Genomic DNA, 57,671 nt, shown 5'->3' with positions numbered 1-57,671 from the left:
TTAATTTTTTTTTATATTGTTTAGATTCAATTTCTAAGGTAACAGTTAATTCTGAGGTTTTTTTATCTTCAGTAATATTCATTTTTTCTCCTTGTTATTAGTTCTTATAAATACAATTATTCTCATATTTATATTTTAATAATTATTATATATGTAAAAATAAATAAATAAATATAATTAAATTATGGAAAATAAAAAAATCATAAATAAACCAAAAATTGTTTTTATCGATTTAGATGGAACGGCCTTAGATATTAAATTAAAAAATCATAAATCATGAATAAGTCAAGAAAATATTGATGCTATTAAAAAGTTGCAGAAAAACAACATTAATGTTGTTGTTTCATCGGGACGTGGAGCTTATTCAAATACTTGAAAATTAATGAAAGATATGAATATTACTGATGGTATTTTATGAAATGGAACCAAAATTGTTCATAATGGAAAAGAAATTTTTTCTCAAGCTATTGATAGTTCTATAACCCAAGAACTTTTCGATGATATGTCTAAATTGAAATTAAATCTTTTATATAACTCAAATGTAAATGGAGATGCATATTCAGACAATTTTTTATTTAGATGAGTTGTTAAAGCGGCGCGTAAAAAATGTCAGAAATATAGAGATTATAAAAATGATTTTGATCAATTTAAGATCATTTTATGGCATCCATTTAAAAGACATTTATACAAAGCAATGAATATTTTGCAAGAAAAGTATAAAGACAAAATATTAATTACTATTTCAGGTGAAAAAGATGAATTATTAGAAGTAACTGCTGCTAATTGTTCAAAAGGTGATGCTGATTTATTTTATGCTAACTATATGCAAATTGATCCTAAAGAATGTGTTCATATAGGTGATGGTTTAAATGATGCCTGAGCTTCTAATAAAGTTGGTTATTTAGTTGCTATGGGAAATTCATCTATGGAACTAAAAAAAGCGGCAGATATTGTTAGCCCTTTTGGACATAAAAAAGCGGGTTTAGCAAAAACTTTTGTTTTTTTATTTAAAGAATTTTTAGTAAATGAATAAAAATCAAGAAGGGAGTGATAAATGCTTTCTTATTTTCATATGCAATTAAGAATACATTTTAGACAATTATCTTCTTATATATTCCCTCTAATTATGGGGGTATTTTATATTATTATTGTAATTACAACCAAAATGACTGTTAAAGATGAAGATAATGTCATTGGAATTTTAACTTCAACAGTATTTCATACTGGAATGATAAATTTATCTATATTTATTTCATTTATGATATCTACATTTGTTGCTCAAACAATTTATTATAAATATAGAGTTGAAGGGGTTGAACCACTTTTATATTCAAAACCTTTATCAAGAACAAATGTTTATATAGCAAATATATTAGCAGCAATTATTTGTATTTTATTTTCAATTTTAATTATTACCGCTGGTTTCTTTTTTTCTTTATTGTTTTATCCTAAAGCTGCTATTAATTTTGAATTAATAGCAAAAAGAACAGGTTCATTTTTATTAGCAATGTTTTTTTCAACTATTTTGATTTTAGCAATCGGTTCAGTAATTCAATCATTTGTAGAAATGAAAGTTTATTTAGTAATTGCTGGGGTTATTCCTTTTATTATCGTTTTAGTTTTAAGTTTTATAAAATCTCCTGGGCAAGTAGACAATGTAAGCACAATAAATTCAGCTTATAAAAAAATGTCATTATTAATATCTTCTAAGGAAGATCCTACTAATAAAGAAATTAATCGAATTAAAAAGACTGTTGAAGAAGGAAATGATTTAGTCGTATACAATAAAAATGACAAAGAAGTTTTTAATTTTCTTGAACCTAATGTTGACGATAAACAAAGAAAAAAAAGATTAGATTTTATCCAAACTGCTGAAAAAGCAGAAGGCAGTTTATACAAGAAAATCTTTTGAATGAACATTGAAGAATACTTTTTACCTCTTTTTTCTTCATATAATTTGAATCTTATTAAAAGTTCAAACTTTGTAAAGCACACAAGAATTAATATTATCGAAAGACCAAAAGGTATTGAAAATCCTAATTATGATTACAAATTATCTTTACCTGGGAAGGATAAAAGTCAAGATATTAATAATTTAGGTTTAGATTCAAAATTCTTATTCAAAATAGAAGAAGAAGTAGATGGACAAAAAATTTTAAATTATTATGCATTAAGTTATGATCAAAATACCATTAATGAATATTTTAGAAGTAAAAAAGGAATAGATATTGAAGAAATTCAAAGTTTAGTTTTAAGTGGTGCTTCATCTTTAAACATTAGTAAATTGTTTTCTTCTTTTAAAATTTTTAATAATTTATATATTGATGAATTAATTAAATACCGTAATTCAGATGAATATGTTTTAAAAGAATATTTTAAAGATCCAAAAAATAAATTTAAAAATTATGAATTTAATTTTCAAAAATTACAAGAAATTGCTTTAGCTTTATCAAATGATAAAAAAATAGCGGAAATTACACAAAATGTTATTGATGCAATTTTACCTCCCTTAAGTGCTAATGCTTCTAATTATGAAAGAATAACTTACAATACTAAAAAAGAAGAAATTAAACAAGGTTTAATTAAAGCATCTATGTTTATGCTTATAGCAAAAGAAATTAGTGATCAAGGTGTAATTTATAAAAGAAGTCAAATTGAAAACTTTTTAAAGCAAGACAATAACTTTGATTTAATTAAAAAATATAATATGAGTTTTCTAAAACTAACTCCTATAACTTATTACAATAAAAAAACTAAACAAGTTGAATCTAATTTTGTTAAATTCAATAGATATACTCCTATTACTCCTTTATTCTCAGTTATTTTTCATACAGTTATTTCCTTAACTCTTTTTGCTATAGGATTAGAAATTGTAAAAAGAAAGAACTATAAATAATTATGAAACACAAGAATAAATTTTTTAAAGCATTTTATAAAAAACTTATAGCCGAAGGTTATTTAAAAAAATGTACAAGAATTTTAAAAGTATTTTGAAATTTTGCTGATAACATTAAGAATTCTAATTTTATGCATAAAGACATAGAAGCTAGAAAAAGAGTAGCAAAAAATAATAATCATAAACCAAATGATGATATAGCAATTTCTATTCAAAATTTAAGTATGATTTTTAAAAATGCTTTAGGGCAATATAAAACTGCTATTGACAATATATCTTTTGAAGTTAAAAAGGGACAATTTCATGGTTTTATAGGAGATAATGGTGCAGGTAAAACTACTACAATTCGTTCTATTCTAGGATTTTATCCAAACCATATAGGTAATATATATTTAAATGGTTTTCATGCCGATAGTAAAGATGCTAAAAATTCTATTGGTTATATTCCTGAAATAGGAATTTTCCCTAGAAAATTAACAGTAAGAGAATATTTACTTCATTTTGCTAGAATGTCAAAAATGAAAAGTAGAGAAGCAACAAAAAGAGTTAATGAGTTATTAAAACATTATCATTTCGATTCAAAAGAGATGAATAAATCAGCCGCTTATATGTCTTCAGGGCAAAAAAAAACGGTTTTATTAATGCAAGCTTTATTAAATAATCCTGATATTTTAATTATGGATGAGCCAGCAGCAAATTTAGATCCTTCTGCTAGATTAAAATTTTTTGAATTTATTAAAGAATTAAATGAACAAGGAAAAACTATTTTTATTTCTTCTCATATTCTTTTAGAATTAGAAAAATACATTGATAGTTATACAGTTTTACAATCAGGAAAAATGATTGATACAGGACTCTTAAAAGAAAAAATTAAAATCAATAAATATAACTATTTAGTAAATACTTCTAATAATGAAAAAACAAAAAATATTTTAGATAATTATCATATTAAATATCAAGATAAAAAAGATTATTTATTATGTATGTTAAATGAAGAGGAACAAAAAATCATTTTTGACGAAACTTTAAAACAAAAAATTAAGTTAATTTTATTTAAAGAAAATAGAATGAGTTTAAATGAAATGTATTTTCAAACAGATAAAAATTTATAGAAAAAATTAAGCAATTTTGCTTGATTTTTTTATTTTAAAAATGGGTTAAAAATCAAAATAAAAAATTTCTTTTTTATTCTATAAAATAGTTAAAAAAGTAAAAAAATATAAATGCAAAATTTTTTATTTTTTATTTAGTAAATGGTTATAAAAAATGCTTAATGTAATATAATTAAGACATTATGAATAAAATAGAAATTAAGAAAAAAATAGTAACAATTTTAAAGAAAATAGCAAAAACTTTAAAACTTTCAAAAGAACCTTTTTTAATTGAACCTAAAACACATGCAGATTTTTCTACTAATTTTGCAATTATTAATAAAAGTGAAACAAAACCTTCAATGGAATTAGCAAAAGAAATTGTTGAATTATTATTAAAAGAAAAAGATAAATTATTTATTGAAAATATTGAAATTGCTCAACCTGGTTTTATTAACATTTTTTTAAATAAAAAATATTTTGTTGATGCTGTAAATTACATCTTAAAACAAAAAGACAATTATGGTAAAGGAAACAAAGGTGGAGAATTAAATGTTGAATGAGTTTCTGCTAACCCAACTGGTTATTTACATGTAGGACATGCTAGAAATGCTGCTATTGGTTCAGTAGTTTCTAATATTTGTGAATTCGCTGGTGTTCATGTTACTCGTGAATACTACATCAATGATGCTGGTAATCAAATCAATATGTTAGCAGAAAGTATTTTTGCTAGATATCAACAAATTTTTGATAAAAAATATCCAATGCCAGAAGAAGCTTACAAAGGTTCAGATATTTCTTGGGCAGCGGAAGAATTTAATAAAAGATATGGTGATAAATATAAAGGTGTTAAATTAGAAGGTGAAGTTTTAGATTTCTTTAAAGTGGAAGGAACAAATTTATTTTTAGGTGAAATTAAAAAGGACTTAGAAAAATTTGGAATGAAATTTGATATTTGATTTAGTGAAAAATCTTTATATGCAAATAATCGTGAAGCTATTAATAAAACTATTGCTAAATTAAAAAACACTTATGAAAAAGATGGGGCAACTTGATTAAAAACTACAATTCATGGTGATGATAAAGATCGTGTTTTAATTAAAAGCGATGGGGATTTAACTTACTTTACTCCTGATATTGCTTATCATAATATTAAATTTAGTAGAACTAAAGAAATTCCTGTAGTAATAAATGTTTGGGGTGCTGATCACTCAGGTTACATTAAAAGAATGAAATGTGCTATGGAAGATTTAGGTTGAGATCCTAATAGATTAATTGTTTTATGTATGCAATTAGTTCGTTTAGTAAAAAATGGTGAAGAATATAAAATGTCTAAAAGAAAAGGAACAAGTTTTTATTTAAGAGAATTTGTTGATCTTGTAGGTGTAGATAATGCTCGTTTCATTTTATTAGATAGAACATATAATTCTAGATTAGATTTTGACATAGACATTGCTACTAAAAAAACCAATGATAATCCTGTTGTTTTAATTCAATATGCAAATGCTAGAGCTCATGCTTTATTAAATAAAGTTCAACTTAAGAAGAATTCTTCATTTAAAGCACTTAAATTCGAAAATGAAAATGACTATAAATTAATTTCTGTTTTAATGGAATTTCCTGAAATTATTGAAAGATCTGCTGATTTATATTTAACTAATTTATTAACTCAATATATGATTAAATTAGCTAAAGAATTTAATTCATGATATTCAAACACTCCAAAAACTATTGGAAGTGAAAACGAAACAAGTTTATTAGCCTTAGTTAAAGCAACTACAATTACTTTAGAAATTGGTATGAAATTATTAGGTATTTCAATAGCTGAAAAAATGTAATCAAAAATATCAAGTTGAACACTTGATATTTTTATATTGAATTTTTATCTAATAAAAAATTTTGAATACTCATTGTTATAATTCCATATTCATCTATTTTTGTTTTTATGTTATTTCTTACAATGATGATTTTTTTGAAATAGTCATTAGTTTTAAGTAAAGGTCTTATTTCTTGTTGAATTTTTTCATTAGTTGGTAATTGATAACAAGATTGAATATATATTTTTTTATTTCCTAAATTAGCAATAAAATCTATTTCAATTTGTTTTTTTGAATATGTTTTTGAATTATTTAATTCATTTATTTCTATTGTTCCTATATCTACTAAATACCCTCTTGATATTAACTCATTAAATATTATGTTTTCCATAATATGGTTTTCTTCTATTTGTCTAAAATTCAAACGGGCATTTCTTAAACCTACATCAGTAAAATAATATTTATATGGAGTATTAATATATTTTTTTCTTTAATATCATATCTAATGGCCTTAGTTATCAAGAAAGAATCTTCTAATATATTTAAGTAAGAATTAATAGTATTTTTAGATATATTAATTTTTTTAATTGAATTAAAGGTGTTAATTAATTTATTTGGGTTTGTTAATGAACCAATATTAGAAGCTAAAAAATTTAAAAGTTCATTTAATTCTTCATCATTTTTAATTTTGTATCTTTCTTTAATATCTTTTAAATAAATTTCATTATATAAATTTATTAAATATTTAGTTTTTTCTTCATCAGTCTTTTGATTTATTAAAAAAGCATCCCTCCAAAAGTTAAATATTCATTAAAAGCAGCATCAAAATCTAAATTAATGGAATTAAAATATTCATAAAATAAAATAGGATAGATGTGAATTTGATCACCTCTTCCTCTAAATTCAGTTAATATATCAGAAGATAAAAATTTAGAATTAGAGCCGGTTACATATAAATCAATATTTGAAGTTTTTATTAAACTATTTATAGTACATATATAAAATCTTTTACTTCTTGTATTTCATCTATTATTACATAATACATATTATTATCAATAATTTTTGATTTAATAAATTCATATAATTTGTTGGCGTCTAAAAGTCAACAATTTTGTATTTCATCCAATGAAATAATAATAATGTTTTCTTTATTTATTCCTTTTTCTATTAAATACCTATAGAAAATGTTATTTAAAAAATATGATTTTCCACAACGTCTAATTCCAGTGATTACTTTAATTTGTTTATTATGCATTTTATTTATTAATTCATTTAAATATTTGTCACGTTTAATTTCCATTATTACTCCATTGACTATTTTTGCTATTTGGACTAAATAGTCAATGGAAACAATTTGATTTTATTTAATTTTATATTTATAATAGTAGTATGTTTAAAAAGTCATTTAAAGATTCTTGAAAAGTTGTTAAAAGAGGAAATATGCTAATGTTAGCTATTGGTTTATTATTAGGAGCTTCTTTTAATTCTGTTGTTTCATCATTAGCAAATGATGTAATAATGCAAGCGATAGCAAAAATTTGGAATGTAAAATCTGTTGAAAATATTTCAATTAATGGAATATTGATTGGTAAATTTTTAGGAGCGTTAATTTCATTTTTATTGGTTTCATTAGTTATTTTTCTAAGTTTATTTGTTTTTTTTATCTTTAAAAATGTAGTTATTAAGTATCAAATGAAAAAATATCCAGAAAGATTTATTGAAAAACCAAAAGAACCATCTATTGAAGAAAAAATTTTAGAGGAATTAAAAAATATAAATAGTGTATTATCACAAAACCAAAATCAAGAGCAAGAAATTAAAAATAGTGAAGAATAAAAACTTCACTATTTTTAAAATTTATTAAACTTCTAAAGGATCTCTTTCATCTTTTCTAGAAAAAACATAACGCCCTTGTTTTACTACTAAAACATCATCTTCTATTCTAGCGCCACCAAGTCCTTCAATATAAATTCCTGGTTCAACTGTAATAACCATACCAGGTTCTAAAATATAATCACTAGTAGATCTTACATATGGCAATTCATGCACATCAATCCCTAATCCATGACCAGTCCCATGTAAAAAGAATTTTTCATAACCGGCTTTAGAAATATAATCTCTACAAATTTTATCAATTTCACTTGCTTTAATACCAGGTTTTACAGCATCTCTACCAGCTTTAGCTGCTGCTTTAACAATATTTAAAATTTTTAAAGCTTCAGGGTTATTTACTTTATCTTCACCTCCAAAAATACAAGTTCTAGTGATATCTGCAGTAAATCCTAAATATTGAGCACCATAGTCAATTTTTAGTAATTCACCTTTTTGAACTTTTTTATTTTCAACAGGATGATGATGTGGTTCAGCAGAGGAAGAACCAGCAGCAACTATTTCATCAAAACCTTCTTTTTCTGCACCCTTTTGTTTCATAATGTAATTTAATAATGAAGCAACTTCTTTTTCATTTTGACCTTCTTTAATTTTAGTCATTAATTCTTCATAAGCACTTAATGAGATATCTATTGCTTTTTGTAATTTTGCAACTTCATCTAAACTTTTGTAAATTCTTAGTTCTTGCCCATTAATTCATTGAATGTTTTTTTCTTCTAATTTAAGCATGTTTTTAATACTTAAGTAATCTTCATAAATTAAATAATCTTTTTCAAGAGCCACATTTTTATATTTTTTTTCATTTAAAAAAGATTGTAAGGTACCTTTTGCTAATAAATGAATTTCTACATTTTTAGCATTATTTTGACAATATTCTATATATCTACCATCAACAAAAAGATAAGCTTTATTTGGTTCAATAATAATATATCCATCCGTTGTTTGAATTTCAGAATATCATAATCTAGTTTGAGGTGCTTGAGATATGATAGCATCCATTTTTAATTCTTTAAATTTTTTATTTAACACATTTTTATTCATATTTTCTCCTTATAAAAGTGATTGTATTTTAGCGTTATAAAATGTGGGTAATGTTTCTATGAAAGCTCTTCCTATAATTTTACCCTCTTTATCTTTTATAATAGCAAATTGATATCTATTTGAAAGAACTTGAGAAATAGATTCAAGATAGTATTCTTCACTTTCATTAATTACTATTTTTCATTTTAAAGCATAATTATTTTTTTGATAAACAAAAAAATCTAAAGGATATACAACTGAATTAATTTCTTTATGTTCTTGATTTTCTTTTAAAATTTCAATAGTTTTATTAATTAAATTAGTATATTGTGTAATAAGAAATTGTTTATCTTCTAAAATAAGATTAATTTTTTGGTAATGGTTAATAATTTTAGTTTCACTAAATTGACCAAACCCTTTTTGATAAAAACTTAAACCATTAATTTTAAAATCATATCCTTTGATTCTTAATACACCAGATGTTTTTAAGAAACTAGAATTAGCAAAAAGGTTTTTGCATTCTATATTTTTTTTAGTATTTGTAATTAAACTAAAATAATTTTCATTAAATAATCAAAAAATATCTTTGTAGTATAAATCTATATCAAAACTAAATTCTTCGTTTTTAAAATCAATATTAAAATGATCTGGGAATTTCAAAATTTTCATTTCTTTTCCGAATTTTAAATTTCCATCATCACTATAAATAGTTTTATTACTAAAAGAATAATTGTTAAAAACGAAGTTTGTTCCTGTATTTAAATTAACTAAATTAAGTATCATTTTATAAACGGGAATATTAAAAAAAGTTAAATTTTTAATAATACTGATTTGATATGCTACAGTTTGTTCGCTTTCAAGTTCTAACCATCCATAGAAAGAAAAATCATCATTTAATTTTGGGTGAATATTTCATCCAAAATTATCATCTCTTTCTAAGAATATTTCTTTTTTCATAGTTGCTCCTTATTCTATGTAAAATTATATAGTTATAAAAATATTATTAATATATAATATAAAAAGTTTATATGCTTTATGAAAAGGAGAAATGTTATGGCAAGAGAAGGTTTTACTTTGGTTTGTGCTGATTGCAAAATGGAAAATTACATTAGCAAAAAAAACAAGAAAAAACACCCTGAAAAAGTTGAAATTAGCAAATACTGTGCTAAATGTAACAAACACACTACTCATAAAGAAAAGAAATAATATTCTTCCAAATGATAAGACAACCAATAGGTTGTTTTTTTATTTATAGATATAAAAATATATAATTATAAATAAATAATTAATGTTAATGTTAGGAGCAAAATGAATAAAAATGAAATGATATTATTTGGGATGCCAAATGCAATAAATTTAGCTAATAAAATTTCAAAAAGATTAAAAGTTGAATTAACTCCAATCATAAAAACAGTTTTTGCTGATGGTGAAATGATGCTTGTTAGCGAAGAAACTGTAAGAAATAAAGATTGTTATATTATCGGTAGTACTTCAACCCCTGTTAATGATAATATTATGCAATTATTATTATTTATTGATTCATTAAAAAGAGCAAGTGCTAAATCTATTACTATTTTACTTTCATATTATGGATATGCTAGACAAGATAGAAAAGCAGCAGCAAGACAACCTATTGGTGCTAAATTGGTAGCAGAATTATTACAAACTGCTGGTGCAACTAAAATTGTAACAGTTGATTTACATAATCCGGCTATTCAAGGTTTCTTTGATATTCCAATTGATGACATAAGAGGTCAATATACTTTAGCAAAAGCAATTAAAAAATATGCTGATAATTATACTGTGGTATCACCAGATCATGGTGGAACAGTTAGGGCTAGAAAATTGGCTGAACTTATTTCTGATGATTTAAAAATTTGTATTGTTGATAAAAGAAGAATTGGTACTAATCAAACAGAAGTTATGGGACTTATTGGAGACATTGAAGGTCAAAATGCTGTTATTATTGATGATATCATTGATACAGGTGGAACTATTTTAAAAGCAGCTGATACTTTAAAAAAACATGGGGCAAAAAAAATTATTATTGCTGCTACTCATGGTATTTTTACCAAAGGGTTTGAAGCTTTTGAAAATAATCCTGTAATTGATAAAGTTTTTATAACAGATTCAATAGACAATTCTTCTTGAACTTCGAAATATAAAAAAATTGAAATTGTTAGTTTAGATGAAACCTTATCTAAAGTAATTGAATATTCTACTAAAAGTGAATCTATTTCTCAACTTTATGTTAATTTAAGAGATGAAATTATCAAAACAAAAAATTAAAGATTATTGTTTATCTAAAAATTATGATTTTTCAATTTTAGAAAAATATGTTGAGATTTTATTAGAAAAAAATAAATTTATTAATTTAATTGGTTTTGATGAAGAAACATTATGAACAGAAGGTATTTATTCTTCTATTTTATGTATGGAAGAAATAGATAAGCAACATAATTTTGTTAAAAAAGAATTAACTTTTTTAGATATAGGTGCAGGTTCAGGATTGCCTTCTATTCCTTTTATGCTTTTACATACAAATATGAAATTAGTTATTTTGGAGCCATTAAAAAAACGATTTGATTTTTTAATGGAATTAAAAACTATTTTTAACTTAACAAATTTAGAAATTAAATGTGATAGAGTTGAAAATGTTTTTAATACTAATTACCAATTTGATTTAATTACAGCTAGAGCGGTTTCTGAATTAAAAAATTTAATTATGGCATCATTTCATTTGTTGAAAAAAAATGGTTGATTTGTTTTTCTTAAGGGTAAAAATTTTCAAAACGAAATAGATATAGTTGATAAAAAAATACCTTTTTTAAAAAATAAATTAATTGTTAATGAAATAGAAAATCCATTAAATGAAATAGAAATTCATAAAAATTACCTTGTATCTTTAAAAAAAGAACAAGAAACTCCTAATAATTGACCTTTACTATGAACAAAAATAATTAAATTTTAAATATTTATTTCTATTCTCTATTAGACATACTATATATTTTATATATATAGTATTTTTAATATAATTAAAATTATGAAAAATGAAGATGTAAAGGAATTTAAAAGAATTGTTTTTAGTGATGTGGATGGAACAATATACCCTTTTCCTAATAAAAATTTACACCCTAAAACAAAAGAATATTTGGAAACATTAAGAGAAAAATTTGATACTGAATTTATTATCAATACTGGTAATCCCCCTTTTGAAAAAATAAAAAGATTAGCAAGAACATTAAATTGTAGATATTTAGTTACTTGTGGTGGATCAACTACATATGATATTTTAGAAAATAAATATTTAAATGTTATTTATATGGACAAAGAAGAAGCACAAAAAGTTTTGGATATTGCTAAAAAAATGAATGCTAAAATGTATTGATTTGGAGTAGATAATTTTTATACTTTTAACGCAGATGAAAAAATGAAAAAATTTCTAGTTTCTTTTTTTGAATATGATAATTGAATAGAAACCAATAAAATTCCAAACGATTTAAATAAAATGGAATTTTATGGTGATGCAAATGAAATAAAAAACATTTATGAAGTTTTATCTAAAGAAAATATTAAATTAAAAATAATTAATTTAAATTCTCATATTGAAATAACTCCTTTTAATATTGATAAAAGTTCAGGTATTAAATGATATTGTGATAATTATTTTAATGCTGATATTAATAGAGTTATGGCTATAGGTGATAGTCAAAATGATATAGCAATGTTAAAAGCCGTTGGTCATTCATATGCTATGGCAAATTCAGATTTGGAAACAATGTCTTATGCAAAACATTACACTTCATCAGTAGAACAATTAGGTTTAATTGAAGCAATCAATGATTATATTTATAGAACTAAATTTGATTATGAGTTATTTGAAAAAACTAAAAAATTAAATAGGAAAGGAAAATAATTTATGCTTTTTAATAAAAATTTTACAAAAGCGAAAAATTTGGATGATTTTTGAAAATATGAAAAATCTCATTTTAGACCATTTTTTATTGCTTTTATGTCTATTTTAGCAATTTTATCTTTATTTTTATTAGCACAAATTTTATGATTTGCTTTAGATAAAAATTTATTAGAACTGATTGCTAATAGAATAAAACTTGCTAATGCAAAAACTTCTATCTCTGAAAGTGAAGTTAAAACTCAAGCTATTATTTTAAGAAAAGGTTATTTTGTTATTTTGTCAATTTTCTTTTTCTTAAATAATTTTTTTGCTGTTATTTTTGGAATTAGTTTGAAAAAGAGTTATAAAGCAAAAAGTTTGTTAAATTTAAATAAGACACCATTAATTTTTACTAATGTAGTTTCAATTTTGGCGACTATTATTTTTATCTATTACATAGTTTCATTAAGTAAAGGTAATGCTTTTTCAGAGTGGAAAATTTCTTTATTACCTTTAATGTATTTTATCTTTATGTTTATTTTTGATGTTTTGGTTGTTAGAGAAATAAAAATTTTTATTATGGTAAATGAACAAATTTCAAGAATTCAAATATTAAAAGAAAATTCAAAATTATTTGAAGAATTAACCAATACAAATGGTCAATTAAATTTTTCCGAATTTATTAAAAAAATAACTGAAGAAGAAAACCAAAAAAATGAATCTAATTCTAACAAAGGAGAAGAAAATTTTCAAGAAAATAAAGATAAGAATTTAAATGAAGAATTTAAAAATTCTTCTGAACAGGAAGAAAATGCTGAAATTATTGAATCTAACAATTTAGAAGAAGAAAAAAACAAAGTAGATAAATTAGCTACTAAAAGAATGCAAAATTATGAAAAATTAGTGAAATTACCTAATGAAAAACTTTATTTATTAGCTAAAAAAATGAATATTTTTGGAGCAGAAGAAATGGATAAAGAAGAACTAATAACTCTTATTTTGGGTATTATAGAAAAGGAAAATAAATAATGAAAACTTTATTTAAACTTCAAAGTAAGATTTATATAAAAACAAAGGCATCTTATATAATATATGGTGTTTTTGCTTTTGTTATTCTAGTAATGGGAATAATTTTTAATTATACCGTTACAAAACTAGATACAACAAAGAACTACAATATTTGAATTAGATCTTCATTAGAAGTATTTGTTACTTTATCTAAAAACTTTTTTTATATTTTACCAATTGTGACAGTATCGCATATATCTTCAATAGTGCATTATAAATATCGCAATGAAGGTGTGGGAATAATTTTGCTTTCCAAACCTATTAAAAGAAAAACAATATATTTTACTAATTTTTTGGTTACATTAAGTTGATCAGCAGGTTTTTTAGCTTCATTATGATTATTACACTTATTGACTTTTATTCCAGCATTTATAAAATTAAGAGGAATAGAATTTTCTTATTCTTATTCAATAATGACTACATTAGTGGCTAGTTTAATGATGATTTTATTATTTAGTTCATTATCTTCATTACTTTCATTGTTTATGGAAGATAAAACTTTTAATTTCTTTTTATTAGGTATTCCTTTTTTAGTAATGGTTCCATTTAATGTCATGAGTAGATTCCATTCAGCATATGTAGAATCAACAGCAAAATATTCAGATAAATTTTTAATGAATAAAGATAATAATAAAAATTTAATTCGCGTAAATAAACCAAGTAAATATTCTGCAACTTATTTAACTCCAAATGTAAAAACTGAAGATTTAAATTCTAAATATCAAAAAGATAAAGAAGGAAATTTAAAAATAAAAAAAGATTTTGTTTCTAGATATAAATATTTACAAGATATAACTTCTGATCGCTTTGGAAGAGCATACAAATATCTTTACTTTTTCAATTTAATGGAATATTTTGATACTATTGCTAATGCAATTGATTTAGATATAAATAATTTAAAAAGTTATTCTAATGTAACTGTTGATTTTAAAAAAATAGATTCTTCACAATTGAAATTAGAAGATTACATTACATATAAATTTAAAAATGATAAATATGAATTGAAATTTGCTATGAATTTTAATAAAGAAATATTACAAAATTTAGTGCGTAGTATTAAATTTATGGGTGAAGATTTTCAAACATTTGAAAATTATGAACAAAGCAAAAAGAACATTACTTCTTATTTTAACTTAATAGAAGAGTTAGAAAAGTTATTAAAGAATCCAGATTTTATTAATGAAGTTAATTTAAACAAATCAACTCTTAATGTAGAAAATCCATGAGATTTTATAAATAATATTTCTAAAAATTCGAAATTTCAAAAATTGTTTTCAAGTTTTTTAATAAAAAATAAAATTATTGAATTTGATGATGAACTTATTAAAAAATATCCAAAATTAACTAATTTATCTTTAGCAGAAAATGATTTTAATGAATTTATTAAACAATTTAATGAAGAATATGCTGAAATTGTAAAAACATTGCCTAAAAATCCTTATTTAATGGGAAGAGTAGCACAAATTAAATATAAAATTGCTTCTCTTTTACAATCAATTTCTTTTTATACATATTTTAAATATGTAAATGATAATTTATCATTAAAAAATAAATCTTTAGATTTTTCAAAAATATCAAATCCTGTTATTAAGGAATTATGATCATTAGGCAATCATTTTAATGAACAATTAGATATTTTTGAAAATACATCTGAAACTTTAATTCAAAATATATATTCATTTGATGAAATAGGAAAAGATATTAAAAATGAAGACTCACATTTTAAAACAAAAATTAGTGTAACTATTCCGTGATATTTATCAATTATTACTTTAACTAGTATTTCAGGACTTTTATTATATTTAGGTTATAAAAAACACAATAAAAAATCATTTAATTTATAAGAAGGTAATATGCAAATAGAAAATGCCATTGAAATTAAAAATTTAACAAAAACTTTTAATTCAGGTTCTAAATTAAAAAAAGCTCTTGATAACATATCTTTTAATGTAGAAAAAGGTTCTTTCCATGGATTTATAGGAAATAATGGTTCAGGAAAAACAACTACTTTTAGAACATTATTAGGTTTTTATCCTGATGCCAAAGGTGAAGTTTTAATTAATGGAATTTCATATAAAGATGAAAAATCAAGAAAGGTTATTGGATATGTCCCTGAAGTTGCTATTTTTCCTAAAAATTTAACTATTCGTGAATATGTTTATTATTTTGCTGAATTATCAGGATTAAATAAAGTACAAGCAAATGAAAAAACTGATGAATTACTTAAAAAATTTGGTTTTGATTCAAAAGAATTTAATAAATCAGCTACAAAATTATCTTCAGGACAAAAGAAAAAAATTTTATTAATGCAAGCTTTAGTTAATGATCCAGAAATTTTAGTTTTAGATGAACCAGCTGCTAACTTAGATCCTTCTGCTAGAATTGAACTTTATAAAGAATTAAAGGAATTATCTAAAGAAGGAAAAACTATTTTTATTTCTTCGCATATTCTTTTAGAATTGGAAAAATATATTGATTCTTTTACTATTTTATCTAATGGAAAAGTCACTGATTCTGGAACAATTAAAGAAAAGCTATTAAACAATAAATATAATAAAAAAATTATTTTTTCTGAATTGAATGATTTAGAAAAAATAGAAAATATAGTTAAAAAATATATATCTTCTTATCAATTTCAAGATAATCAATTATTTATTTTTATAGAAAATCAAGAAATATTAAATGAATTTATTTTAGAATTGACAAAAGAAAAAATTTATTTTGATCAAATCATTAATAATAAAATGACTTTGAATGAAATGTATTTTTCTTCAAAAGATTCAGAATAAAATTGTATTTATAACATTTTGAATATTAAAATGCATTTTAGTATCAAACACTTTTTTGTTTTGCTTAAATAAAATATATAGTAATAAAAAATAAATTAAATCTCTCCAAGGCCTTAATAATTTAAATCAAAAGAACATTAATAACAAATTCTTAATAACTAATGATTTGATAGATTTTTCTAATTCAACAATTAAATATATACAATTAGAAGATTTTTAATTTTAGAAGAAATATAGCTTAAAACAATGATATTTATAATAAATTACCTACAGTCTATTGTTTTTATAATATTTATTCTTAAATGTATATAATTGAGTAATGAAAATTGCAATAGTTATAGATTCGGCTGCTGGTCTTTCTAAAGAACAAGTAGAAAAATTAGGTTGATATTTATTACCTTTAAATATTGATATTGAAGGTAAAAACTTTATTGATGGTGTTGAAATAAATTCAACAAATTTTTTTGATTATTATAAAAAGGAATCAAAAGCAAAAACATCTGCCTTTCATTTAGGATATGCAGAAGAATTATTTACAAAATTATCTATGGAATATGATAGTATAGTTGTTTATCCTATTTCAAAATACTTATCAAGTGCTTATTCAATGTTACAAGTAATACAAAGTGATTTTCCAAAATTAAAAGTTATTGAATCAATACAAGTGGCTCAATTAATGCTTTTTGATTTATTGTATTTAGAAAATAAAAATATCCAAAATGAACAAGATTTGGATAATGTGATCAAAAGCATTGAAAATGGAGAAAGAAAACAATCTATCACTTTGATACCAAAATATAATGACTGTTTAGTAAAAGGTGGTAGATTGCATCCTGCCGCTGCCTTAATAGCAAAATTATTAAAAATTGTTCCTTTAATTAAATTTGAAAATGGACAATTATTAAAAGAAAGCAAAGGTTTAGTTTTTGCAAAATCTGTTAAAAAAATGTTAGAAAGTAAATTGGATTTTTATAATAATTTAAGTGATAATAGATGTGTAATATTGCTTCATTCCCAACCGAAAGAATTAGAAGAATTTGTAAAATATACAAAAGAAATTTATCATATAGAACCATTTATTTCTTATATTCCTACAGTTGTTTCTATACATACAGGTGCTGAAGCTTTTGTATGTATAGTGACTGAATTAGACCCTAAAATTCAAGAAAAAATTAAAACAATTTTTTAATGTATTTATCTATAAATAAGGTAAATATGTTTTTTTATGAGATAGATAAATCTAAATTTTATGGTTATAAATTTAAGGATATAAGTAAAGAAGAAATTAAGACAAAAATTGATTTTATTAAAAAAGAACATAAAAAAGCAACACACATTTGTTATGCTTGTTTGATAAAAAAAGATTTAAATATTGAAGGAATTACTTCTAATGATAGAGAACCCAAAGGAACTTCATCAAATAAAATAAGAGAAGTCTTATTATTAAAAGAAAAATATAATACTTTAATTGTTATTGTTAGATATTATGGAGGAATAAAATTAGGAGTAGGTAATTTATCTAGAACTTATAAAAATATGACATTATGGACTTTAGAAGATTAAAAGAAAGGGTTTATGCATATAAATTCAAAATTAAAAATATGAAATGAATTGAAAAGTATTTTAGATGAAAATAAAATGTATTATTCATTATCTAGGTTTTCATATCAATTTATAAATAAAAAAGATTTTTCTTTTGAAAAAAATTTTCAAATTTGTTTATGACATAAAGATTTTTTCGAATTAAAAAAGAAGTTTCCTGCATTGTTTTTAGATAATTCTATCGATAAATATCAAAATACTATTCCTGTTTTTAAATTCAATAATTCAAAAATTATTATTAATTTAATTATAGGCACTGGAATTGAAAATTTGAAAAAAGCAAATTTATTAAATTTAATTGATGAAGATTTTAATATAAAGAATAAAAGAATAAATAAATGAAAATATAATGCTTTTATTAAAAGAAATAATATATTATCAATTGTAGAATTGTTAAATAAATTGGATTATGAATTTTTTGTATCAATTGGAGAAAATTTAGAATCTACATTTTTTTCAAAAAATTTATTGTGAGGAGATATTAAAAAAGTATCATATAAAGATATAGAATTTGATATTTTCAATAATTATTTGAAATAAGGAGAATAAAATGATTACAAATTATACAAAAGAAAAAAATAATGAAATTGTCTTAAAAGCAATTTATTCTGATGATAAAAATAATCAAGAATTAATAAGTAAAAAACATAAAGTAATTACAGAGTTTTTAAATAAAAATGAAGCATATATTTATTTACAAAAATCAAAAATTAATAATTATTTTGATTTTGCTAATATAGTTGAAGAATTGATTAAAAATTTAAACAGATCATATTTAGTTGATTTAGAAAGCTTTGTTTTTGAAAAACTTAAATTAGAAGAAATAATAAGAGCGTTTGTATTAAAAGAAGCTTTTATTAATGCTGATTTATTTAGTAAGAAAAAAAATAAAAAAGAACCAAAAGAAAAGCTTTCTATTTTGTTAAAAAATGATGATTATAAAGATTTGTTTAATAAATTGGTTGTTATTGCTAAAAATATAAACGAAACAAGAAATTTACAAATAATGCCAGAAAATGTGTGTAATTCAGAATTTTTAGCCGAATATATTCAAAAAGAATTTTCTAAAGTTAAAGGATTAAAAGTAACTGTTTTAAATAAAGTAGAAATTGAAAAAGAAAAAATGGGATTGTTAATTTCTGTTAATAAAGGTTCTACTTATGAACCAAGAGTTGTTGTTATTGAATATAATGGGAATCCTTCTTCAAAAGAAAAGTTTGTTTATATTGGTAAAGGAATTACTTTTGATACTGGAGGTGTAAATACCAAGGGTTATGATATGGAAGGTATGAAATTTGATATGTCTGGTTCAGTTATTGTAGCTTATGCAGTTAAAGCTATTGCTGAATTAGGTATTAAGAAAAATGTTGCAGCGATAATGATGATTACTGATAATAGATTAGATGGTGATGCTTCTTTACCAGAAAATGTTTATGAATCAATGAGTGGTATTTCAGTAGAAGTAACTGATACAGATGCAGAAGGTAGATTAGTTTTAGCAGATGGTTTATATTATGGAGCAACAAAATTAAATGCAACTTTATTAGTTGATGTTGCAACTTTAACAGGTTCTATGGTTAGAGCATTAGGACAATATTATTCAGGTGTATATGCTACTAATGATGATGATTGAAAAAAAATAAACTGTGCTTCCAAACATGCGTATGAAAAAATATGAAGAATGCCAATGCATGAAGATTTTCATGAGCCAAATAAAGCTTCATTAGTTGCTGATTTAAATAACTATAACACTTCTGAAAAATCTGATTGTAATACAGCAGCAATGTTTTTAAAAGAATTTACAAATGGTGTAAATTATATTCATTGTGATGTTGCTGGAACAGCAGATATTAAAGGTAACCCTCAAGGTATTTTAGTTTCTACTTTAGTTGAATTAGCTTATAAATAAGAATAAAACAAAAAAAATCATAGTAAAAAATAAATGCTATGATTTTTTTGTTTCTTAAAACTTTTTATAAAAACTTTATTTTTCTAAAGTTTTTTTAAGTTTATTAAATTACTTTTTTAATATTTCTTATTTAATTTTTAAAGCAGTTTGATTTACATAGTATTTTGAAATTTTCATATTTTCTTTTTATATTTTTTTAATTCTTTTTTTACTTTCAAATTGATAATCTAATAAATATATTTCTTTATCTTTACATTTTAAAGAAATTGTGTTTTTTATAAATTTTGTAGTTGCTAAAAAGATTTTTAATCGTTTACCATTTAAAAAAGTATAAGCTCCTGGATTTGATTCATATGCTTTAATAATTTTTATTATATCTTCAGAATTTTGATTTTCTAAATCTAATTTAGCTTCTTCTTTAGTTAGTTTTTTACAAAAAGTAACTTTTGTTTCATCTTGAATAATTTCTTTTATTTCTTTGTTATTAATTTGTTTAATTCATTTAACAATATTATTGGAAATATGATCATCAAATTTTTTAAATAAAGTTGTTGCGGTTTCATTATTATCAATATTTATTAGACTTTGTATTAAAATGTTTCCTGCATCCATTTCTTTTACCATTCTAATAATAGAAACCCCTGTTATTTGATCTCCATTTAACAAAGCATATTGAATAGGAGAAGCGCCTCTATATTTTGGCAATAGAGAACCATGAATATTTATATTATCTTTATTCGCAATTTTTAAAATAGCTTCTGGAATTATTTGACCAAAAGCACAAGTTAAAAGATAATCATAATTTAATTCTTTTAGTTCATTTTCTATATGTTTAATTTTTTCCGGTTGTCAGCATTTTATATTATATTTTTGTGCTAATTGTTTAGTTGGTGTTTCCACAAGTTTGTTTCTATTAGCAATTTTGTCAGGTTGAGAAATAATTCCAACTATTTCAAATTCATTAGAATTTATTATAGTTTCAAATATAGGGACAGAAAATTTAGGGGTTCCAGCAAGTAGTATTTTTATCATATTTCTCCTTTTTATAGTTATTTTTAACAAAAATCTGCTTTATTAAAAGCAGATTTTATAATATTTAATAATCTACTTTATTTTAATCTATTAAATAAAATAAATTTTTCATTTTGTAATAAATTATCAAATTTATTAAAATTTTCAATTTGGTTAATATCAAATTTTTCAATTTTTAATGCTTCTAAAATTTCTTGTGTTTTTTTAGGTAAAACAATTTTTAAATATGTTGAAATTGCATATATACCATTTAACAATCTTGAAATTATTAAATTTAGTTCTTCTAAATTTTTAGTTAATTTTCAAGGTTGTGTTTTATCTATATAACTATTCAATTTAGAAGCTAAATCAATAGCAATTTGTATTCCTTCTTGTAATTCAAAATTATCCATATGTTTAATATATTCTTTTTTAGAGTCTAATATTAATTTATCAATTTCTTTATGGATAGAATTTTCAGAAGTTTTATAGATAATTCCATTAGGAAATGAATTAAATTTCATTTTTAATGTTCTTGAAATTAAATTTCCAAATGTATTTATTAATTCAGCATTAACTTTTTCTTTTAAAGTTAATTCACTAAAGTTTCCATCTTCACTAAATTTAATTTGTGAGCATAAATAATATTTAACCATTTCAGGGTCAAATTTAGATAATAAATCATCTAAATCGACTACATTGTTTAAAGATTTAGACATTTTTCTTCCATCTTTATCTCTTAATAAACCATGTACTAAAATATTAGTAGGTTGGCGTAAATCTAAAGCTTTCAAAAAAATTGGTCAATATATAAAATGAAATCTTGCAATTTCTTTGCCTAAAAGATGAACTATTTCATTTCCATTTTTTCAGTATTTTAAATAATCATTTCCTGGAACTTTTAAGTCATAACCTAGAGCAGAAATATAGTTAAATAAAGCATCCAATCATACATAAATAGTATGTTTATTATCACTTTTAACTTTAATTCCTCATTTAACATTTTTTCTAGTTACAGATAGATCATCTAAACCTTTTAGCATAAAATTTTTCTTCATTTCATTAACACTACTAATGGGTCTTAATCAATTTGGGTTAGTTTCAACCTCTTTTAATCATCAATTTTGAAATTTTTTCATATTGAAAAAATAACTTTCTTCAGAAATTAAAGTTAATTCATGTCCGCTGGTTGGGTGTCTTAATATTCCTTTGTCATCTCTTATTGCTTGAGTTTCAGTTAAGTATTCTTCATCATTTATAGAATATCATCCTTCATATTGTGATTTATAAATGATGTCTTTTTTTAGAAAGAATTCAAATATATTAGCTATTAATTCTTTATGATATAGGTTAGTAGTTCTACTAAAATAATCAAAATTAATATCTCATTTTTTTCATAATTCTTTATATTTTTCAATTAAATTATCGACATAAACTTGAGGCTCTACATTTTGTTCTTTTGCTTTTGCTTCAATTTTTGCTCCATGTTCATCACTACCAGTTAAAAATTTAACATCATAACCCATCATTTTTTTATAAAGAGCAAAAGTTTGAGCTAATGTGGAACAATATAAATGTCCTAAATGCAAATTACCAGATGCATAATAAATTGGTGTAGTTATAAAAAAAGTTTTTTTAGACATAAGACCTCTATTTATCAATTTTTTTGGGTTTGTATAATAATTTTATTTCAGGTAAATATTCATGTTTATTTTTGTCATTTGAATCATATAAATATAAATTAGGTAAAAAATGAACCCCTCATCCAGTTTGATAACGTGCTTCAATTAAAATAAATTTTGGTTTATCGTTAATTCTTGGATATATAAATTGTAATCTCTTGGGCTCAAATTTATATTTTCTTAATAATTCAATGCAATCAATCATTCTTTCCACTGGAAGAACTAAATTTAAATAACCTTTTTGTTCAATAATTTTTGAACTTCCGTAAATTAATTCTTCTAAGTTTAATTTAATTTCATGAGTAGCTATTAAAAATTCCTCGGAAACATTTTTTTTCGTATTTGTCTTATTAAAAGGAAAATATGGAGGATTGGAAACTATAATTTGATATTTTTTATTATTAGTTTTAATATAATTTTTTCAATATTCATTAAAATCTTCATTAATAATATTTATTTGATTTTCTTTATGATTTAAAGATACATTTTCAATAGCTAAATCAGCGGCTTTTTTTTGTATTTCTATTGCATCAATTTTAAGTTTAGAATATCTTTCTGCTAAAAAAATTGATAATGCACCATTATTAGTACCTATTTCTAATACATGTTTTGTATTAGAATTTAACATTACAAAATTACCTAACATAATAGTATCAACTGAATAATTAAACATTGATTTATCTTGTTTAATATATAAATTTGAATTAAAACCTAAATTATTTTTAACAATTTTATTTTCTATTTTCATAATTTTTACCTTTATTTGGTTTATGAAAATGTTTGTTTTTACTTTGTAAATTATTTAAATATTTAGGGTAATATTCTTCTAAAACAGCATCAACTTTACCTGCTATTTCATCAGCACCTATAATAATAACATTTACTTTTTGACCTAAATTATAAATTTTAGTTTTACTTGTTAATTTTGTAAATTCATCATTTGGGGTAAATTCATCTTTTTCTCCAATGGTAGAAATATGGATTAAAGCATCAGTTTTGTTATTAAATTCTATAAACATTCCAAATTTTAAAATACTTACAATTTGTCCAGAAAATTTTCTACCTATTCTAGCTTTATAAAATTCTGCAAATTTTAAATCATTAGTATCTCTTTCTAAATTAGTTGCCTCCTGTTCAGTATAACTAGAATGTTCACCTATCGAATTTAAAATATTTTTGTAGTGTTCAATTTTATCTTTGTTTTGATGAAGATAAATTTCTCTTAAAATTCTATGAACTATTAAATCTGGATATCTTCTAATAGGACTAGTAAAATGACAATAATCTTTGGAAGCTAAACCAAAGTGTCCTATATTATTGGGAGAGTAAATAGCTTTTTGCATTGTTCTTAAGAATAAAAGTTTTATAAAATCATCATTTCTAGTTTTCTTTATTTGTTCAATAATGTTTTGGAAACTTTTTGAATTTATAGAACTTAAATCAATTTTTACATCAATTCCTAAAGATTTAAGAACGGTTTTAAAATAATCAACTTTTTCTTCATCTGGTTTGTCATGGATTCTAAAAAGTAATGGAATTTTATTTTTATTTAATTCAGAAGCAACAGCTTCATTAGCAGCTACCATAAATGCTTCAATCATTCTTTCAGAATCACCAGATGGTTTTACTAAAATATCTAAAACATTTCCTTTATCATCTAATTTAATATAGGGTTCATCAATTTCAAAATCTATATATCCATCATTATATTTTTGTTTGGCTATTAAAATTGCTAGTTCTTTAGCATTGTTTAGCATAATTTTTAATTTTTCATCTTCAAAAGTTAAAGTATTATTTCAAAACTTATTAACATTGTTATAAGTTAAACGATATTTTGATTGAATAATCCCTTCGTAAAAATTAGTTTTAATAACCTTACCTTCTTTATCATATTCAATTAAAACTGACAAAGTAAAACGATCTTCATTTGGATTTAATGAACATATTCCATTAGATAATTTAAAAGGTAACATAGGAACTACTTGGTTTAGTAAATATATAGAAGTTCCTCTATTAAATGCTTCTAAATCTATTAAACTATTTTCTTGTACATAGTAAGATACATCAGCAATATGAACTCCCAAAATATAATTGCCATTATCTTTTTTAATTACATTAATAGCATCATCAAAATCTTTGGTATCATCTCCATCAATAGTTACTATTAATTCATCTCTAAAATCTTTTCTATTGATTAAATTTTCTTCTTTAATATTTTCAGGAATATTTTCTATTTCTTTATTTAAAGTATTTGAAAAATATTTTGGGACATTTCTTTCATCTAGTAAAGCTTTTACATAACACATTGGGTCATTAGTATTTGAAATTTTTTCTATTATATCTATGCAAATAAAATTATTATTTATGTTAATAATTTTTGCTTTTACAAGATCTTTATTTTGGATTTCTATTGATTTGTGTTTAATAGAAAATTTTTCATTTGCAAATTTTTTATTAATACAATCAAAATAAGTTATGCCTTTATTTTCACAAATGGCACCATATAAATATTCAGTATTTCTATTTATTATTTTAGTTATGATACAAAAAGGTTTTTCATAAATATCTAAAAATAATTTAGCTTCAACTTTATCATTATCTAATGCTTTGTTAAAGTAGGTTTTAGGAACATAATAACTTTCATCTTCTTGATTTGCATCTATTTTTTCTAATTCTATAAAACCAAAAAAACCCTTTGAATTTACCTTCAAAGTTCCTGTTATGTTTTTTACAAAAGAAACATATTCATAATCATTAGTTTTTAAATTTTTGGTTATTTGATATGTTTCTATTAATTCAAATAAAAAATTGGTTAAAACTTTATTTTCTTTGTAAGAAATTTTTAATTTTTTAGCTATATTGATAAAACTAAGTTTTTTTTCTTTTTCTAATAGTTTTATTATCGATTCTTTATTAAGCATAAATTATTTTTTAATTAAAAAGATTCTAATTACTACTGCAAGAATGATTAAAATAATTCCTAAAGCAAACATAGTATATTTAAGAACTTTTTTAATACCCCTTTCTTTAGAATATTTGAATAATTCCAAATCCCCAGAACCAACTAAAGCCCCTGAGAAACCATTAGAATCTGGTGACATTATTAAAGAAACAATCATAATGATGATTGAAATAACTATCATAAATGACATAATGATTGTTGCAGCCATACTTTACCTCTTAAATAAATATTTCTTATTATACTTTATAATTTTGCTTATTAATTGACATAAAAAATAAAGGTTAATTATTTTTTATATTTTCTTCATATTGCATTGCATAAAAAATTCATTTTTGTTTTAGATTTAAATACCATTGTCTTGAAATATCAAAGATATTTTTAAAAGTTATTAAGTCACTTTGTAAAATATTTTTGATATTTTTATCTTCCATAGAAAAAATTAATTTTTTGAAATATTGATGAACTAATTTATTTCTAAATTCTACAATGTACATTAACTCTTTAGTTTCATTATGATTAAGAATTTTAATTTGATTAGCTTGATTTACTAATCTACCAAATGATTCATGATTTAGTTTAGACAATTCTTTTTCAGCTTTTTGTTCAGCTTTAATCATTAATTGTTTATGTTCAATATAGTTTTTATTTTTTTTATATCAATAAGATATTTTATTAACTGATACTAATAAAGCTAATTTATATTCCAATTTTTGAATACAATGAATAATACTTCCTGTCCAAAAATGAATTTGATCCATTAAATCTTGAATTTCTTTATTTTTATAAATATATTTCATTATGCTCTCTTTATATAAAATACACATATAAAATGTGTATTAATTATTTTTTGAATCCATCTATTTCATAGGTCTTTTCTTCACTAGTAGAACCATCAAAAGTACGTTTTAACTTGAATGAAATGATGATTTTTTCATCTCCTGCTGCAGGAGTTTTTTTAAATTTAAGTTCAATGATTTCATATTTATTATCTTTATAGTTATCAAAAATAATTTTGTTTAATTGAACTTCATTAGCTTTAATTTCTTTTTTGTTTTCTACATTTGCTCTAATTTTGTTTAATTGTTCTTTTAACAATTCATTACTATCTTTAGATTTAAAACCAGAAATTTTATAAAAACCATTGATTTCAGAACTACCATATTTTTCAATTAAATCTTTTCTTTCGGGTTTAATTTTTAATTTATATCTAAAAGTTATTTCACCTTCATCAAAATCGGAACCATTAATACCTTGTTGTGAAGAGTCATATGGAGTATATTGATCATATTCTAATTCAAAATCTTCAGGTTTTAATTCTGGGAAACCTTCAAAAGGAAGATATTTTTTGCCTTCAGGATCATTTGGATCTTTTTTATATCCTAAAATTAATTGTTTAAAAATTTTATTTGATGTTTTTTGGAATTTGTGTAATTCTTTATTAGAATTAATTTCTCCAAATGAAAGATCTTTTTCATTTAATTCATTAAATTTAATATCTTTTGAAGATGGAGTAATTTCTATGTTTTTGGCAATTTTTTTAAGTTCTAAAAAGTTTAACTTAACTTCTGTTTCTAATACCTTATCAAAACTATAAAATTTATCATTAACTTTTTTGAGTCCATCTAAACTTTCATTATTATCCAAAAAAGCAGTATTTGAATTGTATTTTAATTTATATTTAAAAATAAAGGTATTTTCACTATTTTTTTTCTTTTCAAAGGTAATTGAATTTTCATCTATTTTAAAGCGAGAAGAAAGTTTATAGTATTGTTTTTCATATTCATCAAATGAGAAATATTTTTTAATAAAGTTTTTTAATTTATTATCTTTTTCTTTATTGTAAGCTTCTATAAGTTCATTATAGTTTTTGTATAGTTTATTTTCATCTTCTGGTTTAGTTGAAAAAGAAGGCACAAATAAATCATGTAGATTAGTAGTTTGATTAAATTTTCAATTTTGAATTAATCTATCTTCAAAATCATTTTTAATTTGTTCTTTAGTTATTTTCTTAAAACCAGAAAGTTTAAAAATTTTTGTTTTATATAATTTTTTTTCTTCTCTATCTTTTTCTGATAATGATTTATGTTCTACACTTATGTATCTCATTCTTAAAAATAATTCACCAGTTTCTTCATTTGCAAAAGAAGAAAAATGGAATAAATATTTTTTATTATTAATGTATTTTAAAGGTGTTCCTCTATTATTTGTTATTGAAAAATTTATATCTGTGTTTTTTTCTTTGAAATTAAAAAATTGATTAGCTCAATATTTTTTATATTCATCTCTTTTTCCTGATGGTACGTCTAAATCATTTAATATAGTATCTTCATCGCTACGTATTAAATCTCTAGGAGATTTCTTTAGGATTTCTTTATTTTCAACGTGTAATTGGTAGGTATCAATGTTATCATCTGGATTAATAGAATTAGTTTTTGATTTAGCAATAATTACAGCACTATAAGTTATTACAGTAGCAGCACAAAGGTTAGCGGCAATTAACAAAGCAACTTTAGGTTTATTCATAATTTCTCCTATGTTAATTAGTATTTATTTATTATAAAGTAATTTAGTTATATATAGTATTAATTTGTCAAAACCAAAACGAGTCAATGAAGATATATAAAATAAATTATTCAAGTTTTTAAATTGATATTTTTGTATATCTTTTGCTATTTTAGATTTTTCACTTTGGTTTAATTTATCTATTTTAGTGTAAATTAAGGAAAAAGTTTTATTCATTTGAATAATCAAATCAATAATTTCTAAATCAATTTTTGTAATACCTATTCTTGAATCAATAAGAATAAAAATATCTTGTAGTTTTTCTGCTTGGTTTATATATTTAATAGTAGTTTGGAACATTTTTTCTTTAGCATCTTTTGACATATTTGCATAACCATAACCAGGTAAGTCTACCATAATTTTATGATTGTTATCTTCAAAGTAATTTATAAGTCTAGTTCTACCAGGAGTTTTTGATACTCGAGAAATTTTTTGATCAGTTAAAGAATTTATTAAAGTAGATTTACCTACATTAGATCTTCCTCAAAAGCATATTTCATTTTCATTATGTTTTAGAAATGAATCATAGTCATTTCCAGATTTAACAAATTTTCACATTTTTCCTCATTTAGATTTTTAAAATTACATAATAATTTTAGAATATTTTATTTATTTGTGTTTTATCTATGTAAGATTTTGAAATAAAAAACTTGCAATGTTATAAAACTTGCAAGTTAATTATATTTTTAGAGTAAAATTAAAGTCCCATTTCAGTTAAAGTTTTAACTAAAACACCTTGAGGAACTTCATCAATATCAGCTGTTCCAGCAATATCACAATGGATGTATTCAACTCCATTTGTGAATTCTTTTAAGAACATTGCTGCTGAACAAGAACCAGCTTGTCCTGATAAATCAGTATTTTTCATATCAGCAACTTTTGAATCTTTAATATTTTTGATAAAAGCATCATCAAAAGGCATTCTTCATAATAATTCATGTTGATTTTCTGAAGCTTTTAAGATATCTTCTCATGCTTGATCAGAAGTTGCTCAAATTCCTGAGTAGGTTTGTCCTAAAGCAGACACAATAGCACCAGTTAAAGTAGCAACATCTACTAATCTAGTAGCTTTTAATTTAGTAGCACCATAGTATAAACCATCAGCTAAAACTAATCTACCTTCTGCATCTGTGTTATTGATTTCAACAGTTTTACCACTCATTGATTTTCATACTGAATCAGGTAAAGAAGCATCTCCATTAACTCTATTATCGGTAATACACATAATTGCTGCAACATTTTGCTTACCTTTTAATTGTGCAATAGCTTTAACAGCAGAAGCTACAATAACTGAACCAGACATATCAAATTTCATTCCAAGCATTGATCTAGGAGGTTTTAGTGAATATCCACCTGAATCAAAAGTAATACCTTTACCTACATAAACAGTTTTTTCTTTTGAAGAAGGATTTCCATTATATTCAACAATAACTACTCTTGGTTCATAAACACTTCCACGATTTACTGAAAGTAAAAGTCCCATTTTTTCTTTTTCAATTTCTGTTTTATTTAAAACAGTTACTTTTAATCCTTTAACTTTTGAAAAATCTTTAACAATTTGTTCAGCTAAATATTCTGAATTACAAATATTTGGTGGAGTTACTTGCAAGTTTCTAGCAAAGTTTTGTGCTTCCGAAATTATTACTGCTTTTTTGAAAGTTTCTTCTAATTCATTTGTAAGTTTTTCTACGTAAGGAATTAATTCAAATTTTTGTTCTTTTTCTGCAGTTTTAACTTCATAAATATCAGCATTAACAAAGTTGTATGCTTTTACAAATGCATCAATAATTTCATTTAAATTAAGTTTTTCATTAACAAAAGTTTTTAAATCAACTAAGTAATTTCTAGAAGCATCATTTACTAAGTTTTTAATCAAAGCATAAAATTCAACATAACCAAATTTTGATGCTTCATCTAAATAAACATATGCTTCATTTTTGTCTAAAAATTCTGTAATTTTATTAGCTTTTTCAATTAAATTTTGAGGTAGTTTATCACCTTTATAAATAGCTTTTAAAACTACATCTTTGGTTTTTGAAGTAGATATATTTTTAAGAAACATTTTTCCTCTTTCATTTTTATATAAAAATAAAATATCACATTACACATTTAATAGCATAATGTAAAGATTATATTATTTATTTAATTAGAAAAATTTTTATATTATAATTTTTTTAATGACTAGGAGTATAGTTCAATGGTAGAACAACGGGCTTCAACCCCGTGTGTTGTGGGTTCGAGTCCTGCTACTCCTGCCATTTTTTTATTAACTTTTAAATAAAAAAAATAATAAAAAAAATGGGGCGGTTGACGGGATTCGAACCCGCGAATGTTGGGACCACAACCCAATGTGTTAGGCCACTTCACCACAACCGCCACGTTTAATTAATACTTAACTATTATAAATTAAAATAAAAATATTTTTATTATTTTGAACATTTTTTATATTAATTTTTTTAATTAAAATAAAAAGCAAAAACGAATTTAATTTTACGTTTTTGCCTATTTTATAGTCAAATCAATGAAATGGTACATCGTGCAGGGTTCGAACCTGTGACCCGCTGGTTAAGAGCCAGCTGCTCTACCGACTGAGCTAACGATGCATTTAAAAAACATAATTATTATACAAAATATAAATTAATTATTTATCAAATTTCATTTTTGTATAAATCATTTATATTTCATAAAAAATCAAGTTTTTCATATGCTAATTTAAGAGTATTTTTTGAATATTTTCAACCCAATCCATCTGTAATTCAAATAAAATTAACATTATTTATTTCTTTTATATTGTCATTTAATTGAATATAACTTCTTGTTATTTCATTTAATTTGGAACCATTAGAAGAATAAAAATTTGTTTCTATTAGATATGTTTGATTATTGTGATAAATTATAAAATCAAATTTTTTTTAATTATTTCTTTTGGAATTTTTATGTTTATATTTTTGAATGTTAAATATTCATTTAGTGTTTTTTGAGAATAAAATTCTAATTTTTTAGAAGAAAAATATTTTTCACATATTAATTCCATAGATTTGCCAGTTCTATTTTTTCTAGCATTTGTATCTAATTCTATTTCTAGTCCTAATATGAAGTTTTCTAAACTTTGATTTTCAATAACATTTTTAAGTAACTTTTTCAATCCAGTTTTATTAATAAAATCAATATATGTATCAATAGGATAATTTTGTTTTTTAAAATTAAAAATGTAATTTTTTCCAAATTCAACAACAAAAATTTCATGTTGTTTAATACCTAATAAATAAGGTATTTTTTCTAACATTTTTGGTTCATTTATTAATAATTTTTTTAAATCTTCATCAAAATTATTCGATGTTTTAAGCACATTTAATTTTTTAATTAGTTCTTTATATAAATTGAGATTATTATAAATTTTTTCAAAATCAACAAAAAAATCAAAATTATTTATTGATGGTTTCATATTTAAAAACCATTCTTCAAAATTTACTTTCATATTTGAATTAGTTAGTAATTAGTAATAATTACTTCCTCTATTTTCCCTCTTTTTGATGCGTTTGAATTTATCATTCTTTTTGCTTTAACAATTGTTATTTTATAATCTTTATATAATTCTCTAATTAATTTGGTGTTATGATTACTTAACATTAATTTAACATTTCTTTTATCTAATTCTTTAAAAACATTTGATAATTTAACTTGATCTTCTTTATTAAAATCATATTCAGTATATGTAGTAAAGCTATTTTTATCATCTAAATTATAATATGGTGGATCAAAATATATAAAATCATTTTCTTTTGCATTTGAAACAATGTCAATATAATTTTCACTATAAATTTTTATTTCATTATTAGCAAAATATTTTTTTATATTGTCAAAATTTTCCTTTGAATATAAAGTTACTTTTTCTTTTTTACCAAAAGGAACATTAAAAAAACCTTTTGAATTAACTCTATATAAGCCATTAAAACATGATTTATTTAAATAAATAGTTCTACCAGCTTTTACTCAAATAGGTAGTAAATTAAATCTATGATCTTTATCCATGCTTCTAATTTCATAATAAGTTTTTTCAGAATGTAATTTTTCTAATTTGTTTAGTTCATCAACTAAATTGTTAAAATAATTTTCATTTGTAAAACAACTATATATGTCCATTAAATTTTTGTTAATATCATTTATATAAGCTTTTTTAGGTTTTAATTCAAAAAAAATTGCTCCTCCACCTAAAAAAGGTTCAAAGTAGGTGTTAAATTCTTTAGGAATCATCTTTATGATTATTTCTTTTATTTGACGTTTTCCACCAGCTCATTTAACAAAAGGACTTAATGATAAATTATTATTTGAAGACATATAATAATTTTATATTACTTATTTAGATATAGCATAAATGAATATAAAAATATGCTTTTTATGAAAAGTTAAGATTTATTTTATTATTTATAATTATTAAGATTAATATTTTAAGTATATTTATAAAAAGGAATCAATGAAAGCACAAAAAGCAAAAATTAATGCTAAAAAAATTATTAAAAAATTTGGTTTGAAATTAGAAAATCAAAATCCTGAAGAATTAAATTATAAAGATATATATTTACCTGCAATTAAACGTCTTGGTTTAGAATTAGCTAACGCTATTGAAAATGATAGATATGGTAAAAATATTATTTGTTGAGGAACTAGTGAATCCAAATATTTTGTAAAAATAGGAAAAGAAAAATCTTTAGAAACTTTAGAACGTGTTTTATCTATTCAACCTCCTTTATTAATTCTTTCTAATGGGGTTAGTGATTTACCTAAAAAATGAATTTTTTCAATTGCTGAAAAACATAAAATTCCTTTGGTATTTTCTAATAGATCAACTTCTCAAATTTCAACTACAATTGGAACTTATTTAAGTGATTCATTTTCTCCGGAAGAACAAGTTCATGGATGTTTAGTAATTGTTGGAGGAGTTGGAGTATTAATTATTGGTGAATCAGGTGCTGGTAAATCAGAAGCAACACTTGAATTAATTCAAAAAGGCCATTTATTTGTAGCTGATGATGCAGTTTTAATAAGACACTCAGGAGCAAATTTTTTAGGTAGATCTCCTGAAATAACTAAAAATTTCATTGAAGTTAGAGGTATTGGTTTTATTGACGTTAAATACACATATGGTATTAGATCTATTATTGATACAGCAAGAATTGATTTAGTAATTGAATTAGTACCTAAAGAAAAATTAAATACACTAGATAGAATTGGAGTTGAATATTTAAAATTTAAAATTCTTGATGGTTATGTTAATATGATTCAAATTCCAGTGAAAGATGGTTTTTCAGCGGGTTCATTAATAGAAGCGGCTGTAAGCACATTTTTATCTAGAAAAGATGGAGTTGATGTTCTTAAAGAATTATCAAGAAGAACTATTGAAGGAGGTGAAGATGCATAAACCAAGTTGAACACCAGAGGCACCAATTAAATCTGGTGAACAAACTCCCTTGTTTTATATCGGTAAACTACCAATTCAAACATATTCTTTAATGTTAATGTTTGGTATGCTAGCTGCTATTATTACTATTTATATTTTTTGAAAAAGAGAAAAATATAAAATTGAAATTTTGATGGGCTTAATCATTATTACTATACCAATGGCTCTTTTTGGAGCACGTTTAGGTTACATTATAGAAGCTTTAATATATGATCCTGGAACCATTACTTGGAAAAACTGATATAAATCATGAGAAGGTGGATTAAGTATCCAAGGTGGAATTCTTTTAGCAATGGTATGCGATTTAGGTTATGTTTATTCAAAAAGAAAATATGTAGATATTCGTAAAGTTTCTTCCATTATTATCCCAACTATTTTAATTGGTCAAGTAGTTGGTAGATGAGGAAATTATGCTAACCATGAAGTTTATGGAAAAATAGATTGAACAGGAAGATCATCATTAATTTTTGGAAAATTCTTTGCTTCAAATATGTATATTACTGATTCATTATCACAAAGTTTAGGATTGGAAGGTGCTTATAGATATCCATTATTTTTATACGAAGGTATTGCTAACTTAATTGGTTATATTTTAATTGTTTGAGTAATTAATTGATTAGGTTTATTAAAACCTGGTGCTTCAGTAGGACTTTATTTCTTATGGTATGGATTATTGCGTTACTTTATGGAACCTTTAAGACAAGAATCATTTAAATTGTATGTAGTTATTTCTATAATTTTTATTATGATAGGAACTTTTGCTTTGATAAGATATCAATTTTTAAATTCAGTTCATTATATAAGAGCATGAAGAAATGGAAGATATGTTTATCAATATGCCCATCCTGAAAAATATTATGCTTATGTGGAAAGAACTAAATTCTCTAATTTATTTAAATTTGTTGAAAAAACACCAAAAACACCAAAAACTATTTAAAATAATTGATTTTTGACTTTTTTATATAGTCAAAAATCTTTTTTATTTATTAAAATTAAAATAATGATTATTGGAGGCAAAATGGAACAAGAAATAAAATATGATATTTTAATTATAGGAGCAGGACCTGCTGGATTAAATGCTGCTTTATATGCTTCGAGAGCAAATTTGAAAGTTGGACTTATTGAAAAAAATATTCCTGGTGGTAAAGTAACTCAAACTGCTAAGATTGAAAATTGATTAGGAACGCCTTTTATTGATGGGGTTGAATTTTCACAAAAAATATTCAATCATGCTATTAGTTATGGAACTGAATACATTTATGGAGATGTAGTAGAAATTAAACATTATAAAGATTTTGAACAAGAAGTAATTATGCAAGATGGAAGTTCTATTAAAAGTAAAACAATCATAATTGCGACAGGCATGAAAAATCGTGAACCATCTTTTATTAAAAATTATGAAAAATATTTAAATAGAGGTTTAAGTTATTGTGCTGTTTGTGACGGACCTTTATTTAAAGATAAATCGGTTTTGGTTTTAGGTGATGGAAATTCAGCATTTGAAGAAGCTACATATTTAACTTCTTTTGTTTCTCATGTTACTTTGATAACAAAAGATCATAATTTTAAAGCTGAAAAAAAACTAGTTGATGACTTTTTAAAACAAAAAAATATTACTTTATTAGCTGGGGCCATAATTAAAGAATTAGGTGGTGAAAATTCTTTAGAATATGCCTTAATTATAGATGAAAATGGAAAAAATAGTAAGTTAGAAATTAGTGCTTTTTTCCCATTTATAGGAATGATACCAAGTTGTGAATTTGCTAAAAAATTAAACATTTTAAATGACAATGGTTTTATTAAAACTAATGAAAAAATGGAAACAATTTTAAAAGGTATTTATGCAATTGGAGATATTAGAGAAAAAGAAATTAGACAAATAATAACCGCAGCTAGTGATGGAGCAATTGCAGCAAAACATATAAGTGATATTTTGAAATAAAAAGAGGTAATCAAATGAAAGATTTAGATTTAAAAGTAATTAGTGTGATGAGAGGTTTAGCGATTGATGCTATAAATGAAGCAAAAGGTGGACATATGGGAATGGCTATAGGAGCAGCTCCTATTACTTATTCTTTATATGCTAAAACTTTAAACATAAATTTAAAAGATCCGAAATGAATTAATAGGGATAGATTTGTTTTATCAGCAGGTCATGGTTCAATGTCAATTTATAGCATTATGAATTTGTTAGGAATTTTAAATATTGAAGATCTTAAAAAGCATAAAACATTTGGTTCTAAAACCCCTTCGCATCCTGAAATAGATACTTTTCCTTTTATAGATGCAAGCACTGGACCCTTAGGCCAAGGTATAGCAATGAGTGTAGGAATGGCTATTAGTCAAAAATATTTAGCAAGTAAATTTAATAAAGATAAATTCCCAATTTTTGATCATTATATTTTTGCCTTACATGGAGATGGATGTATTCAAGAAGGAGTTTCAGCTGAAGCTTTACAACTTGCTGGAACTATGCAATTAGATAAATTAATTATTATTCATGATTATAATAATGCTCAAATTGATACAAAAGCTGAAGAAGTAAATAATATAGATTTATTAAAATATTTTGAATCCTTTAATTTTGCAACTTTTGATGTTAATAAGCCAACAGTAGAAAATATTTTGGAAGCAATTAAGCAAGCAAAATTATCAAAAAAACCTTCTTATATTAGGGTTCATACAATAATTGCTGAACACACAAAAAAATCTGGAACCCCTAAGGGACATAATGGCACTTTAAGTCCAGAAGAAACTATTGAGTTTAAAAAAGAAATGAATCTAAAAACTTTTACTCCTTTTGTTTATGAAAAAGAAATTTATGAATATGTTCAAAAACATTGAGAAGAAAAAAATAAAATTTATGATAAATGACAAAAAATGTTTGCTAATTATGCAAAAGAATATCCAAAGCAATATGAACAAATTAAATTGTTATTTGAAAATAAATTAAGATTTTCATTTGATAAAGTTAAATTTGATTTAAAAAATTGTCCTACAAGAGATTATTTTGAACAATATATTAAATTTATAGAACAAAGATATTGAAATGTTATAGGTGGTTCTGCTGATTTATATTCTGCTACCAAAGTAGGTTTTAGTAAATCTATTAAAAATGGTGGCCAAGGAATAAATTATGGTATTAGAGAATTTGCTATGACAGCTATTAATAATGGCATTTATTTAGATAGTAATTTAAGAACTATTGATTCTACATTTTTATCTTTTGCAGATTATACAAAAGGTGCTTTAAGATTAGGATCAATGATGCATATTCCTGCAATTCATTTTTATACTCATGATTCTTATTTAATAGGTGGTGATGGTCCTACACATCAACCATTTGACCAAATACCAATGTTAAGATCGATGTCAAATTTAAAAGTATATAGACCTTCAACTAAAGAAGAAACTAAATATGTTTTTGAAAATGCTTTTAATGATTTAAGTAATCAAAGTGTTATTATTGGGACTAGACAACCTATTGTTGTGGATGAAGAATTGAAATTTAATAATAGAGAAGGATATAGTATTTATTCAAAAAGTAAAGATTTTGATTTGTCCATTCTTACAACTGGTTCAGAAGTTGATTTAGCAATTCAAGTAGCTAAAAATTTATGAGAAAGAAAGAAAATAAAAATTCAAGTAATTTCTATTCCTCTACTCCAAGATTTTGCTAATAATGAAAGATTAATAAAATATTTAAAAATTAATACTAAACCTATTTTTGCTATTGAAGCAAGTTCTGATAATTTATGGTATAAATTTGCTAAATATAATAAACTTTATACTCATCTTGCTTTGACTTATGGATATTCAGCGGATGGAGAAATAGTTTATAATAAAAAAGGTTTTAATGTAAAGAATATATCAATAAAAATTATTGAATTTTTAAAAAAGATTAATAATAGAGGAATAGAAAATAAATATGAGAGAAATAGCTTATAGAGAAAACGAATATAATGACAAAGTTTTTGAACTTGAAAGAAAAGGCGGAATTCAAATTAAAATTATGAATTTTGCTAATAAAATTTTGTTGTATTTGCCTATAAAAAAGACATATTCAAAAACTTGATATGTTTTAGAAGATAATGATGAAAGCTTTATTATTAATGGTTTTAATAGAGATAAAAGCAGTTCAAAAGAGTTAGATCAATTTTCATCAATTCCTGTTTATAAAGGAACTTTTATTGATTTAAATTTATCAAATGTATATGGAATTATTAATAATTCTAATAAACCTATTAAAATTTTAGAAATTACTAATGAAGTAACCAAAGAAGATCGAAAATTTGATTTTTTAGTTCAAGATGAATTAGATAAATTAAAAAATTATTACACTGAAAAAAGTTTATGACCTATAAATGTTTATCCTCAATATGGTAATAGTGCTGTTTCTGAATTTAAATGTTCTCATTTTATTCAATACAAATTTGAAAATTGAAAAGCAACCCCTAAAAAAGATTGTATAGTAATTAATCTAGATGAACAAAGATGTTTCAGAAATAAAGCTGGTAAACAAATAACATTCAAAAATTATTTCTTAATATATAAAAGAACAATAGAAATGGAATAATATGAATAATATTAATTTAGAAAGAAAAACAGAACAATTACATCAAACAATTGCTCATATTATTAATGAACAAATAACCAATGTTAATATAAATGGGGTAACAGTTATTGAAGTAAAATTAACACCAGATTTATCTTTTGCTAAAATTTTTGTTTCTTTTATAAATAATGCAAAAAAAGGTATAGAAGCCCTTAATAATGCTAAGGGATATATAAGAACAAAATTATCTAAAATTTTAGATTGAAGAAAAGTTCCTGAATTGACTTTTGTTATTGATGAAGTTTCTATTAAGGCTTCAAAAATAGATGAAATATTAAGAAAAATAAAAGAAGAAAAATAAAAGTTGGAGTTTCCAACTTTTATTTTATATGGTGCTGATTACAAGAATCGAACTTGTGACTATTGATTACGAGTCAATTGCTTTACCACTAAGCGAAATCAGCAAAATGTAATTGACTTTTATAAAAGTATATAATATTTTTAGTTCTAATTTATTGGAGGAATTATGAAAAATAGATTTAAAAAATTTTTATTTATAGGAACTTTATCTACCATCCCTTTTATATTTATACCAATGTCAAGTAAATGTAAAAATGAAGAAAAACCAAAACCAGAAGAACCTTCTAAACCTAATCCTGAAAATTCTTTAGATAAAGAATTAAAAGAAAATTTAGACAAGATTCAATTGAAATTAAAGGGATTAACTCCTGAAAATTATCAATATATGTATCCTAGTGAAGTTAATGATCAATCATTAATTTTTGAAAATTTTGATAAAAATGTTTATGAAATTATTGAAATTACTAAACAAGCAGAAAATAAAACTGGAATACTAAAAGTTTCTTTTAAAATCAAAAGAAAAGATAATTCTAAACCTTCAAACATAAGAACAATTGAATTAAAAGGATTTAAAATAGATGATTATAAAGTAGAAAAAACTACTGAATTTGAAGATATTGTAAAAAATAAAATTAAATTTGAATTAATTAATAGTAATTGAAAATTAAATAAGATTGCACCATCTTTTGTAAAGAGAGACGGATTTTCATCTTGATTTAAATATAAACAAGAATCTGGATTAGCTGATATAGAAACCACTATTGATGATTCTTGATATAAAGAACTTAAAATTGATGAAGAAAAGGGCACTGTTACTATTAAATATAGTATAGAAGTAAAAAATCATAAAAATAAAACTAAATATACTTTTGAAAATCAAGAAATTACTATTGAAGGTTTAAATAAAAAACCTACTAAAGAAAAATTTGAAACTTTCTTGAAAGAAAAAGCTATTTTAGAAGCAACCTTTGAAGGAACTAAAATTGATAAACAATATACATTTGAATTCTTAAAATCTGTGCAAAATGATATTGTAATGAATGTTTTAGATAAAGAAGATGAATTTATTTTTCCTGAAGATTATAAATATAATGAAAAATTTATTTTTGATTATATTAAATTATTAAATAGTGATTATAAATCAAAAATTGATTTAGAAGTTTCAGGTAAAGTTGCTGGTTGAGATTATGAATTAACCAATTTTAAATTAGAAAATAAAGAATTCCCAATACAAGAAGGAAGAACATTAAAAGATATTATAGATTCAGAAAATTTTAAATTTGATTTAAAAGAAAAAAAATTATATCCAGCATTTAAATATAAACAAACTTTTGAAAATAAATTAAAAGAAAAATTAGAATTAACTATTGAAAATAATAATATCCAGCAAACAAAAGATTTATTATCAAAATGAGGAGTTTCTATAAAAGAAAACTCAATCAAAATTATTGATGTTGATTCTAAAAATAGAAAACTAAAAGTTAAGTTAACTCTTATTAAAGATAATACCTTTGGGGAAGAAGAAACCGAAGGTATTGAGATAGAAAAAGAAATTGAAAATTTTGCAGAAGCAACAAATATGAAAGATCAAGATTTTGAACAAGTTTTAGAAAAATTAAAATTTAACATAACTGAAAATTCATATTTTGAAGATACTGCAAAAGAAGGTATTAAACAATTAGTAAAATTAAATTTTGAAAATAGTGAATTTAATAAAGAATTTTTAGAAAATAATTTAATTAAACAAATTAATGCAGAAGAATTTGATAAAAATGTTACATTTACTTTTGAAGAAGCAACTCATTCAGTTATAGCAAAAATAAAATGAATTAATTCTTCTAATCAAGTAAAAGAAAAAGAAATCAAATTGGTTCTTAAAGAAGGCTCAATAGAAAAAGATTTAGATAATTTATTAGAAGAATTAAAAATAAATGTTCCAACTGATAAAGATGTTTGAACTATTCAAAGCAAAGATATTGCTTCACAATATAAATTATTTGAAGAAGCATTTACAAAAAATCCTAGTGTTTTTGTTAAAACACATGGAAAAGACAAAAACTTTATTATAGATTACGAAAAAAATCCTAAAAATAAAGAAAAATACAAAAAATCTATAGAACTTGCAAAAGAAGGTAAATTACCTTTAACCTTTACTTTTGTTCATAAAGATTTAAATTTAGAATATAAAATTACAAAAACATATCAAGGTAAAAAACATGAAAGTTTAGATTTAGATAAATTAGCTAAAGAAAACAAAATTTTTGAATTAGACAAAACAAATCCTAAATATAAAAATGAATTAGATGCTATTAAAAGTTTTTTAGAATCTAATTCCAAGGGTGGATATATTAAATTAGAAAATAATGGGATTATAAAATATGGAACAAGTAGAAATAAATCTAATACATTAATTAGCTTTTTAAAAATAAATAATTTAATAACACAATCAGGAGAAATAAAAGCTATTATTCCGCCTATTAAAAATAATGATGGATCAAATGTTGATGGTAATAGAAGAGCATTATTTTTTTCAAAAGATAAAGATGGTAAAGTTATTATTAGATACAGAATTTCATCAGAACAAGATGCTATAGAATATATTTTTAATTTAGAATAAGGTTAAAAAAACAAGAGAAAAATAATCTCTTGTTTTTTCTTATTGTGCTTTTTTATAGACTAAAATAATAATTTTTTTATTTAAAAAATGTTTAAACATATATAAAAATTTCAACAAAAATCTTTTATTTTGTTGTATCATTTAATAAGCATTTTAGTTGATATTAGCCATATAAGGCACCATAGCCAAATGGCCAAGGCACGAGTCTGCAAAACTCTGATTACGGGTTCGAATCCCGTTGGTGCCTCCAAAATGCGCCCATAGCTCAATTGGACAGAGTGTTTGGCTACGGACCAAAAGGTTGCGGGTTCGACTCCTGCTGGGCGCGCCATATCACTATTGTGAAGTACAAAGTCATTTCTTTAATAGAGAAATGACTTTTTTGTATATTATAATTATTATTAATTAGGAAATATATGGTAGAGAAAGAAATCTTAGAAAAACTTAAATTATTATGTAAACAATTAGAGAATGATTCTTTTGAATCACTAGAAGGAATAGCATATGTAAATGCTTTATATAACACCTTTCCTTTAAAAAATAAAAATGATTTTCCATTTTTAGAAAGAGATATTTTGTTACAACCTCAATTTAAGGATTTTAAATTCCCTGGAATGAGTGAATTTATACCAACATGTATTTTAGAAGCGAAACCAATGACTATTAAAAATAATGAAAAATATAATGAAAAAATAATTGTTAAAAATTTTTTAACTAAAGAGGGAGAAAATATTTTTTATAAAAAATTAGGAATTTTATATTTAATAACTTGTTTAATAAATAATAAAGAATATATTATTAAATTTGGGCAATCAAGAACTAATTTTAAATTAAGGTTACAATCTTATAATTGTGGAGCAGTTAGTAATTTTAGAACAGCAAGCACAACAAATTTTAAGATTTTACAATCTTTTGTGGCCAATAGAAGACAATTTAAATTATATTTAATTGATTGTTCAGAACCAAAAACATATATTTGGCATAACATTACATCTATACCTTTTACTAGTTCAAAGAGTTTAGCATATGAAGACATCATTATCAAAGAATTTATTAAACAATTTAATAGAAAACCATTAGGAAATATTCAATCAAATTCAACAGAAATAAAATAGCTAATATTTGATAGTATTAGCTATTTTATTTATTGTTTCTTTTTCTTTTTCATTTAATTTAATATCATTTAAAACCATATTTTTTAAAATTTTTAAATTATTAAAATTACCATATCTAGTTAAATGTATTAATACTTTATATTTTGCTTCTCTTAATTTTTTTAATAATTTATTTTGTTTTTGATTGTCATCTATACATATATATGCTACAGATTGGGTTACATTACTTTTTTTAACTAGATAAGGTAAAAAATAAGTTGATAAAGGTATAATAATTTTATTTTTTTCATAAATGTCTTGTTTAAAAGTAGAATATCTATTTTTTCTAGCTGTATGAATTGTTAAAAATTTAAATTTTTCATCTTGTTTATCACTTAAATATTTAGATTTTGTAAAGTTATGCAAATCACATCTATACTTTATTAAATTATTCTTTAATTTAATATTTACCATTTTTTTTGATATAGATAAAGTTTCATTAGAAATATAAAGTGGGATAAAAGGAGTGTCTTTTTCAATAAATACTTTTTGTGTGTCTTCAATGCAATATTTATTTTTTACAATTGTTTCAATTTTTTCTTTAGTTTTTTGCCAAACAAATATAGAAAAAGATGAACCAATTTTAGGAAAAAATTTTTTGGCATTATTATCTATAACTAGAAAAGATCCATTATATAAAAGTTTTTTTAGTGTAGTATTATTGTTGTTGTAAGACATTCAATTATTAGGTGTTATAAAGCACAAATATCCTTGATCATTTAATAAATCAATTGATTTTTCAATAAATTTATTTGATAGACTTTTATTTTTATTTCCTCCACCAGAATAAGGAGGATTGGCCATTATTAGGTCAAATTTAGTATTATTGAAATCTCCAGTCATATTGAAAAAATCTTCATTATTTATGTGTGTCGGGTTTAGAATTTTTTTACAATTTTCATATCTAATTGTATTTAATTCATTAAATCAAATATTTTTTAAATCTGTTTTGAAAGAACAATATGCTCCAAAATTTCCATTTCCAGAACAAGGATCCAAAATTTTTAAATTATTTTTATTTCAAAATTCTTCCGGAATATAATCAATCATTTGTTCTACACATTTCATTGGTGTACATTCATCATCTTTAGAATTTTTGTGTGTTAAATCATTATTTAAAGAATCAAAAAAATCAAATATTTCTTGTTTTTTATTCAAATTATTTTTTTTAATTTCAAATTTAAAAGAAATATTTTCATTTATTGAATTATTTTTTGTATTCATAAAAAAATTATAAACAATCATAAAAAATAATATATAGATAAATAAAATTGATTTTAAAACATTTATCTCATTAATAATTAAGAAATACTAAATTACTTAAAAATTTAATTTCTTTAATATAAAGTAAAATTTATATGCTATGAATATATTTAAAACTATATTAAAAAAATTTAAAAAAAATAAACCCATTGAAGAAAACAATAATGATAAAAAAATTCAAAAATGAGAAAATTATGAATCATTTGCCAATTGATTTAGAGATGCTATAAAACTAGTTTCAAGCATTAGAATATTAAATTCTATACCTCTTGATTTGGGAAAATTTATTTCTTATCCATTTGATTTAAATAGATTTGAAGCAGCAAAAAACTATCAAACTTTATCTAAATTTTTAATTAAGGAAATAGAAGAAAATAATAATAAATTAGAACAAAACAACAAAGTCCCTTTTATTGAATATAATGATGATAGTGAGTTTTCTAAAATTTTAATTTCTAAAATTGAAAATAAAAAAGAGTTTTTTTCTCCTAGAAATTTCGATGATACAAAAGAATTAATATTTAGAGTATGATCTTCAAAAAATCTTAATGAAGATTTATGTTATTCTGTATATGAAACAGGAATTGTAGTTTTTAATTATATTTATACTATTGATCAATTATTAGAAGATAAAAATGAAGACAATGTGTTTTTAAAACTCTTATTTGATAAAACTTTTTCTGATGTTTTTAATTCTAATAGAATGATTGAAGACTTTAATAATTTATCAAATACAGCTAAAGTAAAATTCATTCAAAATTTTGTTAATTTTCATTTTTTAGAAAAAAATAATTTTGTTTTAAATAAAAATATTGAAAATGATAAATATGAAAACCTTTTCTTTTTAAAGAAAAGAAAAGAAATTTTAGAAATTGTTCAAAAACTTAAATTAGTTTTACACAAAAAAGATTTTTGAACAAAAACTAATGGAACAGAAAATAATTTAAAATCAAGAAAAAAATTAAATAGACCTTTATCAATGCTTTCTAATTATTCAAAACCAAATTATGATGGGTTTTCATTTATAAGAAGTATTCTATTTCAACCAGAAAATTTTGAAATAATCGAAATTTCTAAATGATGTCAATCTATAACATATAAAGGTATTCATAATTATTTAAAATGAAATAATATTATTTCATTAGAACAAAAATTGGAACATAATAATATATTTTATTTAGATGATAATTCTTCTAAATATAAATGTTCCAATAATGAAGGATTAATTAAAACAAATAATTGTAATTTGGTTAGTATTTTAAGAACTGATAAAAAAAATGATTCTGTAAAAACTTTTATTAATTCATTTAATTTAATTCAATCATTTTGGATGCTATCAGATTCTTTAACTAATAATATTTCTAAAGTTGATTATGATTTTTACGGTTTGAAAAATTCTTTACCTATACTAAATTACTATAATAGTAAATTAAAAGATTTTAATTCAGGGGTTCAAAATTCACCAGTTTTAGCAAATCTAAAAAAAGATATTTATAATAATTGCGATTTAGAGGAAAAATTTGCTGGTGCTTTAGCTGCTATTCAAGCAAGGTTTGCTATTGAAGATGGAAATAAAGAAAAGAAAAAAGCAATAAATGCTGGTGTTTTACAATTAACAGTTTTAGTTTTTGCTGGTATTGCTTCATTTGCAACTCTAAATAGATTTTTTGGTAAAAATGGAACTATAAAAGAAATGTGACATTTCTATATTTGAGGTCCTATATTTATAATAATTGTTTTATTAATTGCGGCATTTGCTTCATATTTAGATAAAAAGAAATAATTAAGGAGATATTATGTCATTAAAAGCTGGAATTGTTGGACTACCAAATGTTGGTAAAAGTACTTTATTTTCTGCTATTACTAAAAATCAAGTAGAAGCAAATAATTATCCTTTTACAACAATTGAGCCTAATATGAGCACCATTAATTTAATTGATAAAAGATTGCAAAACATTGCTAAAATTGTAAATCCTGAAAAAATTATTTACGGAACATTTGATTTTGTGGATATAGCAGGTTTAGTTAAAGGAGCTTCTAAAGGGGAAGGTTTAGGAAATAAATTTTTATCTAATATTAGAGAAGTTGATGCGATTATTCATGTAGTTAGATGTTTTGAAAATAAAGATATAGTTCATGTTGCTAATAAAATTGATCCTGTTACAGATCAATATGTAATTAATACAGAATTGATATTAGCAGATTATGAAACCATAAGTAATATTATTAATAGAGTGGCAAAAAAAGCAAAATCTGGAGTTGCTGAAGCTATAATAGAAAATAATCTTGCTTCTAAAATTAAAGAGCATTTAGAAAAAAACTTACCTGTAAGAAATATAATTAATTTTTTTAATGATGAAGAAAAAAAAGTTTTAAAAAGTTGACAACTTTTAACTTCTAAACCTATGATTTATGTTGCTAATATTTCATCAAATCAATTATTGGATTATCAAAATAATCCTTTATATAAACAATTAGAAACAGAAGCAAAAGAACAAAATTGTTTAATTTTACCTATTTGTGTTCAAATAGAAAGTGAATTAGCAAATATAGAAAATGAAGAAGAATTAAATGAATGATTTACAACATATGGAATAGAAGAAAGTGGATTAAATAAATTAACTAAATCTGCTTTTAAATTATTAGAATTAGAAACTTATTTTACTGCTGGACCTTTAGAAGTTAGGGCATGAGTTTATAAAAAAGGTTCATTAGCACCCAAATGTGCTGGTATAATCCATTCAGATTTTGAAAAAAAATTTATAAAAGCTGATATTATTTCTTATCAAGATTATATAGATTATAATGGTGAAAATGGTGCTAAATCAGCAGGTAAATTAAGATCGGAAGGAAAAAATTATATAATGCAAGATGGTGATGTATGTCACTTTAAATTTGGTAAATAATTTACCAAATATGGGAGTTTAGTATAATGGCATTACTGTAGTCTCCAAAACTACTTATGTGGGTTCGATTCCTACAACTCCTGCCATATCAATATTATTTGTCTAATAATTCTCTATTTTTTAAAATAGTCAATTAAAAATAGAGAATTATTTTTATTTTTTTTAAAAATACAATATAATTTTTATACATATTTTGTTTTATATATCTATAAATAAGAGTAATAAAACAAAAAATAAATTTTAAAGGAGTAAATATGAATTACCAAAATGATGAAGATACATTAGAATTTTCAACAGATGATGATGAAACAAGTGTTTTTGAAGAAGAAGATGTACAACCAGTACAAGATATCACTTATGAACAAATAAAAATGACCACTGATCCTTCTGAAGAAGAATTAAAAGAAGAAATTAAAAGAAAATTCAAAGTTGAAACAATGACTAAAAAAGAATTTTTCATTGAGGTAGCTGAAAGATTAGATGTTCCAGTTAGAGTGGTTGATGAATTTTTTGATGCTTTTGTTTTTGTTCTTAAAGAAAAATTAATTGCTGAAGTAAAGGTTCAACTTTCAACTTTAGGTACTTTTGAAGTTAAAGTTAAAAAAGGAAGAACTACAGTTAACCCATTTCAAGAAAATAAAGAAATTGTTGTTCCTGAAAAACGTATAGTTAAATATACTCCTTCTAAATATTTAAGAGAAATTGTTAATTTTTAATTATTTATTTAAATGTGGTAGAAAATCTATTAATCCAGGATATTCTAATTCAATTTTCTTACCTATTTTTAAAACCTCTTCATATGCAAGAGGTTTTTTATTTCTATTAATATAATCATAAATATCCACAATAAAAAAATCATTATATAAACCAAAGAAAATAATAAAAAAAGCAATACCTCCATTATCAGCTATTTTCTTTAGATAATCAATTTGATGAATTTGAACATTGCTAGATGGTAAAACTTTTTCATTTGTACTTTTTGCTTCAAAAGCAATAAATTTTCCTTGATAGCACCCTATGTAATCAACTGTACTTTTTGAAGATACAATCCCATCTTTTACACTAATTATGTTGTTTTGATTTACGAACAATCTTTTAAAATTTATATTTAAATTTTTCTTTTCTATATAGGCTATTTTATTTTCACTATAGTAATTAATAGTTTTATTAATAATAGACTCTAGTAACATACCTTTATTTTTGTTTATCATACTTATATATATTCATTTTTTAAAATTTTTTGAAAAAATAAAAAAATTTAACAAAAATGGACTATTTTTGTTAAATTTAGAATAGTAATAATTTATTTATAAATAAAAGGAAATTTTATGGCGCATTCAATATCTGGGGCATTTACAAAAAATAAAACTGATGAATTGTATACTCCCAAAATTTTAGTTGACGTTATATATATATATATATATATAAATTGATAAATAAATTAAGAAAAAAATTAAATAGAGAACCAATTATATGATTACCTTTTGATACTAAAAATAGTGAATATGTTCTTTTTTGTGAAAAGAATAATTTTAAATATATATGTTCACATATATGGGAAGGAAAAGATTTTTTTAAATATGAACCTAAAGAATGGGATATAGCTCTTTCTAATCCTCCATTTTCAAAAAAATTAGATGTTTTTAAAAAATTAAACTCTTTTGGTAAACCATGGGCAATGTTAACAAATATTATGTGTTTAAATTATCAAGAAATTGGTAATTATTTTGCTGATAATCCTTGTCAAATGTTAATTGTTGATAAAAGAGTGTCTTTTAATGGTAATCCTTCATCTTTTAATTCTTCATATATTTGTGGTAATAATTTTTTACCAAAAGATTTAATTTTTACACATATAAAACATAATAATGCATTATCAAATTTTACCCCTTCTAAAATGTTTATAAAAAATAAGGAGGAAAAATATGAGTAATTCAGAGAGATTATCAAATGTACTAAAAAATGATGTAAAAGGTGGCAAAGGATTAACAAAGGAATCCGTAAAGCAAGAAAATGAACTATTAGAATCAGTAGAAGAGGTTAAAAGTAAATTAACAACTTTATTCCCAGAATTAGTTTTTAAATTTGAAAAACAACTTTTATTAAAAGATATTGTAGAAAAATTAAGAAAAATTTATCCTAATGAAATATGAAATTTTTATTTTGATAAAACAAATATTAAACCAGATGGAGGATTTTTATATATTGAAGATAAAAATGAAAATAAATATCCAATTTTAATAAGCGAAGCTAAAAAACAAGGGACAAATGATAAACGAATCGAAGAAGGCAAAGGAATTCAAGCACAAGGAAATGCTATTGAAAGATTAGGAAAAAATGTTATAGGATTAAGAACTTGAATGACAAATGAATCGATTTTTCCTTTTGTTTGTTTTGGTTATGGAGAAGATTTTGATAAAAATTCAACAATTTTAGATAGAGTAGTTACTATTGCTGAATTTGGTGAATTATGCAAAATATATTTGCATAACACATTAAAGACAAATAGAGGAAGTTATTTTTTTAAAAAACAAAAATGAAATAAAGAAGAAATGGTTAAAATTTTGTTAGATATTTCAACTAAATCTATATATTATTATTTCTCTAAATATGATGAAAATAATTTTAAAAAATAATAAAAATAAAAAAATCATATTTTACTTATTTAGCTTTAAAATAGTAAAATATGATTTTTTAAATATCGGATTTTAAAATTTTCAACATATTATTTTTATAAATTTCCACACCTGGTTGATTAAATGGATTTACTCCTAATAAGTAAGCTGACATAGCTAATGCTCTTTCAAAAAATTGAAATAAATAACCCAATGTATAAGCAGAAAAATTTTTAAAAGTAAAAATTAAATTTGGTATTTTTCCAGTTGAATAGTGTGCATCTAATGTTGCTTTTTGAACAATATTATTCACTTGATGTAAATTTTTACCATCTAAATATTTAAGATTGTCATAATCAACATCATTAGTTTTGAAATAAATATTTTCATTTATTTCTTTAACTTTAAAAATAGTTTCAAATAAAATTTTTTGTCCATCTTGAATCATTTGTCCTAAAGAATGTAAATCGGTTGAAAAAATAGCATTAGTAGGTAAAATACCCTTATTATTTTTTCCTTCTGATTCTGAAAAAAGTTGTTTTCATCATTCACTTAAATAATAACTTTTAGGTTCATAAAGAACCATCATTTCAACACTATATTTTTTTCCTAGAATAAATCTTGCACAAGCATATTGATAAGCTAAATTTTTATTTAAATCAGGATCTTCCAGTTCAAGATTTAAATCTTTAGCGCCTTCAATAATTTTATCTATATCTATTCCTGCACAAGCAAATGGGAATAAACCAACAGGAGTTAAAACAGAAAATCTACCACCTATATCACTTGGAATTATAAATTTATTATATCCTTTGTTTTTTGCCATATCAGACAAAATTCCCTTATTTTCATCAGTAGTAACAACTATAAAGTTTTTTGCTTGTACAACTCCAACTTGTCCTTCTAACAATTTACGAAATTCTCTAAAAGCAATAGAAGGTTCTAAAGTGGTTCCTGATTTTGAAATTACATTAATGGCAAATCTTTTATTTTCAACATATTTTAATTTATTTATCAAAGTTTCTGCGCTTAAATCATTTCCGGCAAAAAGAAGTTCAATATTAGGTTTTTTTGATGAATAGGAGCCATAGATAAAATCATAGCCAGCTTTAGTTCCTAAATATGAACCACCTATTCCAATTACTACTAAAACTTCAATTTTTTGTTTTTGAAAAGTAGAAGATAATTCTTTAATTTTATCAATGTCTTCAATTGTAATTTTTTCTGGCCAATCCAATCAACCAAGCCATTCTTTTTCTTGGACATTTTTTTTAATTAAATGGTTATGAATAGAATTAACTTTATTTTGTAAAATTTTTATATCATCAAAATTTAAAGCATTAGTTATGTCTAAATCTATATTTTTCATATTAACCTCTTTATTTAAATAAATCTATTAAATTATTTTAATAGATTATCAATTTTATTACTCATTCAAATTAATTTATTTTCTGCTTCTAATTCTGTATTGCCATATGTAGAAATATATATTTTTATTTTAGGTTCTGTTCCAGAAGGACGTAAAGAAATCCAAGAATCATCATTAAAAAGATATCTATACATATTTGATTTTAAAATATCATTTTTTAAGTTGAAATCAATAAAGTTAGCATTTTCCAAATTTAAATTTTTAAAATTATTGATGATTAAATTTACTTGTTTTTTAGTTTTATTTGTTATATCAAAAGAAATAGTTTTTGTTTTTAAAAAACCATATTTTAAATAAATATTTTGTAATACATCATATAAAGTTAAATTTTTATCTTTATAAAAACTTAACATTTTAATTAAGATAACAAACGCTTGTATTGCATCTTTATCTCTTGAAATTGAAGAATCTAATAAGCATCCATTACTTTCTTCAAAAGCAAATAAAAAGTTATTATTTTTATTTTGATTAATGATATGAGTAATTCATTTAAAACCAGTAGGAACTTCAAAAGTTTTAATATTTTTTTGTTTAGCTATTTTAGCAGGTAAATTTGAAGATACAAAAGAATAAGATAAATAATTATTTTTAATATTAACCTTATTTATAGTTAAAAAATAAAAAATTAAAGTTGCTATTTCATTTCCATTAAGCAAAACATATTGATTTTTATGTTTTATTTTTATACCAATTCTATCTGAATCTGGATCAGTTAAAATTATGGCATCAGCGCCTATATTTTGTTTATCATTGTAAAGTTCTGCTCATTTATATGTTTGATTATATTCTGGATTAGGACTAGGGCAATATGAAAAATCTTTATCTTCTTTTGATTGAAAAGGTTCAAAAAATAGATTATTAGAATTTAAAAATATTTTTGTACTTAAATATTTTACATATTTTAACCCTGTTCCATGTAAAGGAGAATATACAATTTTTATATTGTTAATTGGTGAATTAAAATTTAATTTTTCAATTATTTTATTGCAATATTTTTGATATAAATTTTCTTCTATATATTCAACATTATTTATTAATTTACAATCAATATTTAGAGTTTCTTTTGAATTATTATATGGACTAAAATATTTTTTAATATTTTCAACTTCTTCAGGCAAACATTGCCCTCCAAAAGAGTTATATAACTTTATTCCATTGTATTCTTTTGGGTTATGGCTAGCAGTAATATTTATTCCACCTAAGGCATTAAATTTCATAATACAATATGAAACAAAAGGTGTTGGACATATATCTTTACTTAGTTTTACTTTAATGTTATATTTAGATAAAATTTGTGCTGAATAATAAGCAAATTCTTTTGATAAATTTCTATTATCTCTACCTATAATAACAATTTTTTCTTTAACATTAGAATATTTATTTATTAAATATAACCCAAATGCATTAACTATTTGATCAATATAAGCAAAATTTAATTTATCTTGTCCTATACCTACTTTTCCTCGCATTCCTGCAGTTCCCATTTCTAATTTTTTAACTAACATATCTAATATTATAAATATTAGATATTTAAATCAAAATAAAGATTAATAATTTTAATGAAAAAACTTGTAATCAAATTACAAGTTTAGTTTAGTTAATTTGTATAATATCCAAAAACATGGAAGTTAAATTTGAAAGTTTCATTCTTTTTTGTATAGAAAATTGCTTCATATTGAACCACACCCATAGATTTATGGAATGGAGATGCATCTATTTTAATTTTTGTAACTTTATAATATGAATAAATATTTTTATCAAAAGTAAAATGCAAATTGTAAATATTTGCATTACTTCTATATCCATATATTGTTGAATTTTTGTAATCTATTTGAATATTTTCTAATTTTTTAAATCCTGAAATAGTTACATATTTTATGACTGAAGCATTAGAATTTTTCTTTTTTACAGAAATAGGAATTGTTATTTCTCCTTTTATATCATCAATATTTATATAATTATCATCAAGTAATTGGCATTCATAATCTTTTTCTTTATTTATAAGTTTTAATGGAAAATGAGAAGCATAATATTTTTCTTTATTGCTATCATCAATAGTTATATTTTTTATTTCATCAAAAAATATTTTTTTAAATCCTTCTGTTTTATATTCTTTTTTCATTTGTTTATTATTTTCTTTATTTATAAATACTACTCTATATTTTAAAATCCCTTGAGAATCATCTTTTTCAAGTTTATCTATGTAATATTTGTATTTATTTTTATCATATCCATATACATCAACATCTAGAGGATTATTAAAATCTATATCAGAAGGATATTTATTTTCTTTATTTTTAAAATTGAAAGTTATATCAACTTCTTTAAAACTATAAAAATAAACTTTAATATGTATTTTTGAATCATAAGATCGATGTTCAGGTTCATTTTTTTTAGTTAAAATACATACTGATTCAAAATAAGGTTTTTCATAACCTTGTTGTATATATTTAAGATTAATAACTTCTAAATTGTATTTTTCTTTATCATAATCAACAGATTGTTTTATATCTTCTTCATTAATATCAAATGCATATTTTCTTTCAAAAGTTTTATCACTTTTTACACTATTATAAGATTTATAAACTTTATTTGTTTTAATAAAACCCCCTATTTCAAAAGGAGCACGATATATTTTATTATTATTTTTTGTGTCTATAATATCAAAATTTAAAATTAAAAAATCATCATTAGATTCATCATTTTCTATATTTCTTAAAAAGAGTTTATATCTATTATCTTCATTTGATTTAAAATTAATGTCCTCTCTTTTAATTTCTTTAATATAAGATTCTCTTTTATTTTTAGCTAAATCAATATCTAATTTGAATTTTTTTAATCCTTTTATTCACAAGAAAGAATGATATTGATATATTCTATTTTTCTTAGAAATAATAGTATATCTAACTTCAATAGTATCACTAAAATTATTTTGAGTTATACCAGTACAAAAAACTTCATATTCATCTAAATCAACATTTGCAAATTTAATCATTTCTCTATTTATTTCAAATGGAAAATAATTATTAGCATTATTTATATATGCGCTAATATTATTTTCTTTAAATTTATTAAAGAAAAATTTTCTTTCAACTACTACTTCATTATTTTTGTTGTTTCTTAATTGAACATTAAGATATATCCCATGCTCTTTAGGAATACAACTAGAAATAGAAGCATTATATAGATCATGATCATAACCAATTACTTCATAATCTCATTTTCTTGATTCTCATATGTATTTAGATTTATTTTCTTTAAATATGACATCTAAATTATGATAACTTTCATCTTTTTTAAATCCAGTAATTTGTTTATCTTTTAAAATAGTTAAATTTTTAGGATTCTTTTTATCAATAATTTTAATATCTAATGTTATTGTGCCTTTATTTTGATCAAATTTTTTAATTTTAGTTTCTATTAAAAAATTTTCAATATTTTTTCCTTTGTATTCTATAAGTTCAGGAATAATTTCAGATGCATATTTATCTTCTTTATGTGAAACATCATATTTAATTTCTTGTTCTACAATTTGTTGAAAATTTTTTAAAGGATTTTTATTAGCTTTATTTGATTTAGATTTTTGAAAAATTTTAGTAAATTCACATTTACTAGATAAAGATATAGTTGACATAGGGATTGTACTTAGAATACCTAAAGTAAAAATTTTATTGTAAAGTTTTTTAATTTTTCCTCCTTATTAAAAAAACTTCCTATTGGTTAAATTAGTGAATTAGACTTAATTCACCACTTATATATGTACAATTAATCAACAAAAGTATAAAAAAAATTATTTTTTAACAAAAATAACCTTTTTTTATACTTTTCTATTTAATTTCTTTGATTCCATTCATATATGGAACTAATTTTTCTGGAATAGTAATACTTCCATCTTTATTTTGATAATTTTCTAAAATAGAAGCAACAAGACGATCAATAGCTAATCCTGAACCATTTATTGTGTGAGCGTATTGATTTTCACCTTTTTCATTTTTGTATCTAATTTTAGCTCTTCTACCTTGAAAATCACCGAAATAAGATATTGAACTAACTTCACGATATTTTATTTCAGAAGGCATTCATAATTCCAAGTCAATAGTATGCATTGAAGAAAAACCCAAATCACCAGTACATAATCTTACTTCACGATAAGGAATACCCAACAGTTCTAAAATATTTTTTGCATCTTCTACAGTTTTTTCATATTCTTTTCAGGCATCTTTTTCATTTACTAATTTAACTAATTCTACCTTTTTAAATTGGTGATTTCTAATTATTCCCTTTGTATCTTTACCACCTGAACCAGCTTCTGATCTAAAACATTCAGTAAAACCAGTCATTTTCATTGGTTTGGATAAATTAATAATTTCATTATTATATATATTAGTTAAAGTTACTTCAGCGGTAGGGATTAAATAATGTGATAAACCTTCTAAAGCAAAAAGGTCTTCTTTAAATTTTGGTAATTGTCCAGTACCATAAAGCATTTCTGGTTTAACTAAAACAGGAGTAGCAAATTCTATATATCCTCTTTCTAAATGTTGATCTAACATAAAATTTTGTAAAGCTCTAGTTAATTTAGCACCCAAACCTTTGTATAAAACAAATCTTGAGCCTGATAATTTAACCGCTCTTTCTAAATCGATAATGTCTAATTTTTTGCCAATTTCATAATGTGGTAAAACTCCAGCAATTAAACCTCTTCCTAATTTATCATGACATTTTATTATTTGATTACTATTTTCATCTTTTCCAATAGGTACAATATCCAAAGGAATATTAGGAATAGAAAGTAATAATTCTTCTACTTTAGTATCTAATATAGAGGCACTTTTTTCTAATAGTTCTTCTTCTTTTTTTACATTTTCTATGTTTTCTTTTAATTTTTGTAATTCTTCTGGATTATTTTTTAATTTTGCAAATTGTTTTGAAAATTTACTTAATTCAGCTTTTTTTTGCTGAGCTTTAAACATATATTTCCCTCTTTTTGTTCCAAGCTCAACTAATTTATCAAAAATTTCTATATTAAAATTTCTATTTTTAAGTCCTAATCTAACTTTTTCTACATTATCCAAAATATATTTTAAATTAAGCATTTTTTCTCCTTGTTATAAGTTTTATTTAATTTTTTAAAACTTAATTTTTTAATTTAAAGTATTAATTATTTAATTCCAAACATTGCTCTTCTAACTGCTTCTGAATCATTTTCTGAACTTTTTTCTTTAATAATTTTTAAACCAAATTCCATTGCGGCAGCTGCACATTTCCCTGTTATAAAATTATTGGAAACGGTTACCATATCTTCTTTGCGATTATTTAGTTTTTCTAATTCTAAACCTTCTATAGGAAATGAACTATATTCTAATTTTTCTAAATAACCATTTTCTTGCAAAACATTAGGAGCATCGCAAATAGCAAAAATATCTTTTTTATCAATTATAAATTTATCAATAACTGCTAATGATTTTTCATCATTTCTTAATTCTTTTGCACCTACTCCTCCCGGTATAAATAAAGCGTCATATTGATTAAAATCAACTTCATTAGAAAGATTTAAAGTAACAACATTATATTGTCCTGTTGCTTGGATATGTTTAGGATTGTAATAAGTAATTAATTCTAGCAATTTTGCTTTTTGTAAACATGATATAGTTGTTGTTAATTCAATATCATTAAAATATGGATGTACCAAAACTAGTAATTTCATTATTGTCTCTTTTCTATAATTTTATCTTTAGGTTTGTTTATAAAAATTTTATTATTTGTTTTAATTTTTTCATTCTTTTTATTTTCAATAAAATTTGTTTTTTCTTTTTTATTTTTACGAAAATTGGGGGTTAAAATCTTATATTTTTTTGCTAGTGAAATATAGTAGTTAACTACTTGCTCATTAAAGAAATAGTTGAAGTTATTATATTTATTTACCAAATCATTTAAGTCATTAAAAATGTTATCTACAATATTTTTAGAGTATTTATATACCTTAGAATTTTCAATAAATTCTTCTTTATCAACTATTCTAAATTGTTTTCCTGGATATGATTTAATATCTAAATCATAATCAATAAATTTTAGTATTTTATTTTCTAAAATGGGTTTAGATGCCATATTTATATAAATATAGTTTTCATTTTCTTTCAAGGTTGTCAAAGCATTATACATTTGATTTTTAGGCAAAAATCAAATAACAGGATGTTGATATTTTCAAATTTTAAATGGTATTTCTTCCACTTTTGTATTGTTAATTAGCAAAACAAAATGATTTGGAGTATTTCTTAAAATGTAAACATCATGTCATTTTCTATATAAATTTCAATCAGATTTATAAGCTTCTACAACAATTTTGTTTTCATTTTTATCAAAATTTTGATACATTAATTAAACTCTTTGTTTAAGGATAAATAATCATTAAGGACATTTTTTTGTATAGAATAAGTATTTTTACTTTTTCAACTTGAAGAAATTAAATTTTTTTCATCTTCGTTTCTAAATTGTCAACTAGATCTTTTTGTTGTAATTTCTCTATTTTCTGAATAAGTTAAATTATTGTAAATAATTTCATTTTCTTCAATTTTATTATCATTATTTTTATCTATTCAAAAACCTATTTTTTCTCCTAAAGTTTCATTTATTTCACTAAATTTAAAATCCGTATAATAAGGAGTATATTTATTTTCATCAAGTTTTTCATACTCGTTAGACAATAGTGTTTTTCTAATTCCAAAATTGTGAATAATTTGTTTTTTTATATTAAAAGTCAAATATTTATTAGTTTTTTTATTTTTAATAACAATGGCTTTTGCTTCTTTTAATTTATTATCTAAATACCCTGAAAATGCAATAGAATTTAATAATTTTTTATCATTTATTCACACATTTCCATTATTTTTTCACTCATATTCTATATTTGAGTAAATTTGAGAAATATTTTTACCATATCCCATTGTATTTAACATAACTTCCTGAAGTTTTTTAACATAAGGACTATAAGTTATTTCTTTAAAAGAAATAGGATCAAATAACTTCCCTCCATAAGGATTATTTGGATATAAATTTTTGTATTCAAATAAATTTGAACCAAAATCTTTTGTATCAATAATTTTTGGTTTTAAATGTTCAA

The 57,671-nt window shown here is 22.6% G+C and carries 57 protein-coding genes and 7 tRNA genes (2 of these 64 only partly in view); 33 read left to right on the top strand and 31 right to left on the bottom strand.

Going from position 1 to position 57,671, the window contains the following annotated elements; all coding sequences use genetic code 4:
- Window positions 1–82, bottom strand: partial view of a trigger factor gene (tig, locus tag ACJA27_RS03135; RefSeq protein ID WP_406617843.1) — the 5' end (the start) only. 1,379 nt of this gene lie to the left of the window's left edge; the window shows 82 of its 1,461 coding nt (coding positions 1–82); it begins with the start codon at window positions 80–82; the stop codon falls past the left edge of the window.
- A gap of 102 nt (window positions 83–184) precedes the next feature.
- On the opposite strand from tig, the gene ACJA27_RS03130 reads away from it, so the two are divergent.
- The 4 genes from ACJA27_RS03130 to argS all read left to right on the top strand — a co-directional run bounded on the left by ACJA27_RS03130 (window position 185) and on the right by argS (window position 5,825).
- The gene (locus tag ACJA27_RS03130; RefSeq protein ID WP_406617842.1) at window positions 185–1,033 is read left to right on the top strand and encodes a Cof-type HAD-IIB family hydrolase; all 849 of its coding nucleotides are present in this window, start codon (window positions 185–187) and stop codon (window positions 1,031–1,033) included.
- Window positions 1,034–1,054: 21 nt separating this feature from the next.
- Window positions 1,055–2,896 (top strand): ABC transporter permease, encoded by a 1,842-nt coding sequence (locus ACJA27_RS03125; protein ID WP_406617841.1) that lies wholly within the window; start codon window positions 1,055–1,057, stop codon window positions 2,894–2,896.
- Between the two features lie 2 nt (window positions 2,897–2,898).
- The gene (locus ACJA27_RS03120) at window positions 2,899–4,008 is read left to right on the top strand and encodes an ABC transporter ATP-binding protein (protein ID WP_406617840.1); all 1,110 of its coding nucleotides are present in this window, start codon (window positions 2,899–2,901) and stop codon (window positions 4,006–4,008) included.
- A 182-nt stretch (window positions 4,009–4,190) separates the two neighbouring features.
- Entirely contained in the window at window positions 4,191–5,825 is a 1,635-nt protein-coding gene (argS, locus tag ACJA27_RS03115) for an arginine--tRNA ligase (RefSeq protein ID WP_406617839.1), read from the top strand.
- A 31-nt stretch (window positions 5,826–5,856) separates the two neighbouring features.
- On the opposite strand, the gene ACJA27_RS03110 is transcribed toward argS, so the two are convergent.
- The 4 genes from ACJA27_RS03110 to ACJA27_RS03095 all read right to left on the bottom strand — a co-directional run bounded on the left by ACJA27_RS03110 (window position 5,857) and on the right by ACJA27_RS03095 (window position 7,104).
- Complete coding sequence (locus ACJA27_RS03110) at window positions 5,857–6,282, bottom strand: DUF4143 domain-containing protein (protein ID WP_406618309.1); 426 nt, start codon at window positions 6,280–6,282, stop codon at window positions 5,857–5,859.
- Window positions 6,246–6,461, bottom strand: coding sequence for a hypothetical protein (locus ACJA27_RS03105; RefSeq protein ID WP_406618308.1), 216 nt, complete (start codon window positions 6,459–6,461; stop codon window positions 6,246–6,248). Before ACJA27_RS03105 ends, ACJA27_RS03110 begins: the two co-directional genes overlap by 37 nt.
- 119 nt (window positions 6,462–6,580) lie before the next feature.
- A complete protein-coding gene (locus ACJA27_RS03100) occupies window positions 6,581–6,760 on the bottom strand; it encodes an AAA family ATPase (RefSeq protein ID WP_406618307.1) in 180 nt (59 codons plus the stop codon).
- 29 nt (window positions 6,761–6,789) lie between these two features.
- Window positions 6,790–7,104: an AAA family ATPase gene (locus ACJA27_RS03095; protein WP_406617838.1), complete on the bottom strand. Its 315-nt coding sequence runs from the start codon at window positions 7,102–7,104 to the stop codon at window positions 6,790–6,792.
- Between the two features lie 89 nt (window positions 7,105–7,193).
- Between ACJA27_RS03095 and ACJA27_RS03090 the strand changes: the two genes are divergently transcribed.
- Window positions 7,194–7,640, top strand: coding sequence for an MscL family protein (locus tag ACJA27_RS03090; RefSeq protein WP_406617837.1), 447 nt, complete (start codon window positions 7,194–7,196; stop codon window positions 7,638–7,640).
- A gap of 24 nt (window positions 7,641–7,664) precedes the next feature.
- On the opposite strand, the gene ACJA27_RS03085 is transcribed toward ACJA27_RS03090, so the two are convergent.
- The gene (locus tag ACJA27_RS03085; protein WP_406617836.1) at window positions 7,665–8,735 is read right to left on the bottom strand and encodes a M24 family metallopeptidase; all 1,071 of its coding nucleotides are present in this window, start codon (window positions 8,733–8,735) and stop codon (window positions 7,665–7,667) included.
- Between the two features lie 9 nt (window positions 8,736–8,744).
- On the bottom strand, window positions 8,745–9,671 hold the full coding sequence (locus ACJA27_RS03080; RefSeq protein ID WP_406617835.1) for a hypothetical protein: 927 nt from the start codon (window positions 9,669–9,671) through the stop codon (window positions 8,745–8,747).
- Window positions 9,672–9,767: 96 nt separating this feature from the next.
- Here ACJA27_RS03080 and rpmG point away from each other — a divergent pair, with 96 nt between their 5' ends.
- The 11 genes from rpmG (at window position 9,768) to ACJA27_RS03025 (ending at window position 19,977) form a co-directional block, all read left to right on the top strand.
- Window positions 9,768–9,920, top strand: a complete 153-nt coding sequence (gene rpmG / locus ACJA27_RS03075) for a 50S ribosomal protein L33 (RefSeq protein WP_406617834.1) — start codon at window positions 9,768–9,770, stop codon at window positions 9,918–9,920.
- A gap of 102 nt (window positions 9,921–10,022) precedes the next feature.
- Window positions 10,023–11,003, top strand: a complete 981-nt coding sequence (locus tag ACJA27_RS03070) for a ribose-phosphate pyrophosphokinase (RefSeq protein ID WP_406617833.1) — start codon at window positions 10,023–10,025, stop codon at window positions 11,001–11,003.
- Entirely contained in the window at window positions 10,978–11,685 is a 708-nt protein-coding gene (gene rsmG / locus ACJA27_RS03065) for a 16S rRNA (guanine(527)-N(7))-methyltransferase RsmG (RefSeq protein ID WP_406617832.1), read from the top strand. Before ACJA27_RS03070 ends, rsmG begins: the two co-directional genes overlap by 26 nt.
- Before the next feature lie 72 nt (window positions 11,686–11,757).
- On the top strand, window positions 11,758–12,630 hold the full coding sequence (locus ACJA27_RS03060) for a Cof-type HAD-IIB family hydrolase (RefSeq protein WP_406617831.1): 873 nt from the start codon (window positions 11,758–11,760) through the stop codon (window positions 12,628–12,630).
- Window positions 12,631–12,633: 3 nt separating this feature from the next.
- Entirely contained in the window at window positions 12,634–13,638 is a 1,005-nt protein-coding gene (locus ACJA27_RS03055) for a hypothetical protein (protein WP_406617830.1), read from the top strand.
- Window positions 13,638–15,521 carry a hypothetical protein gene (locus ACJA27_RS03050; protein WP_406617829.1) on the top strand — a complete coding sequence of 628 codons (1,884 nt, stop codon included), beginning with the start codon at window positions 13,638–13,640 and terminating at the stop codon, window positions 15,519–15,521. Before ACJA27_RS03055 ends, ACJA27_RS03050 begins: the two co-directional genes overlap by 1 nt.
- A gap of 9 nt (window positions 15,522–15,530) precedes the next feature.
- Window positions 15,531–16,466 carry an ABC transporter ATP-binding protein gene (locus ACJA27_RS03045; RefSeq protein WP_406617828.1) on the top strand — a complete coding sequence of 312 codons (936 nt, stop codon included), beginning with the start codon at window positions 15,531–15,533 and terminating at the stop codon, window positions 16,464–16,466.
- A gap of 319 nt (window positions 16,467–16,785) precedes the next feature.
- On the top strand, window positions 16,786–17,655 hold the full coding sequence (locus tag ACJA27_RS03040; protein ID WP_406617827.1) for a DegV family protein: 870 nt from the start codon (window positions 16,786–16,788) through the stop codon (window positions 17,653–17,655).
- Window positions 17,656–17,681: 26 nt separating this feature from the next.
- A complete protein-coding gene (locus ACJA27_RS03035) occupies window positions 17,682–18,029 on the top strand; it encodes a YigZ family protein (protein ID WP_406617826.1) in 348 nt (115 codons plus the stop codon).
- A 12-nt stretch (window positions 18,030–18,041) separates the two neighbouring features.
- Window positions 18,042–18,608, top strand: coding sequence for a hypothetical protein (locus ACJA27_RS03030; RefSeq protein WP_406617825.1), 567 nt, complete (start codon window positions 18,042–18,044; stop codon window positions 18,606–18,608).
- 10 nt (window positions 18,609–18,618) lie between these two features.
- Window positions 18,619–19,977: a M17 family metallopeptidase gene (locus ACJA27_RS03025; RefSeq protein WP_406617824.1), complete on the top strand. Its 1,359-nt coding sequence runs from the start codon at window positions 18,619–18,621 to the stop codon at window positions 19,975–19,977.
- Between the two features lie 186 nt (window positions 19,978–20,163).
- Here the strand turns inward: ACJA27_RS03025 and fmt are convergent, their stop codons facing one another.
- From fmt to ACJA27_RS02980, 9 genes are all read right to left on the bottom strand, one after another.
- On the bottom strand, window positions 20,164–21,006 hold the full coding sequence (gene fmt / locus ACJA27_RS03020) for a methionyl-tRNA formyltransferase (RefSeq protein WP_406618306.1): 843 nt from the start codon (window positions 21,004–21,006) through the stop codon (window positions 20,164–20,166).
- A gap of 80 nt (window positions 21,007–21,086) precedes the next feature.
- Complete coding sequence (gene metG / locus ACJA27_RS03015; RefSeq protein WP_406617823.1) at window positions 21,087–22,631, bottom strand: methionine--tRNA ligase; 1,545 nt, start codon at window positions 22,629–22,631, stop codon at window positions 21,087–21,089.
- Window positions 22,632–22,638: 7 nt separating this feature from the next.
- Window positions 22,639–23,418 (bottom strand): tRNA1(Val) (adenine(37)-N6)-methyltransferase, encoded by a 780-nt coding sequence (locus ACJA27_RS03010; RefSeq protein WP_406617822.1) that lies wholly within the window; start codon window positions 23,416–23,418, stop codon window positions 22,639–22,641.
- Complete coding sequence (gene rnr, locus ACJA27_RS03005; RefSeq protein ID WP_406617821.1) at window positions 23,402–25,591, bottom strand: ribonuclease R; 2,190 nt, start codon at window positions 25,589–25,591, stop codon at window positions 23,402–23,404. Before rnr ends, ACJA27_RS03010 begins: the two co-directional genes overlap by 17 nt.
- A 3-nt stretch (window positions 25,592–25,594) precedes the next feature.
- Entirely contained in the window at window positions 25,595–25,840 is a 246-nt protein-coding gene (secG, locus tag ACJA27_RS03000; protein ID WP_406617820.1) for a preprotein translocase subunit SecG, read from the bottom strand.
- A 73-nt stretch (window positions 25,841–25,913) separates the two neighbouring features.
- Entirely contained in the window at window positions 25,914–26,429 is a 516-nt protein-coding gene (locus ACJA27_RS02995; RefSeq protein WP_406617819.1) for a HepT-like ribonuclease domain-containing protein, read from the bottom strand.
- A gap of 43 nt (window positions 26,430–26,472) precedes the next feature.
- Window positions 26,473–28,155, bottom strand: coding sequence for an MAG1430 family protein (locus tag ACJA27_RS02990; RefSeq protein ID WP_406617818.1), 1,683 nt, complete (start codon window positions 28,153–28,155; stop codon window positions 26,473–26,475).
- Window positions 28,156–28,179: 24 nt separating this feature from the next.
- Window positions 28,180–28,752 carry a ribosome biogenesis GTP-binding protein YihA/YsxC gene (yihA, locus tag ACJA27_RS02985; protein ID WP_406617817.1) on the bottom strand — a complete coding sequence of 191 codons (573 nt, stop codon included), beginning with the start codon at window positions 28,750–28,752 and terminating at the stop codon, window positions 28,180–28,182.
- 139 nt (window positions 28,753–28,891) lie between these two features.
- On the bottom strand, window positions 28,892–30,256 hold the full coding sequence (locus tag ACJA27_RS02980; protein ID WP_406617816.1) for a M17 family metallopeptidase: 1,365 nt from the start codon (window positions 30,254–30,256) through the stop codon (window positions 28,892–28,894).
- Window positions 30,257–30,377: 121 nt separating this feature from the next.
- Here ACJA27_RS02980 and ACJA27_RS02975 point away from each other — a divergent pair.
- A tRNA-Trp gene (locus ACJA27_RS02975) sits at window positions 30,378–30,452 on the top strand.
- Between the two features lie 41 nt (window positions 30,453–30,493).
- On the opposite strand, the gene ACJA27_RS02970 is transcribed toward ACJA27_RS02975, so the two are convergent.
- The 5 genes from ACJA27_RS02970 to ACJA27_RS02950 all read right to left on the bottom strand — a co-directional run bounded on the left by ACJA27_RS02970 (window position 30,494) and on the right by ACJA27_RS02950 (window position 32,532).
- Window positions 30,494–30,570, bottom strand: a tRNA-His gene (locus ACJA27_RS02970).
- 151 nt (window positions 30,571–30,721) lie between these two features.
- Window positions 30,722–30,797 (bottom strand) — tRNA-Lys (locus tag ACJA27_RS02965).
- Window positions 30,798–30,839: 42 nt separating this feature from the next.
- Window positions 30,840–31,061: a DpnII family type II restriction endonuclease gene (locus ACJA27_RS02960; RefSeq protein WP_406618305.1), complete on the bottom strand. Its 222-nt coding sequence runs from the start codon at window positions 31,059–31,061 to the stop codon at window positions 30,840–30,842.
- 26 nt (window positions 31,062–31,087) lie between these two features.
- Complete coding sequence (locus ACJA27_RS02955; RefSeq protein ID WP_406617815.1) at window positions 31,088–31,672, bottom strand: DpnII family type II restriction endonuclease; 585 nt, start codon at window positions 31,670–31,672, stop codon at window positions 31,088–31,090.
- 11 nt (window positions 31,673–31,683) lie between these two features.
- Window positions 31,684–32,532 (bottom strand): DNA adenine methylase, encoded by an 849-nt coding sequence (locus tag ACJA27_RS02950; RefSeq protein WP_406617814.1) that lies wholly within the window; start codon window positions 32,530–32,532, stop codon window positions 31,684–31,686.
- Between the two features lie 136 nt (window positions 32,533–32,668).
- On the opposite strand from ACJA27_RS02950, the gene hprK reads away from it, so the two are divergent.
- From hprK to rbfA, 6 genes are all read left to right on the top strand, one after another.
- The gene (gene hprK / locus ACJA27_RS02945) at window positions 32,669–33,613 is read left to right on the top strand and encodes an HPr(Ser) kinase/phosphatase (protein WP_406617813.1); all 945 of its coding nucleotides are present in this window, start codon (window positions 32,669–32,671) and stop codon (window positions 33,611–33,613) included.
- Complete coding sequence (gene lgt, locus ACJA27_RS02940; protein ID WP_406617812.1) at window positions 33,606–34,589, top strand: prolipoprotein diacylglyceryl transferase; 984 nt, start codon at window positions 33,606–33,608, stop codon at window positions 34,587–34,589. Before hprK ends, lgt begins: the two co-directional genes overlap by 8 nt.
- A gap of 81 nt (window positions 34,590–34,670) precedes the next feature.
- Entirely contained in the window at window positions 34,671–35,594 is a 924-nt protein-coding gene (locus ACJA27_RS02935) for an NAD(P)/FAD-dependent oxidoreductase (RefSeq protein WP_406617811.1), read from the top strand.
- A 14-nt stretch (window positions 35,595–35,608) separates the two neighbouring features.
- Window positions 35,609–37,600 carry a transketolase-like TK C-terminal-containing protein gene (locus ACJA27_RS02930; protein ID WP_406617809.1) on the top strand — a complete coding sequence of 664 codons (1,992 nt, stop codon included), beginning with the start codon at window positions 35,609–35,611 and terminating at the stop codon, window positions 37,598–37,600.
- Window positions 37,581–38,228, top strand: coding sequence for a hypothetical protein (locus ACJA27_RS02925; RefSeq protein WP_406617808.1), 648 nt, complete (start codon window positions 37,581–37,583; stop codon window positions 38,226–38,228). The genes ACJA27_RS02930 and ACJA27_RS02925 overlap by 20 nt, the downstream gene beginning before the upstream one ends.
- A gap of 1 nt (window position 38,229) precedes the next feature.
- Window positions 38,230–38,568, top strand: a complete 339-nt coding sequence (gene rbfA / locus ACJA27_RS02920; protein ID WP_406617807.1) for a 30S ribosome-binding factor RbfA — start codon at window positions 38,230–38,232, stop codon at window positions 38,566–38,568.
- 29 nt (window positions 38,569–38,597) lie between these two features.
- On the opposite strand, the gene ACJA27_RS02915 is transcribed toward rbfA, so the two are convergent.
- Window positions 38,598–38,671: transfer RNA gene (locus ACJA27_RS02915), tRNA-Thr, on the bottom strand.
- Between the two features lie 62 nt (window positions 38,672–38,733).
- Here ACJA27_RS02915 and ACJA27_RS02910 point away from each other — a divergent pair.
- From ACJA27_RS02910 to ACJA27_RS02895, 4 genes are all read left to right on the top strand, one after another.
- Complete coding sequence (locus ACJA27_RS02910; protein ID WP_406617806.1) at window positions 38,734–41,184, top strand: lipoprotein 17-related variable surface protein; 2,451 nt, start codon at window positions 38,734–38,736, stop codon at window positions 41,182–41,184.
- Between the two features lie 175 nt (window positions 41,185–41,359).
- Window positions 41,360–41,434 (top strand) — tRNA-Cys (locus ACJA27_RS02905).
- A 4-nt stretch (window positions 41,435–41,438) separates the two neighbouring features.
- Window positions 41,439–41,515 (top strand) — tRNA-Arg (locus tag ACJA27_RS02900).
- An 85-nt stretch (window positions 41,516–41,600) separates the two neighbouring features.
- Window positions 41,601–42,299, top strand: coding sequence for a hypothetical protein (locus ACJA27_RS02895; protein WP_406617805.1), 699 nt, complete (start codon window positions 41,601–41,603; stop codon window positions 42,297–42,299).
- On the opposite strand, the gene ACJA27_RS02890 is transcribed toward ACJA27_RS02895, so the two are convergent.
- Window positions 42,300–43,562, bottom strand: a complete 1,263-nt coding sequence (locus tag ACJA27_RS02890) for an Eco57I restriction-modification methylase domain-containing protein (RefSeq protein ID WP_406617804.1) — start codon at window positions 43,560–43,562, stop codon at window positions 42,300–42,302.
- A 139-nt stretch (window positions 43,563–43,701) separates the two neighbouring features.
- Here ACJA27_RS02890 and ACJA27_RS02885 point away from each other — a divergent pair, with 139 nt between their 5' ends.
- The 4 genes from ACJA27_RS02885 (at window position 43,702) to ACJA27_RS02870 (ending at window position 47,223) form a co-directional block, all read left to right on the top strand.
- On the top strand, window positions 43,702–45,384 hold the full coding sequence (locus ACJA27_RS02885; protein WP_406617803.1) for a hypothetical protein: 1,683 nt from the start codon (window positions 43,702–43,704) through the stop codon (window positions 45,382–45,384).
- A 13-nt stretch (window positions 45,385–45,397) separates the two neighbouring features.
- Window positions 45,398–46,507, top strand: coding sequence for a redox-regulated ATPase YchF (ychF, locus tag ACJA27_RS02880; RefSeq protein ID WP_406617802.1), 1,110 nt, complete (start codon window positions 45,398–45,400; stop codon window positions 46,505–46,507).
- 12 nt (window positions 46,508–46,519) lie between these two features.
- Window positions 46,520–46,593 (top strand) — tRNA-Trp (locus ACJA27_RS02875).
- 168 nt (window positions 46,594–46,761) lie between these two features.
- Window positions 46,762–47,223 (top strand): HU family DNA-binding protein, encoded by a 462-nt coding sequence (locus tag ACJA27_RS02870; RefSeq protein ID WP_406617801.1) that lies wholly within the window; start codon window positions 46,762–46,764, stop codon window positions 47,221–47,223.
- Here ACJA27_RS02870 and recU read toward each other — a convergent pair whose 3' ends face one another.
- Entirely contained in the window at window positions 47,224–47,718 is a 495-nt protein-coding gene (recU, locus tag ACJA27_RS02865) for a Holliday junction resolvase RecU (RefSeq protein ID WP_406617800.1), read from the bottom strand. It abuts the gene before it with no gap.
- Between the two features lie 218 nt (window positions 47,719–47,936).
- Between recU and ACJA27_RS02860 the strand changes: the two genes are divergently transcribed.
- Both ACJA27_RS02860 and ACJA27_RS02855 read left to right on the top strand, forming a co-directional pair.
- On the top strand, window positions 47,937–48,440 hold the full coding sequence (locus ACJA27_RS02860) for a hypothetical protein (RefSeq protein WP_406617799.1): 504 nt from the start codon (window positions 47,937–47,939) through the stop codon (window positions 48,438–48,440).
- On the top strand, window positions 48,433–49,143 hold the full coding sequence (locus tag ACJA27_RS02855; protein ID WP_406617798.1) for an EcoRI family type II restriction endonuclease: 711 nt from the start codon (window positions 48,433–48,435) through the stop codon (window positions 49,141–49,143). The genes ACJA27_RS02860 and ACJA27_RS02855 overlap by 8 nt, the downstream gene beginning before the upstream one ends.
- Window positions 49,144–49,201: 58 nt before the next feature.
- Here ACJA27_RS02855 and ACJA27_RS02850 read toward each other — a convergent pair whose 3' ends face one another.
- From ACJA27_RS02850 to ACJA27_RS02820, 7 genes are all read right to left on the bottom strand, one after another.
- A complete protein-coding gene (locus ACJA27_RS02850; RefSeq protein WP_406617797.1) occupies window positions 49,202–50,491 on the bottom strand; it encodes a glucose-6-phosphate isomerase in 1,290 nt (429 codons plus the stop codon).
- A gap of 32 nt (window positions 50,492–50,523) precedes the next feature.
- Window positions 50,524–52,056, bottom strand: coding sequence for a phospho-sugar mutase (locus ACJA27_RS02845; protein ID WP_406617796.1), 1,533 nt, complete (start codon window positions 52,054–52,056; stop codon window positions 50,524–50,526).
- Window positions 52,057–52,148: 92 nt separating this feature from the next.
- Window positions 52,149–54,185: a hypothetical protein gene (locus ACJA27_RS02840; RefSeq protein ID WP_406617795.1), complete on the bottom strand. Its 2,037-nt coding sequence runs from the start codon at window positions 54,183–54,185 to the stop codon at window positions 52,149–52,151.
- Between the two features lie 193 nt (window positions 54,186–54,378).
- Entirely contained in the window at window positions 54,379–55,647 is a 1,269-nt protein-coding gene (serS, locus tag ACJA27_RS02835; RefSeq protein ID WP_406617794.1) for a serine--tRNA ligase, read from the bottom strand.
- Window positions 55,648–55,712: 65 nt separating this feature from the next.
- A complete protein-coding gene (locus ACJA27_RS02830; RefSeq protein WP_406617793.1) occupies window positions 55,713–56,258 on the bottom strand; it encodes a DJ-1/PfpI family protein in 546 nt (181 codons plus the stop codon).
- Window positions 56,258–56,926, bottom strand: a complete 669-nt coding sequence (locus ACJA27_RS02825) for a DUF402 domain-containing protein (protein WP_406617792.1) — start codon at window positions 56,924–56,926, stop codon at window positions 56,258–56,260. Before ACJA27_RS02825 ends, ACJA27_RS02830 begins: the two co-directional genes overlap by 1 nt.
- On the bottom strand, window positions 56,926–57,671 hold the 3' end of the coding sequence (locus ACJA27_RS02820) for an MYPU_1760 family metalloprotease (protein ID WP_406617790.1). Its footprint extends 1,222 nt past the window's final position; 746 of the gene's 1,968 nt are visible here — the last part of the coding sequence; its start codon lies off the right edge, out of view; it ends in the stop codon at window positions 56,926–56,928. The genes ACJA27_RS02825 and ACJA27_RS02820 overlap by 1 nt, the downstream gene beginning before the upstream one ends.

The organism is Mycoplasmopsis lipophila, assembly GCF_045276895.1.
Lineage (GTDB): Bacteria > Bacillota_I > Bacilli_A > Mycoplasmatales > Metamycoplasmataceae > Mycoplasmopsis > Mycoplasmopsis lipophila.
This window is presented reverse-complemented; position numbering and strand designations above follow the sequence as displayed.